Origin of the sequence: Streptomyces sp. NPDC007971 (genome assembly GCF_042958635.1) — a bacterium.
In the GTDB taxonomy this organism is placed as follows: Bacteria; Actinomycetota; Actinomycetes; order Streptomycetales; family Streptomycetaceae; genus Streptomyces.
This window is the reverse complement of record NZ_JBIBJK010000017.1, coordinates 1-57,671: the sequence shown is the minus strand read 5'-3', so window position 1 is coordinate 57,671 and position 57,671 is coordinate 1. Positions and strand designations below refer to the sequence as shown.

46 protein-coding genes (1 of these 46 running past the window's edge) are annotated in these 57,671 nt (G+C 73.0%); 18 read left to right on the top strand and 28 right to left on the bottom strand.

Features of this window, described 5'->3' with window-relative positions:
• Both ACFZCP_RS31460 and ACFZCP_RS31455 read right to left on the bottom strand, forming a co-directional pair.
• On the bottom strand, positions 1-128 hold the 5' end (the start) of the coding sequence (locus ACFZCP_RS31460) for a vitamin K epoxide reductase family protein (protein WP_391433596.1). 469 nt of this gene lie to the left of the window's left edge; 128 of the gene's 597 nt are visible here — the first part of the coding sequence; its start codon is at positions 126-128; the stop codon falls past the left edge of the window.
• 397 nt (positions 129-525) lie between these two features.
• Positions 526-1,152, bottom strand: a complete 627-nt coding sequence (locus tag ACFZCP_RS31455; protein ID WP_391433593.1) for a hypothetical protein — start codon at positions 1,150-1,152, stop codon at positions 526-528.
• Positions 1,153-1,517: 365 nt separating this feature from the next.
• On the opposite strand from ACFZCP_RS31455, the gene ACFZCP_RS31450 reads away from it, so the two are divergent.
• The 3 genes from ACFZCP_RS31450 to ACFZCP_RS31440 all read left to right on the top strand — a co-directional run bounded on the left by ACFZCP_RS31450 (position 1,518) and on the right by ACFZCP_RS31440 (position 5,976).
• Entirely contained in the window at positions 1,518-3,437 is a 1,920-nt protein-coding gene (locus ACFZCP_RS31450; RefSeq protein ID WP_391433589.1) for an AMP-binding protein, read from the top strand.
• A gap of 421 nt (positions 3,438-3,858) precedes the next feature.
• Positions 3,859-4,512 (top strand): hypothetical protein, encoded by a 654-nt coding sequence (locus ACFZCP_RS31445; protein ID WP_391433585.1) that lies wholly within the window; start codon positions 3,859-3,861, stop codon positions 4,510-4,512.
• Positions 4,513-4,683: 171 nt separating this feature from the next.
• Positions 4,684-5,976 carry a glycosyl hydrolase gene (locus ACFZCP_RS31440; RefSeq protein ID WP_391433583.1) on the top strand — a complete coding sequence of 431 codons (1,293 nt, stop codon included), beginning with the start codon at positions 4,684-4,686 and terminating at the stop codon, positions 5,974-5,976.
• A gap of 183 nt (positions 5,977-6,159) precedes the next feature.
• Here the strand turns inward: ACFZCP_RS31440 and ACFZCP_RS31435 are convergent, their stop codons facing one another.
• The 8 genes from ACFZCP_RS31435 to ACFZCP_RS31400 form a co-directional block, all read right to left on the bottom strand.
• Entirely contained in the window at positions 6,160-7,281 is a 1,122-nt protein-coding gene (locus ACFZCP_RS31435) for a GNAT family N-acetyltransferase (protein WP_391433580.1), read from the bottom strand.
• The gene (locus ACFZCP_RS31430) at positions 7,278-7,946 is read right to left on the bottom strand and encodes a lipopolysaccharide biosynthesis protein (protein WP_391433577.1); all 669 of its coding nucleotides are present in this window, start codon (positions 7,944-7,946) and stop codon (positions 7,278-7,280) included. Before ACFZCP_RS31430 ends, ACFZCP_RS31435 begins: the two co-directional genes overlap by 4 nt.
• 7 nt (positions 7,947-7,953) lie before the next feature.
• Positions 7,954-9,084 (bottom strand): glycosyltransferase, encoded by a 1,131-nt coding sequence (locus tag ACFZCP_RS31425; protein ID WP_391433573.1) that lies wholly within the window; start codon positions 9,082-9,084, stop codon positions 7,954-7,956.
• Complete coding sequence (locus ACFZCP_RS31420) at positions 9,081-9,773, bottom strand: polysaccharide deacetylase family protein (protein WP_391433969.1); 693 nt, start codon at positions 9,771-9,773, stop codon at positions 9,081-9,083. The genes ACFZCP_RS31425 and ACFZCP_RS31420 overlap by 4 nt, the downstream gene beginning before the upstream one ends.
• 88 nt (positions 9,774-9,861) lie before the next feature.
• Positions 9,862-11,688, bottom strand: coding sequence for a lipid II flippase MurJ (gene murJ, locus ACFZCP_RS31415; RefSeq protein WP_391433570.1), 1,827 nt, complete (start codon positions 11,686-11,688; stop codon positions 9,862-9,864).
• A complete protein-coding gene (locus ACFZCP_RS31410) occupies positions 11,685-13,058 on the bottom strand; it encodes an O-antigen ligase family protein (RefSeq protein ID WP_391433567.1) in 1,374 nt (457 codons plus the stop codon). Before ACFZCP_RS31410 ends, murJ begins: the two co-directional genes overlap by 4 nt.
• A 6-nt stretch (positions 13,059-13,064) precedes the next feature.
• Complete coding sequence (locus tag ACFZCP_RS31405) at positions 13,065-14,540, bottom strand: exopolysaccharide biosynthesis polyprenyl glycosylphosphotransferase (RefSeq protein ID WP_391433560.1); 1,476 nt, start codon at positions 14,538-14,540, stop codon at positions 13,065-13,067.
• Positions 14,537-15,721 carry a glycosyltransferase gene (locus ACFZCP_RS31400; protein WP_391433555.1) on the bottom strand — a complete coding sequence of 395 codons (1,185 nt, stop codon included), beginning with the start codon at positions 15,719-15,721 and terminating at the stop codon, positions 14,537-14,539. The genes ACFZCP_RS31405 and ACFZCP_RS31400 overlap by 4 nt, the downstream gene beginning before the upstream one ends.
• Before the next feature lie 400 nt (positions 15,722-16,121).
• On the opposite strand from ACFZCP_RS31400, the gene ACFZCP_RS31395 reads away from it, so the two are divergent.
• The gene (locus tag ACFZCP_RS31395) at positions 16,122-16,421 is read left to right on the top strand and encodes a hypothetical protein (protein WP_391433553.1); all 300 of its coding nucleotides are present in this window, start codon (positions 16,122-16,124) and stop codon (positions 16,419-16,421) included.
• A gap of 390 nt (positions 16,422-16,811) precedes the next feature.
• On the opposite strand, the gene ACFZCP_RS31390 is transcribed toward ACFZCP_RS31395, so the two are convergent.
• From ACFZCP_RS31390 to ACFZCP_RS31365, 6 genes are all read right to left on the bottom strand, one after another.
• Complete coding sequence (locus ACFZCP_RS31390; protein WP_391433550.1) at positions 16,812-17,129, bottom strand: hypothetical protein; 318 nt, start codon at positions 17,127-17,129, stop codon at positions 16,812-16,814.
• Positions 17,130-17,212: 83 nt separating this feature from the next.
• A complete protein-coding gene (locus ACFZCP_RS31385) occupies positions 17,213-17,530 on the bottom strand; it encodes a hypothetical protein (protein WP_391433547.1) in 318 nt (105 codons plus the stop codon).
• A 65-nt stretch (positions 17,531-17,595) separates the two neighbouring features.
• Positions 17,596-17,916 (bottom strand): hypothetical protein, encoded by a 321-nt coding sequence (locus tag ACFZCP_RS31380; RefSeq protein WP_362691814.1) that lies wholly within the window; start codon positions 17,914-17,916, stop codon positions 17,596-17,598.
• A gap of 454 nt (positions 17,917-18,370) precedes the next feature.
• Positions 18,371-18,790 (bottom strand): hypothetical protein, encoded by a 420-nt coding sequence (locus ACFZCP_RS31375; RefSeq protein ID WP_362691470.1) that lies wholly within the window; start codon positions 18,788-18,790, stop codon positions 18,371-18,373.
• Positions 18,791-19,036: 246 nt separating this feature from the next.
• Positions 19,037-19,900: an ABC transporter permease gene (locus tag ACFZCP_RS31370; RefSeq protein ID WP_391433543.1), complete on the bottom strand. Its 864-nt coding sequence runs from the start codon at positions 19,898-19,900 to the stop codon at positions 19,037-19,039.
• Positions 19,897-22,578, bottom strand: a complete 2,682-nt coding sequence (locus ACFZCP_RS31365; RefSeq protein ID WP_391433539.1) for a CocE/NonD family hydrolase — start codon at positions 22,576-22,578, stop codon at positions 19,897-19,899. The genes ACFZCP_RS31370 and ACFZCP_RS31365 overlap by 4 nt, the downstream gene beginning before the upstream one ends.
• Before the next feature lie 117 nt (positions 22,579-22,695).
• Between ACFZCP_RS31365 and ACFZCP_RS31360 the strand changes: the two genes are divergently transcribed.
• Complete coding sequence (locus tag ACFZCP_RS31360) at positions 22,696-23,112, top strand: GNAT family N-acetyltransferase (RefSeq protein ID WP_391433536.1); 417 nt, start codon at positions 22,696-22,698, stop codon at positions 23,110-23,112.
• A gap of 3 nt (positions 23,113-23,115) precedes the next feature.
• Here the strand turns inward: ACFZCP_RS31360 and ACFZCP_RS31355 are convergent, their stop codons facing one another.
• From ACFZCP_RS31355 to iolC, 6 genes are all read right to left on the bottom strand, one after another.
• Positions 23,116-24,540 carry an amino acid permease gene (locus tag ACFZCP_RS31355; protein ID WP_391433532.1) on the bottom strand — a complete coding sequence of 475 codons (1,425 nt, stop codon included), beginning with the start codon at positions 24,538-24,540 and terminating at the stop codon, positions 23,116-23,118.
• A 389-nt stretch (positions 24,541-24,929) separates the two neighbouring features.
• Entirely contained in the window at positions 24,930-26,432 is a 1,503-nt protein-coding gene (gene mmsA / locus ACFZCP_RS31350) for a CoA-acylating methylmalonate-semialdehyde dehydrogenase (RefSeq protein ID WP_391433528.1), read from the bottom strand.
• 16 nt (positions 26,433-26,448) lie between these two features.
• Complete coding sequence (gene iolD, locus ACFZCP_RS31345) at positions 26,449-28,335, bottom strand: 3D-(3,5/4)-trihydroxycyclohexane-1,2-dione acylhydrolase (decyclizing) (RefSeq protein ID WP_391433524.1); 1,887 nt, start codon at positions 28,333-28,335, stop codon at positions 26,449-26,451.
• Positions 28,332-29,156: a 5-deoxy-glucuronate isomerase gene (gene iolB, locus ACFZCP_RS31340; protein WP_391433520.1), complete on the bottom strand. Its 825-nt coding sequence runs from the start codon at positions 29,154-29,156 to the stop codon at positions 28,332-28,334. Before iolB ends, iolD begins: the two co-directional genes overlap by 4 nt.
• A 7-nt stretch (positions 29,157-29,163) precedes the next feature.
• On the bottom strand, positions 29,164-30,096 hold the full coding sequence (locus tag ACFZCP_RS31335) for a deoxyribose-phosphate aldolase (protein WP_391433516.1): 933 nt from the start codon (positions 30,094-30,096) through the stop codon (positions 29,164-29,166).
• 11 nt (positions 30,097-30,107) lie between these two features.
• Complete coding sequence (iolC, locus tag ACFZCP_RS31330; RefSeq protein WP_391433513.1) at positions 30,108-31,079, bottom strand: 5-dehydro-2-deoxygluconokinase; 972 nt, start codon at positions 31,077-31,079, stop codon at positions 30,108-30,110.
• A 126-nt stretch (positions 31,080-31,205) separates the two neighbouring features.
• Here iolC and ACFZCP_RS31325 point away from each other — a divergent pair, with 126 nt between their 5' ends.
• Both ACFZCP_RS31325 and ACFZCP_RS31320 read left to right on the top strand, forming a co-directional pair.
• Complete coding sequence (locus tag ACFZCP_RS31325) at positions 31,206-32,183, top strand: TIM barrel protein (protein ID WP_391433510.1); 978 nt, start codon at positions 31,206-31,208, stop codon at positions 32,181-32,183.
• A 451-nt stretch (positions 32,184-32,634) separates the two neighbouring features.
• Positions 32,635-32,835 carry a MerR family transcriptional regulator gene (locus tag ACFZCP_RS31320; RefSeq protein WP_391433507.1) on the top strand — a complete coding sequence of 67 codons (201 nt, stop codon included), beginning with the start codon at positions 32,635-32,637 and terminating at the stop codon, positions 32,833-32,835.
• Positions 32,836-32,991: 156 nt separating this feature from the next.
• Here ACFZCP_RS31320 and ACFZCP_RS31315 read toward each other — a convergent pair whose 3' ends face one another.
• A complete protein-coding gene (locus ACFZCP_RS31315) occupies positions 32,992-33,990 on the bottom strand; it encodes an alcohol dehydrogenase catalytic domain-containing protein (protein WP_391433502.1) in 999 nt (332 codons plus the stop codon).
• A gap of 30 nt (positions 33,991-34,020) precedes the next feature.
• On the bottom strand, positions 34,021-36,237 hold the full coding sequence (locus ACFZCP_RS31310; RefSeq protein WP_391433499.1) for an MMPL family transporter: 2,217 nt from the start codon (positions 36,235-36,237) through the stop codon (positions 34,021-34,023).
• A gap of 160 nt (positions 36,238-36,397) precedes the next feature.
• Here ACFZCP_RS31310 and ACFZCP_RS31305 point away from each other — a divergent pair, with 160 nt between their 5' ends.
• The 4 genes from ACFZCP_RS31305 to ACFZCP_RS31290 all read left to right on the top strand — a co-directional run bounded on the left by ACFZCP_RS31305 (position 36,398) and on the right by ACFZCP_RS31290 (position 41,052).
• Entirely contained in the window at positions 36,398-37,081 is a 684-nt protein-coding gene (locus ACFZCP_RS31305; protein ID WP_391433496.1) for a TetR family transcriptional regulator, read from the top strand.
• Positions 37,082-37,168: 87 nt separating this feature from the next.
• On the top strand, positions 37,169-38,119 hold the full coding sequence (locus ACFZCP_RS31300) for a PrsW family glutamic-type intramembrane protease (protein WP_391433492.1): 951 nt from the start codon (positions 37,169-37,171) through the stop codon (positions 38,117-38,119).
• 73 nt (positions 38,120-38,192) lie between these two features.
• Positions 38,193-38,432 (top strand): heavy-metal-associated domain-containing protein, encoded by a 240-nt coding sequence (locus tag ACFZCP_RS31295; protein WP_362691422.1) that lies wholly within the window; start codon positions 38,193-38,195, stop codon positions 38,430-38,432.
• 364 nt (positions 38,433-38,796) lie between these two features.
• Positions 38,797-41,052, top strand: a complete 2,256-nt coding sequence (locus tag ACFZCP_RS31290) for a heavy metal translocating P-type ATPase (RefSeq protein ID WP_391433487.1) — start codon at positions 38,797-38,799, stop codon at positions 41,050-41,052.
• A 611-nt stretch (positions 41,053-41,663) separates the two neighbouring features.
• On the opposite strand, the gene ACFZCP_RS31285 is transcribed toward ACFZCP_RS31290, so the two are convergent.
• Entirely contained in the window at positions 41,664-42,953 is a 1,290-nt protein-coding gene (locus ACFZCP_RS31285) for a citrate synthase (RefSeq protein WP_391433484.1), read from the bottom strand.
• Positions 42,954-43,193: 240 nt separating this feature from the next.
• Complete coding sequence (locus tag ACFZCP_RS31280) at positions 43,194-45,449, bottom strand: ATP-dependent RecD-like DNA helicase (RefSeq protein WP_391433480.1); 2,256 nt, start codon at positions 45,447-45,449, stop codon at positions 43,194-43,196.
• A 565-nt stretch (positions 45,450-46,014) separates the two neighbouring features.
• Here ACFZCP_RS31280 and ACFZCP_RS31275 point away from each other — a divergent pair.
• From ACFZCP_RS31275 to ACFZCP_RS31245, 7 genes are all read left to right on the top strand, one after another.
• Positions 46,015-46,218, top strand: coding sequence for a thiazolylpeptide-type bacteriocin (locus ACFZCP_RS31275; RefSeq protein ID WP_362691410.1), 204 nt, complete (start codon positions 46,015-46,017; stop codon positions 46,216-46,218).
• A 50-nt stretch (positions 46,219-46,268) separates the two neighbouring features.
• Entirely contained in the window at positions 46,269-46,448 is a 180-nt protein-coding gene (locus tag ACFZCP_RS31270) for a thiazolylpeptide-type bacteriocin (RefSeq protein ID WP_362691407.1), read from the top strand.
• A gap of 290 nt (positions 46,449-46,738) precedes the next feature.
• The gene (locus ACFZCP_RS31265; protein ID WP_391433474.1) at positions 46,739-49,738 is read left to right on the top strand and encodes a lantibiotic dehydratase; all 3,000 of its coding nucleotides are present in this window, start codon (positions 46,739-46,741) and stop codon (positions 49,736-49,738) included.
• A complete protein-coding gene (locus tag ACFZCP_RS31260) occupies positions 49,735-50,916 on the top strand; it encodes a hypothetical protein (RefSeq protein ID WP_391433471.1) in 1,182 nt (393 codons plus the stop codon). The genes ACFZCP_RS31265 and ACFZCP_RS31260 overlap by 4 nt, the downstream gene beginning before the upstream one ends.
• Complete coding sequence (locus ACFZCP_RS31255; protein WP_391433468.1) at positions 50,913-53,108, top strand: hypothetical protein; 2,196 nt, start codon at positions 50,913-50,915, stop codon at positions 53,106-53,108. Before ACFZCP_RS31260 ends, ACFZCP_RS31255 begins: the two co-directional genes overlap by 4 nt.
• Positions 53,105-55,228: a TOMM precursor leader peptide-binding protein gene (locus ACFZCP_RS31250; RefSeq protein ID WP_391433465.1), complete on the top strand. Its 2,124-nt coding sequence runs from the start codon at positions 53,105-53,107 to the stop codon at positions 55,226-55,228. The genes ACFZCP_RS31255 and ACFZCP_RS31250 overlap by 4 nt, the downstream gene beginning before the upstream one ends.
• A gap of 7 nt (positions 55,229-55,235) precedes the next feature.
• Positions 55,236-57,062, top strand: coding sequence for a thiopeptide-type bacteriocin biosynthesis protein (locus ACFZCP_RS31245; protein ID WP_391433462.1), 1,827 nt, complete (start codon positions 55,236-55,238; stop codon positions 57,060-57,062).
• Here ACFZCP_RS31245 and ACFZCP_RS31240 read toward each other — a convergent pair.
• Positions 57,052-57,258 carry a DUF397 domain-containing protein gene (locus ACFZCP_RS31240; RefSeq protein ID WP_391433459.1) on the bottom strand — a complete coding sequence of 69 codons (207 nt, stop codon included), beginning with the start codon at positions 57,256-57,258 and terminating at the stop codon, positions 57,052-57,054. The genes ACFZCP_RS31245 and ACFZCP_RS31240 overlap by 11 nt on opposite strands.
• Before the next feature lie 7 nt (positions 57,259-57,265).
• Positions 57,266-57,671 (bottom strand): Scr1 family TA system antitoxin-like transcriptional regulator (locus tag ACFZCP_RS31235; protein WP_391433456.1); only part of this gene is annotated, 406 nt, incomplete at its 5' end.

Genomic DNA, 57,671 nt, shown 5'->3' with positions numbered 1-57,671 from the left:
TTCTCCAGCAGCTTGAACTTGTCGAGCGTGATGACCCAGGAGGCCAGCAGCCCGGCCGCGCCCGTGACCACCAGGAGCAGCGCGAGGCCGCGTCCCGCGCCCGCCGCCCGGGGTGCCGGCGCCGCCATCAGGCGCCCGGGCCGCGGGCCGGCAGGCCGGGCGCGACGGTGCCGCGGCGGTCACACCCGGCAACGCGCTCGCGGCGCCCTTGAGGCGCCTTCAGGGACTTCACCGTGTTCCTCTCGCCGTTCCGTTCCTTCCGTCGTGCCCTCCGTCGTTCCCTCCGTCGTTTCTCTCGCCGTTCCCTGCGTCGATTCCTTCCTCTGCGGCAGCCGATGCGGCGGGCCGGGCACAACGGCTGTACGCGGGCCGGGCACAACGGCTGGACGCGGCCCGGTCCGGCTCGGCGCCACGCGTCACGGCGCGAGGCGCAAGGGTGGGGTGCATCAGGGCGGGTCCGTGTCGGCGGGATCCGGCTTTGCGGGATCCGGCTCGGCCCGGTCCGCGCCGCCGTGGCCCGGACGGCTAGGACGTCGCGACGGACGACCCGGGCAGCGTCGGCAGGCCCGGCAGCGTCGGGAGGGTCGGGAGTCCGGGCAGGTTGGGGACGGGCAGGCCGCCGGAGAGCAGGAGGGCGGCGAGGTAGTTCACGAGACCCGTCAGCACGCCGGTGACCGCCGGGACGACCTGGGTGGCGTCGCCGGAGGTGATGGCCTTCAGGAGCGTGTCCAGCGCCTTGGTGAGCGCGGCGAGCGCGTCGCTCGCGAGGTCCGCCCGCGCCTTGGCGTCGTCGGCGCCCTTGGCGGAGGTGGACGGCGAGGCCGAGGCCGTCGGCGCCGCCGCGGTCACCTTGGCGATGGCGTCCTTGGCGGCCTGGACGAGCTGGGTGGCCTGGTCGGTGGGGAGCTGGCCGTTGTCGGCCTTGAGCACCGCGTTGAGCAGGTCGGTGACCGGGGTGAGCACGATCCCGAGGTTGGCGAGGACCTTGATCTGCACGAGGAGCGCGTCCGCGCCGGGGACGGGCGCGTGGGACGCCGCACGGACGCGCTCGCGGGCGGAGTCGGCCGCGACGGCGGCCGGGCCGGTGACGCCGGCCAGGAGGCCGGCGCAGAGTGCGGTGGACGCGATGCGCCGGACGGACAGACCACGCATGAGGGTTCCCTTCGATGGTGCGTCGGATCTTGTGCCCACCGTGAAATCACCCACCACCATCTGCAACCGATCACCTGCACCGCGTGCCCGACCGTCCCTCAGGAACGCTGGATCGTCCCTGATCAGACGATGCGTCACGGCCATCCCGGGGACTCGGTGAACGGCCCGCCCATTCGGGGCAACGCAGGTCGCCGCCGCCCCACGCGCCGGTGCCGGACCCATTGACCATTTCCTACGCGTGAGTAGGTTGACTTCGCAGACGTGGGCCGACGAGCCGTTGCCGCGGCGGGCCGCGGGGCATGAGACCGCGGCGGGCCAGGGCACGAGACCGCAGCACGTCGGCCGAGCCGCGACCGGGAGCCGTCATGGGCGTACGCAGGGATCTGAAGCGGGCGCGGCAACGCGGCGATCTGGCGGCGCGGACGCGGGTCGAGCTGATCAGGGACGAGACCGGCACGGTCCGCGAGGTGCGCACCGCTGCTCTGGCGCCCCGCGGCACGGGCGGCGGCACCGCCGACATCCCGTTCACCAACGCCGAGGAGGCGCCCGGCGCCGTGGTCCTGCGCCGCCGGGAGAACGGCGCCTGGCGCCCGGTGACCGCCGCGGTCTTCGCCCGTGAGGTCACCGCCGCCGCCAAGGGGCTGATCGCCGCCGGCCTCGAACCCGGCGGCCGGGTCGCCGTCATGTCCCGCACCCGCTACGAGTGGACGGTGCTGGACTTCGCGATCTGGGCCGCCGGCGGCCAGAGCGTCCCCATATACGCCACCTCCTCCGCCGAGCAGGTGGAGTGGATCGTCCGCGACTCCGGGGCGCGCTTCGTCGTCGCCGAGTCGGCCGGGAACGCCGCGACGGTCACCGCCGGCACGGCCGGCCATCCCGAGCCCCCGCGCGTCTGGCGGCTGGACGACGAGGCGCTGCCCGAACTGACCGCCCTCGGCCGGGACGTGCCCGACGAGGAGGTCACCGAGCGCCGCAGGGCCCTGGCGCCGGAGACGGCGGCCACGATCTGCTACACCTCCGGCACCACCGGACGGCCCAAGGGCTGCGTGCTCACCCACGCGAACCTGTACGCCGAGGCCGCCAACACGGTCGAGCTGCTCCACCCGATCTTCAAGGAGGTCACCGGGCAGGTCGCCTCGACGCTCCTGTTCCTTCCGCTCGCCCACATCCTGGGCCGCACCCTGCAGATCGCCTGTCTGCTGGCCCGGATCGAGCTGGGCCACTGCCCGAGCATCAAACCGGGTGAACTGCGCCCGATGCTCAAGGAGTTCCGGCCCACCTTCCTGGTCGGCGTGCCGTACCTCTTCGAGAAGATCCACGACACCGGGCGGGCCACCGCCGAGAAGATCGGCCGGGGCGCGTCCTTCGACCGCGCGGACCGCATCGGGGTGCGCTTCGGGGAGGCGTACCTGAACAGGTTCCTCGGCACGGGCAAGGGACCCGGGATCGGTCTGTACGCCGCCTGGGCGCTGTACGACCTGCTCGTCTACCGGCGAGTCCGCAGGGAACTCGGCGGCCGGATGCGCTACGCCATCAGCGGCGGCTCCCCGCTGGACCGCAGCCTCAACCTCTTCTTCTGCGCGGCCGGCATCATCGTCTACGAGGGCTACGGCCTGACCGAGACCAGCGCCGCCGCCACCATCGTGCCGCCGCTGAAGCCGCGTCCGGGCACGGTCGGCCTGCCGGTCCCCGGGACCGCGGTGCGCATCGCCGACGACGGGGAGGTCCTCATCGAGGGCGCAGTGGTCTTCGGTGCGTACCGGAACAACCCGGCGGCCACGGACGCGGTGCTCAGCGGGGGCTGGTTCGCCACCGGCGACCTCGGCGCCCTCGACGACGACGGCTACCTCACCATCACCGGCCGCAAGAAGGACATCCTCGTCACCTCCGGCGGCAAGAACGTCTCTCCGGCCGTCCTGGAGGACCGTCTGCGCAGCCGCCCGCCCGTCGGGCAGTGCCTCGTCGTCGGCGACCGGCGCCCCTTCGTCGCCGCGCTCGTCACCCTCGACCCCGAGGCGGTCGCCCACTGGCTGTCGGTCCGCAGGATGCCCCCGGACACACCGATGTCCGAGGTGGTCCGGGACCCGCGGATGCGCGCCGACGTACAGCGGGCCGTGGACTACGCCAACGAGGCCGTCTCCCGTGCCGAGTCGATCCGTGCCTTCGCCCTGGTCGAGGGCGAGTTCAGCGAGGAGAACGGGCTGCTCACCCCGTCCCTGAAGGTCAAGCGGCACGCGGTGACGGCCGCGTACGCGGAGCAGGTCGAGGCGCTGTACGGGGCGTGACCCGGCCGGGCGGGACGCCGCACGGCCCCGTCCCCGTCCCCGTCGGCGAGACGCTGTGCGTGGCATGGCCCCCTCGGCGAGACGCCGCGCGGGGCACGGCCCCTCCGGGCGGGACGCCGCACTGGGCGTGATCAAGTCGGGCCGGGGCGGGCGATCGGGTGAATTATCCGGCATTTCACGCGTCCGGGTTTCTTGGGACGCCCACAAGTCGTTCACAGTCTGCAAGTCGTGGCGCGTGTGAGTGTGCAGCAGCACGGTCCCGGCGACGACCCTGCGCAACACGGTGATCGACAAGATCGCATCGACGAGTGACGACGGAGCGGCACGGACCTGGGGCCTGTACCGCACCGGCTCCGGAGCTGCCCCCTTCATCCGGCTCCGGGACCGGCTTTCCGTTCCCCCTGAGAGAAAGACAACGAGAGTGCGACAGACCCTCAGCAAGGGATTGGTCGTGGCCGCCGCCGCGACAACCGCCCTGTCCCTGTCCGGCACATGGGCGTCCGCGGACTCCGGTTCGCCTGCGGCAGCGGGCGCGCCCGCCCTGATGGCGAGCGACTTGGGTGCGCTGGGCGCCCTGGGCAAGCCGGATGCCCTGGAGCCCACGTTCGGAGACGACTCGTCGGCCCACGGCGTCGCCTCGGCCTCCAGCTCCGCGATCGCGCAGAGCACGGCGACGAAGGGACACCGGGCGGCGCCGACCGCCACGGCCACCCCCACCCCCTCGAAGCCGGCCGACGGGTCCTCCTGCGGGTGCAACGGCGAGAGCCAGCCGCCCAGCTACGGCGAGGACAAGCCCCCGAGCTACGGCGAGGACGAGCCGCCCAGCTACGGCGAGGAGTCGCCCACCCCGCCGCCGACCAAGACGCCGGCTCCGCCGAAGACCACCCCGCCGGCCACCCCGACGCCCGTCGCCCCGTCGACACCGCCCGCGGCGCCGACCCCTGTGGTGTCCACGCCTCCGCAGATGGCCTCGACCGGTGCAGGGGACGTGCTCGGCGGCGTGGCCGCCAGCGCGGCGCTGCTGGCCGCCGGAACCGTCCTGTTCCGGCGCGGCCGGGCCGGATCCCACCGGTAGGACACAGAACCGGACCGCAGGGTGCGGGACGCCTCGCGTCCCGCACCCTGCGGCTCTTTTCCGATCATCCGTGCGGGCGATCGGCGTCGAGCCGTCCGACTCATTTGGTGCAATGAGCGTATATATGGCTGTGCCTCAGCCCTGAGGCGCGGTCGCACCGAAGGAGTGGGAATGACGTCCGAGCGTCGCCGGTCCACCCTCAGACGACTGGCGTTCATCACCGCCGGGGTACTGGCATCGGCGGCTCTCGTACCGGGCCCGGACATCGAGGCGGACGCGACAGCGAACCCGGGCGCGCCGCGCTGCGTGCCCGCGGCACGGTCCGCGACGCCCGGCGCCCCGGCCACGCCGCGGCCGGCGGGCCCCACCCCCTCGGCCTGCCCTGCGGGCGGGGCGCCCGCCTCCTCGAAAGAGGCGACGCGGGTGCCCGCGTTCGGCGCGTTTCTGCACTACGGGCCCCTCGGGGTGGCACGCATGCAGGGGCTCAGCGACTGGCTGGACGGCTCCGAGGTGCGCGTGGGGCGCACGTATCTGCCGGGCGACCGGTGGAGCAACATCGAGGGTGCGCCGGGCTTCCTGGACAGCTGGGCCGAGTGGCGGCGGGCCAAGGACGACCGGCTCCTGGTGCTCAACGTCCCGATGATGGAGCGCAACGAGGCGCACCTGTCCGACCCGGAGGTCCGGGGGCTGCTGCGGCGCGCGGCGGCCGGAGAGTTCGACCAGCACTTCCGGGCCCTGGCCCAGCACCTGGTCGATCTGGGGGCGACGGACACGATCCTCGTGCTGGGCTGGGAGATGAACGGCATCACGTACTCCCACCGGTGCGGCCCCGAGCCCGAGGACTGGAAGAGGTACTGGCGGCGCATCGTCACCGTCATGCGCTCGGTGCCCGGACAGCAGTTCAGGTTAGACTTCGCCCCGAACCGGGGGGCGGACGCGGTTCCGTGGCCGCTGTGCTACCCGGGTGACGACGTCGTCGACATCATCGGCATGGACTCCTACGACCAACCGCAGGGAATCACCTTCGACAGGCAGGTGTCCGAGCGCTACGGCCTGCAGTTCCACGTCGACTTCGCGAAGGCCCACGGCAAGCCGACCTCGTATCCCGAATGGGGCCTGTACCGCAACGGCGACAACGTGGGTTACATGCTGCGCATGCTCGCGTGGATGGACGAACACCCGCCGCTGTACAACTCGATCACCGACTACTGCCCGCACGGTGTGTGGCTGTGCACGGCCAATCCCCGGGCGTCCGCCCTCTACCGCGCGGCGCTGGCCGGCCGGCGGGCGCCGGACACGGACCCGGCGCAGGTCCCCGCCTCGCCCGTACCCACGTCTCCCCCGGCGCCGCAGCCGACGCCGAATCCGACGCCGACGCCGAATCCGACTGCGAATCCGACGCCGCCGGCCACGCCCGCCCAGTCGCCCCACTGCCCGTGCACGCCGAGCGGACTCCCGCGCTAGGCCGACCACATGACCGACGGCAGACGCGCGCCCTCGGCCCGGATGACGCCGACGCCACGAGGACGCGGCGACGCCGGGCGCTACGAGGCGCCGCGGGCCCGGGCGTTGCGAGGTCGCCGCGGGCCCGGGCGTTGCGAGGTCGCCGCAGGCCCGGGCGGGACGAGATCTCCGCGACGCCGGGCGCTACGAGATCTCCGCGGGCCCGGCGGTGGTGCCCCGGCGCAGGACCTTCTTGCCCCAGCCCCGCGCGGCGGCCTCGCCGACGGCGGCAGCGAGCAGCGGCGCGGTGCGGCGCCGGGCCAGCAGGAGGCGCTGGTTGACGACGCTGTGCGGGCCCCAGCGGTACTTGTACGGCTCGGTGCCGCGCAGCAGGCTCAGGGTCCGGCTTCCGCCCTCGGCCACGAGATGCTCGGTGGAGGCGCGCAGCAGCATCGACGCCATGTCGGCCTTGCGCTCCCGCAGCCGCGGGTCGACACCGTACAGATACAGGCCCGCCATGCTCTCCGACAGCAGTGTCAGATCGACCCCGACCACCGCGCCGTCGAGCACGAACTCGCGCACCACGGCCTCACCGGTACGGACCATCGGGACCGCCGAGCGGACCAGGTGTTCCAGGAACCGCGGCCGCAGATGCTCCGGCGTCACCTTCCGGCCCTGCCACTGCAACCGGTGCAGTTCGATCAGACGGCGTAGCGCACCGTCCGTCTCGTCGTGGCCCACCAGGCGCCACTCGACGCCGAGCCGGTCGAGTTTGTTCATCTTGTTGCGGATCCGCTGGGCGCGCTGCGACGGCAGCCGCCCGAGGAGCTGGCCCATGGGGAGGGCGGGCAGCTCCAGGCACTCGGAGTCGGGCACCCGCCGGCGCGGGCCGCGCCAGCTGCGGTAGATCCGCTCGACCGCGCCGCCCGGCCGCACCTCGCGGAAGTCGACCAGGGCGGTGCAGGCCAGGTCGCCCAGGGCGTCGGCCAGTGCCTCGGCACCGCGGGCCTCGGCCGTCCCGTCGAGGAGCACGTCGCAGAAGTCGGAGATGGCACCGCCGATCGGCACCAGTGCCGGCAGCGGGTGGTGCACCCGCATCAGCGGTGCGGCGGCCACCAGTTCACCGTGGTCCCGTACCAGGACCAGCCGGAGACCGCCGCGCGTCCCGTACGACAGCCACCACGAGTGCAGCCAGGCGTGGCTCTGGAAGGGCGTCGCCGACCGGCAGGCCCGGTGCAGTCGCCTCCACTCCCCCGCCAGTTGCGCGAAGGCGTGTTCGTCGGTGCAGACCTCGACCGACGGCGCACGGCAGATCGCGGTCGTCACCGCACCCCCTGGGCCTCTGCGGCGGGGGCCGGGCCGGGCAGTTGCGCCCGGCCCATGTCGCCGTCCGCCGCCGCGCGCCGGGGCCGGGCCAGCACCGCGAGGCCGCCCAGCAGGCCTCCGGCGCTCGCGCCGACGAGCGTGGTCAGCGCCGGGGACGCGGACGACGGCTCGGTGGGGGTGAGGGCCGCGGACAGGCGCACCAGCTCGATGCCGGTGGCCTTCTTGGACTGCTTGGCCTGCTGGGTCACCGCGCCGGACACGGCGTTGGCGATGGCGGCGGCCTGGCGGGGCCGTCCGGAGGTCGCCGTGATCGCGATCATCGGTGCGTCGGGGGAGGTGGCGGCCTGCACGCTCCTGCGCAGCTTCGCCACCGGCACGCCCGCGCGCTCCTGTGCCTGCCCCAGCACGGCGAGCTGCGTCACGACCCGGCCGTAGGCCTGCGCGAACCCGACTGCGGTCGCGTGGTCGGCCGCCGACTTCTCGGCCGGTACGGCAAGGACGTAGCCGGTCGCCGAGTACTGCGGTGGTCTCATCACTCCGTACGCGCCTCCGGCCGCGGCGCCGAGCAGTGCGCCGGCCGGGATCAGCCACAGCGTGGACAGCCGCGCGGCGCGCGCGAGCATGCGGCGGTGCAGGCGCACGCGCGGTGTGGGGGTGTCGGTCATCGGGGACTCACTTCCAGGTGGTTCCGGACAGGGCGGCCGTGTACACGTCCATCAGCTGCCGGGCGGTGCGGTCGATGTCGTAGTGCCGCACGGCGTCCGGGACGGTGCGTTCGCCGGGGCCTGCCGCGCGCAGCCGCAGCAGTTCCCGCGCGTAGGCCTCGGCGCCGCCCGTCAGGCGCAGGGCGCCCGGAGCCGCGTGCGGCGGCAGATCGGCGAGGGCGGGCGCGGTCGTGTACAGCACGGGGAGGCCGGCCGCGAGCGCCTCCAGCACGGCCAGTCCGAACGTCTCGTCCGTGCCGGGCGCGACGAGCACGTCCATCGCGGACAGCAGCGCCGGGAGGTCGGGCGTGTCCCTGCCCGGATCCGGCAGGTAGGGCAGCTCCCCGGCGAGGACGACCCGGTCGGCGACGCCCAGCTCGCGCGCGGTGCGCCGCAGCGCCTCCTCCTCGGGCCCGGCGCCGGCCACCAGCAGCCGTACGTCGCCGGGCAGCCGGGCCACCGCGCGTACGGCCACGTCGAAGCGCTTGGCCGTGACGAGGCGGCCGACGCCGCCCACCACGTAGGCGTCCTCGGGCAGTCCGTAGAACGCGCGGGCCTCCTTGCGGCGCACCTCGTCGAACCGGAAGCGGTGGGCGTCGATGCCGTTCGGGACGATGTGGATGCGCTCGTCGGGCACGCCCCAGCGGCCGAGCAGTGCGGCGACCGTCGGGGAGACGGCCACCGTGGCACGGCCGAGGCGCTCGGTGGCCAGGTACAGGGCCCGGATGCCCGCGTTCAGGGCCCTGCCCTCCAGCCGCGTCCCGCACAGCGAGTGTTCGGTGGCCACGACGGTCCGGACCCCGGCGAGGCGCGCGGCGATCCGGCCGTACACGCAGGCCCGGTACAGATGCGTGTGCACCACGTCGTAGCGGCCGGCGCGGATGTGCCGGGCCAGACGGAAGAGGGCGCCGAGGTCGCGGTTGCCGCCCATGCCGAGGTCGGTGACGCGGACGCCGTCGGCTGCCAGCCCGTCGGCGACCGGGCCGGCGTTGGTCAGGGTGATCACGTCGCACTCCGCGGGCAGGTGACGCAGCAGCAGGCGCAGTTGCTGCTCGGCTCCCCCCACTCCGAGTCCGGTGATGATGTGCAGCACTCTCATGAGGTCTCCAGGGCTCGTCCCCAGGCACGGGCCAGCCGGCGCTTCGTCTCCAGCCGGACGGCGGTGTCGGCCTGGCCGATGTGGATGCGGGGCAGCGCCAGGTCGCCGGCGTTCCCGGGGCCGGGGGCGATGGCGCAGGCGTAGCGGTAGCCGGCGCTGTGCACGGCGGCCGAGACGCGGGCGTCGAACATGCCGTACGGGTAGCAGAATCCCTCGATCTCGCATCCGGTGATCCGGGCGAGTAACGCGCGGCTGTCACGGACCTCGGCGTGCAGGACGTCGTCCGGGGCCCGGGTGAGGTCGATGTGCGTGAGGCCGTGCGAGGCGATCTCGACGCCCTCGGCCACCAGATGACGGATGTCGTCCGCGTCCAGCAGCCGCTTGCGCGGGCCGGACTCCTCCCAGTCGTTCTCCGCGCCGAGCCGCCCGACCACCGGGAACACGGTGGCTCCGCTGTGCCAGCGGCGCAGCACGGGCAGCGCGACGGTGCGGAAGTCGGCGTACCCGTCGTCGAAGGTGAGCCCTACCAGCCCGCGCTCCTCTCCCCGGGCCCGGGCGGCGAGCAGCTCGCGCATGCTCACACCGCGCAGGCCCCGGCCTGTGAGCCAGGCGAGCTGGCGGTCGAGACGGGCCGGGGAAACCGTGACGTTGAACGGGTCCTCGGGACAGTCCGAGACGGAGTGGTACATCGCCACCCAGGCGGCGGGGCTCCTTCGCAGCCGTTCCCGTACGACCGGTGCTCTGTCGTGTACGGCCGCAGAAGGATGTTCGGAGGCATCAACGACCATGAGAGTCCAATCGTGTGAGGGAGCGTCGGAGGGAGAGAAGGACGAAGGAGGCCGTCGAGCGGGCACCTGCCACGTCGAGGACCCAGGCCAGCAGCAGATAGACGGCGGTGACGACCAGGCAGGCCGCGCCGACGGCGGCCGGGGGCGAGGCGAGGCGCCCCGCGCAGACGAAGCCGGCTCCGGCGGCGCCCACGGCCGCGGCCACCGGCTTGGCCAGTTCGGCGACGGTGCGGCGGACCCGGACGGCGACGCTGTGCCTGCCCAGCCCGCGCAGCAGGAGCAGTGCGGTGAGGGTGATGCCGACCGAGTTGGCCGCGGCGATGCCGCACGCGCCCCAGGGCCCCACGGCCCAGGCGCCGACGACGGCGTTGGTGACCATGCCCACGGCCATCACGCCCGTGGGGTACCAGGTGGTGCGGCCCGCCGAGAAGTACGACCGCACCAGCGCGCCCACGAGGGTGTGGCCGAGCAGCCCCAGCGTGTACACGCGCAGCACGGCGGCGGTCGCGGCGGTGTCCCCGGCCGTGAAGGCGCCGCGCTGGAAGAGGAGCTGGACGATCTGCGGGGCGCATGCGGTGATCACCGCGGCGCCGAGCAGCGCGATGCAGGTCACCGTCACCAGATCCCGTTCGATGCGCTCCCGGGCCCGCCGGGTGTCGCCCCGGGCGAGGGCCTGCGCCAGCACGGGGAAGGTGACGACGCACAGCATCAGCGCCAGGGACATGGGCAGCTGCCCGATCTTCTGCGCGTAGTTGAGGTGCGAGATGGCGCCGACGGGCAGCCCGGAGGCGAAGTAGCGCTCGATGAGCACCTGCGACTGGCGGCACAGGGCGAAGAGCAGGACCGCGGAGACGAGGGCGAGCGTCAGCGGCCGTTCGCCGTCCTGGCCGCGCGCGGCGGCGGGCCGCTCGGGCCGTTCGGCGAGCCGGCGCCACAGGGACGGAGCCTGCACGGCGGCCATCAGGAACCCGCCGACGGCGACACCGAGGGCCGCCGACCGCACGCCCCAGCGGTCGCCGAGAACGACCATCGTGGCGATGATCGCGATGTTGTAGGCGACGTAGATCGCCCCCGGGGCGAGAAACGTGCGGTGGGCGCGCAGCGCGGCACTGCAGTACCCGGCCAGCCCGAAGCTGAACACACAGGTCGCGGTCAGCCGGGTACAGGCCACGGCGAGGGACGGGTCGGGCAGTCCGGGCGCGAGGACGCCGACCAGGGCGGGTGCCCCGGCCGCGAGCAGGACGGCCATGGCGGCGAAGGCGAGGCACAGCCGCGGCAGCGAGGCGGCGACCAGCGCGCGCACCGGGTCGCGGGCGACGCTCCCGGCCGCCCGCCGCGCCAGAGCGACGCTGAACGCGGGTACGAGCACGAACGCCATCCCGTCCTCGATCAGCAGCGTCGACGCCATCTCCGGCACGGTCCAGGCCACGAGGAACGCGTCGGTGCCCGCACCGGCACCGAAGAGATGCGCGAGCGCCTGGTCCCGCCCGAGCCCGAGCAGCGATCCGGCCACGGACAGCAGGGCGGACAGCAGGGTCGCCCGCGCGAGGAATCGGCCCGAGGAAGCGCCCGTCCGGTCGGCGCCGGTCCGGTCGGCCACCGTCCGGTCGGCGGCGGCCGGATCCAGGTGCCCGTCGGCAGCAGGAGCACCGTCGGGCGCAGAAGCACCCTCGGCAGCAGGAACACCGCCAGCCGCAGAAGCACCCTCGGCAGCAGGAGCACTGTCAGCCGCAGAAGCGCTCTTGGCAGCACAAGCCCCGTCGGCAGCGGTCGCCGGACCGGACGCGGCTCCGGTCGCCGCGGACGCGGGCCTCATCGCGCACCCGCTTGCACGGTCGCCCGCGCGCCCGTCGGCGTACCCGCAGGCGCGCCCGTCGGCGTGGGCGCCGGCGCCGCGTCACGGGCCAGCGCCCACCAGGCGCACACGCCGAAGACCACCGCCGTCAGGATGGTGGAGGGTCCCCCGATGTCGGCATAGAGGAAGTCCACGAGCTGCCACAGCAGCAGCCCACAGGCCGCGATGGCACAGTCCCGGGCACGCCCGGCCCGGCGCAGCCGCCGCAGCGCGCAGACCAGCAGCGCGAGCCAGCTGCCCACCGTCGTGAGCACGCCCAGCAGCCCCTGTTCGCTGAGGACCAGCAGGTACATGTTGTGCGGGGACAGCAGCGGCTGCCGCCGGTAGACCCAGCCCACCCCCTCGATGTCGCTGCCCGACGACAGCGCGAGCGAGGCGTGCCCGTCCCGGTACTGGGGGAAGGCCTTCAGCCCGACGCCCGCCACCGGGTGCCCGCGCCACATGTCGACGGCCGCCGCCCACAGGCTGTAGCGGTCGACGACCGACTGGTCCGGTGCCGCGGCGACCTGGGTGATGCTCGTCAGCCGCTCCTGCAGCACCGCGCTGCCGACGCCGAACCCGCCCACCAGCAGCAGCGCTGCGGCGGCCGCCGCCGCGCACACCGTCACCGCCCGACGCACCCCGGCGAGCAGCAGCTGCGCCCCGCATCCGGCGGCCGTGGCGATCCAGGCACCCCGGCTGAAGGACAGCGCGAGCGGCACGAGCAGCGCCAGCGCGCACCCGGTCGCCAGGACCTGCTGCCGGCGCCTTTTCGTTCCGAGGGCCAGGCCGGTCGCCACCACCACTCCGAACGCGACGACCGTCGCCATCCCCATCACGTCGGCCGGCCCGAAGGTGCCCACCGCCCGGATGTAGGTGCCCTGGTACGAGGCACCGGTGCCGGTGAGGTACTGGTGCACCCCGACCGTGCCCTGCCACAGCGCGAGGCCGACCAGGGACCACAGCAGCAGCCGGGCGTCGCGCCGGTCCCGCACCAGCAGCACCACCGCGATCGGGACGAGCACGAACACCTGCAGATGGCGGGCCAGTCCGGTCAGGGCGTCGCCGGGCGTCGCGGCCCCGCTCGCGGCGACCGCGAGGCCCACCACGGGCAGCCCGAGGACGACCGCGGCGGTCCGCGTCAGCGGGCGCCGCGCCTGCCGAACGGTGTGGACGAGGGCCCACAGCACGAGCAGGCCCGAGGCCGCGTCGGCGGGTGTGACCCTGCTGTCCGGCGCGACCGGCAGCCCCAGCAGGGCGACGACCGCCACCACGGGCAGGACGGAGCCGGCCCGGCGCAGCACCGGCAGCGGCAGCGGCCGCGGGGGCGAGGCTGCCGTGGGAGTGGTCACCGGCGCTCAGCTCCCCGTGGGCCGCAGGAAGAGGGCTGCCGTACGCACCAGAATGCAGACGTCCTGCCACAGCGACCAGTTGTCGATGTAGGCGTTGTCGAAGCGGCACCGGTCCTCGATCGAGGTGTCGCCGCGCAGCCCGTGGATCTGGGCCAGGCCGGTGATGCCGGTCCGCATCCGGTGGCGTGCCGGGTAGCCGGGATGGGCCTGGCTGAACTTGGCGACGAAGTACGGCCGTTCGGGCCGCGGTCCGACCAGGCTCATGTCGCCGCGGAAGACGTTCCACAGCTGGAGCAGCTCGTCCAGCGAGGTGCGGCGCAGAAAATGGCAGAACCGGCTCATGTGCTGCTCGTCCGCCACGCTCCAGCGGGTCGCGGACTCGTGCGCGCTGGCGGGCCGGTGGGTGCGGAACTTCAGCATCGTGAACGGCCGTCCGTCCTTGCCGATGCGCTCCTGCCGGAACACCACGCCCGGCCCCTCCACGGCTCTCAGCACGAGGGCGCACATCAGCAGCACCGGGCCGGCGAGCAGCAGGAGCGTGCCGGAGAGCACCACGTCGAGCATCCGCTTGCCCACGCTGTCGCGCCGCCGTCCGGCGCCCTCGCACAGCAGCCTGGAGGAGAAACCCGCGAGATGCCCCGCCCGTGCCCGCACAGCGGGGACGTCGAACGACGGTGCGTCGGCATCGAGCTCCCACAGCGCACATCCGGCCCCGGCGAGGTCCCGGAGCAGGGAGGCCTTCTGCACGCGGGTGGCGGGCCCGACGACGAGCACCGTCTCCACGCTGTTCTGGATGAGCGCGCGATGCGCCTCCTCGCCCGTGGTGAGAACCGGCAGCACGGGCCCTTCGCCGGTGTCGAGGGCGGTCTCCGGGGCGTCGCCGACGATGCCCACCGGCCGCACTCCGCAGTCGGGGCAGCGCTGCAGCGCGGTCGCGACCCGCATGGCCACCGGGACCGGACCGACCACCAGAGCGGGACGGGGCCGGTGCTGCAGCACCCTGCGACGGTGTCCGTGCACCGCCCCGCGGCCCACGCAGGCCACCAGGCAGTGCACCGCGCACGCGGTGACGAGCACCGTCATCGGCAGCGGCCGCAGCGGGGAGACCGCCGCGATCACCGCCCAGCCGACGACGACCCGCCCGCAGACGGCGGGCAGTTCGTCGAGGACACCGCGGACGGCGGAGGTGTCGTAGAGCGAGGCCTGCCGGTTCAGGCCGATCACGCACAGGGCCAGGAAGGCGATGAGCAGCGGGTAGCGGGGAGCCCCGGGCACGACCAGCGCGCCCAGCAGGGTGCCGCTGGAGTCGACGAGCAGCAGGGGGGTCCAGGAGCTAAGCCGCGGACGACCGGAGCCCCGTCCGAAGGACGGCGCCCGCCCGGCGACGGGGCCGGGCAGGTCGAGGACGGAGACGGCGTGCCCCGGTACCCGGGGCTGCCCGGCAGGAGGAGGAACGGCTCTTTCCGCTCTTTCCGCGCTCATGTGGTGATGGACTCCCTGCTCTGGTTGGGGACGGCCAACGGCCTGGGGACAACGCCGAGCAGTTCGCGGTACACACCGATCACCGAATCCGCGGCATGGCGCACGTCATGGGCGGCGAGCACATGGGCACGGCCCTGTGCGCCCAGCGCCGCGCGCAGGGGTGCGCGGCGCAGCAGCGCCGTCAGCGCCCGCGCCAGCGCGTCGGGGTCCTCAGGCGGCACCAGGCAGTTGGGCAGGTGGCCGGGCGGCAGGCTCTCGCGCGCTCCGTCCACGTCCGTGACCAGGACCGGCCGGGCGCAGGCCATGGCCTCCAGCGGGACGAGCGCCATGCCCTCCCAGCGCGAGGGGAGCACCACGACGTCGGCGGCCCGGTACCAGGGGGCGGCATCCGCCGCCGGACCGGCGAACTCCACCGACGCGGGCGCGCCGGAGTACAGCCGGCCCGCGTCCGGACCGTCGCCGACCAGCACCAGCCGGGCCGCGGGCATCTGCCGTACGACGTCGGTCCAGGCCCTCAGGAGCACGTCCTGGCCCTTCTGACGGCACAGCCGTCCCACGCACACGACGAGCGGCCCCGGTCCGGACCGGGCGCTGGGGCCCTCGGGCCGGAACCTGCAGGTGTCGACGCCGTTGGGCACCACATGGCACGGGGCGACGATGCCGTGCTGCTCACCGGTACGCCGTTCCGCCTCGCTCACGCACAGGACACGCGCCGTCCAGCGCGCCCCGAACCGCTCCCAGCGCACGGCCGCCCGGGCCATGGCCCCGTCCACGGCCTCGAACGACCACGCGTGCGGCTGGAAGACGGTCGGGATCCGACCGCGCACGGCGAGGCGCCCCGCGAGCCCCGCCTTCGCACTGTGCGCGTGCACCACGTCGGGACGCAGGTCGTGCACGAGCCGCATCAGCCGCCGTACCTCGCCCGGCAGCCAGGGCCCCGGTGCGCGGGACGCCTGCCAGGGGAGCACGGTGCAGCCCACCGCGCGCAGGGCGTCCGCGAGCGTGCCGCCTTGCGGGCAGGCCACGGTGACGCGCAGCCCCGCGTCGAGCTGTGCCGCCGCCAGGTCCGTCACGTACCGGGCGACACCGCCCTCGACCGGCTGGGTGATGTGAAGGACGTGCGGCTCTCGCGCACGGAACGGAGTCGCATGGTGCTGGACGGGACCAAAGGGGACGCGCATGACCGAGGCTTCCCTTCCGAAGAAAAATTCCGAACCCAGCACAGGGCGTGCGGTCGTAGGTTCGATAAGAAATGCGTCGGATTCAGGAGACAACACTAGCCGCTTATCCGTATGTATCCGCGGAGCCGTCAACTGTGTCGGAATGACGCCTGTACAGCGCGGCCATTCCTCGCAGGAGATCACCCACTTGGAGGTGCACCACACCAATGGAGGAGAAAAGGGAAGATAATCCGATGAAAGTTCCTGCGCCGCCATTCCCGATAAGTGGCCCGCCCGGCCACCTCCCTGGTCAACAGGTCTTTTCGTATGAGTTCCGGGAACTTGCCTTCACCGGAGTTTCCCGTGGTGTCCCTGCCTCGTTAGCCCGGAAGAACCGAGGTCCCACGCTGAAAGGAACACGATGAAGAAGCTGAAGGCCGCCGCCGTCCTTGTCGGTACTCTGGCCATCGCGAGCACGGCGGCGCCCGCCCTTGCATCGGACATGCCGGCGCAGGGCATCCTGGAGGACGGGAAGACGATCGCCCACACCCTCCCCAGTGCAACGTCGCTGCCGGCGGGCGCCCTGGCCGGGGACGTCAGGACCACGGCGGAGGGCGTGAAGCGATCGGGCGTCGTGAAAACCCCCGTCTTCGGCGGCACCCTGCCGAATCCCCTCAACGGCAGGCCCGCCGCCGCACTTCCGATCGGCAAGAAGAAGTAGCAGTCGCATTACCGGCAGGGCGATTCGGGTCGGCTCCGCGCAGTTCTCGGAGCCGACCTTTGGCGTATTGAGGGCCCGCTGCGGAGCACACGGACTGTTCGGGACCGGCCGACAAGCACCCGGATTGTTCGGGACCGGTCGAGAAGCGCACGGATTGTTCCGGGCTCGCCCCGCCGTGGAGTTCCGGGCCCGCCCCTCCGTGGAGCGCACGGATTGTTCCGGGCCCGCCCTGTGGCACACGGATTGTTCAGGGCTTTCCCCGGAGCGCACCCAGTGGCGTGCGGAGCGCAGAGAATGTGGTGATGTACCGCGAGGCAGAAATGTTTCGCCACACAGAAACGCCGATGGCGGCCCGCCGAAACTCGACGGGCCGCCCGGCTGGGGAACTGCTCAGAACAGCAGACCACCCGCGTACGGGGCGAGCTGCGACTGGTCGACGGTGCCCGTGTTGCAGGCGGCGTAGTGCGAGTTCGGGGCGACGACGCCACCGAGGACGGCACCGTTCGACCACGGCGCGATGCAACGGCCATCGACCAGCGCACCGTTGACGACGGCGATCCCCTGCTGGGGCGCGTTCACGACGACCGGGGACTCCGAGAAGCCGTTGCCACCGGTGACGGTGGTGTTGTTGTCGGCCGCAGCGGTGCCGGCGGCCGCGAGGACGATGCCCGCAGCCAGGGCAGAGAGAGCCGTAACCTTGTTACGCATGATGCGCCTTTCGGATGGAGGGCGGGTTGCGAGCGGACGTCTGCGACGTCCGCTCTACTCCGAACGGATCGGAGGGCGTGGGGTCAGAAGAGCAGGCCGCCCACGTACGCGGCCTTCTGCGACTGGTCGACAGCGGCCGTGTTGCAGGCGGCGTAGTGCGAGTTCGGGGCGGCGACGCCACCGAGGACGGCACCGTTGGACCACGGCGCGACGCAGCGGAGGTCGACGGCGTCGCCGTTTGCGACGAGAACGCCCTGCTGAGGAGCGTTCACCACGACCGGGGACGACGAAAAGCCGTCGCCGCCCTTGACGGTCGTGCAGTTGTCGGCTGCGGCGGTGCCACTGGCCGCCAGGACGATGCCTGCGGCGAGGGCGGAGAGGGCCGTAACCTTGTTACGCATGAGATGGCCTTTCCGGGGCTGCGTTTAGGGGGGTTCACCTGCTCGGAACTACTCGGAGCAGGGGGTCAGAAGAGGAGGCCGCCCGCGTATGCGGCCTTCTGCGACTGGTCGACGGCGGCCGTGTTGCAGGCGGCGTAGTGCGAGTTCGGCGGAACGACGCCGCCGAGGACGGCACCGTTGGACCACGGCGCGATGCAGCGGCCATCGACGAGCGTGCCGTTGACGACGACGACACCCTGCTGGGGCGCGTTCACGACGACCGGGGACTCCGAAAAGCCGCCACCGCCGGTGACGTTGGTCGTGTTCGAGTGGGCTGAGGCAACGCCAGCGCTGCCGCAGACAGCGCCAAGGGCGAGTGCAGTGATGACCGCGAGCTTCCTGGGCAACTCGGTTCCTTCCTGAAATTCACGGTAGGCCACGCTTACATAGCAAGAAACCGAAATATGCGGTGAAAAGTCACGCGGACACCGCCCATACGGGATGGATTCCACCGGATGGCGGAATGGCCCCGTACATACGGGGAACCCCAATCAATGCGGCGCGTTTCACCCCGTCACAAAGGATCGAAGAGGTGGATGCGGACATGCGTCCGGCCCACTGGCAAGGAGGGGGCCAGTGGGCCGGACAGGCTTGAAGGCGGGTTCCCGGCACGGCATCGGGCGCCGAGTGGGTGCGAAGCTTTTCGGTCCGGATCCAGCTTCTGGCGGATGTGCCGCCGAGGGCGCCGGACGGGGGGTCGAACCAGGGCCGCCACCGGGGGGGACCGTCCCGCGGCACCGCGCAGTCGGTCACCGGCTGACGAGAACCGGATCAGAGTTCAGAATTCCAGGGGATTACGCGTCACGCCTGGTTGAGCAGGCTGCCGAGCCCGGCACTGGTCGGCCCATTCAGCGGGTGGACCTGAACGGCACCGGTTCCGACGGGGTTCTTCACCGGAATTGCAGGCTTCTTGCCACTGTTGCGGCCCATACCGTCCAGGTAAACGCCGGAAATCTTCGCGGCCTTGTTCGTGCCGGTGACCGTCGACGACTGGTTCTGGTCGAACGCACTGCCCTTGGTGACGTTGCCGTTGCGGGCCACGCGCATCACGGTGTCGGCCGCGGGCACGAGCGCCGGGGTCACCTCGGTCTGGGACATGAGGCCGAGCGGACCGGTCTCATGGGCAGGTGCCTGGGCGGCGGCCGAAGCGGTCACAGCGGAACCACCCACAAGCCCCGCACCGATGGCCAAAGCCGCAGTTGTGAAAACTGCCTTCTTCATGATTCACCTCACTTGAAAGTTACCTCTGATCCGACAGATGGAGAACATAGCAGTCCGCAGACGGCAGAAAGCGGCGCACTACTCCATACGCATGAATGCCACAGGAGTGAAACAGGGCATTACCAGGGTTATTCCAGAGGTATTCACATCTGGTCGGCGAATCAATTCATCGTATCGTGCGTCAAGCACGGGACGGCAATATTCTCAAATGAAAGAGAAATTGCCGCCCGCACGTGCGCGGGGCATCTACGACACCACGTCCTTGCGGGCGAACCCGCGGAAGGCCAGGGCGATCAGCACGAGTGCATAGGTGAGGGAGATCGCCGTGCCCTGGATCATGCCGGACCATTCGGGGTGCGGCTGGACCGCGTCGGCCCAGGCGAACTGCCAGTGCGCGGGCAGGAAGTCGCGCCAGTGACCGAGTGCCGTGACGGCGTCCAGGACATTGCCGACGATGGTCAGGCCGACGGCGCCGCCGACCGCGCCCAGCGGCGCGTCGGTCCTGGTCGACAGCCAGAAAGCCAGCCCTGCGGTGACCAGTTGGGACACGAAGACGTAGGCCACGACCACCACGAGCCGCTGTGCCGCCGTTCCCGGGTCCAGGGCGCCGCCGGTGGGGATCTGCAGCGGGCCCCAGCCGTAGGCGGCCGTACCGGCCGCGAGGGCCACCACGGGCAGCAGCACCATGGCGGCGAGACTGAGCCCGAGCGCCACGACGAGCTTGGACCACAGCAGGCGGGCCCGGGGCACGGGCGCGGCGAGCAGATACCGCAGGGAGGACCAGCTCGCCTCGGAGGCGACCGTGTCCCCGCAGAACAGGGCGACCGGGATCACCAGGAGGAAGCCCGCCGAGACGAACAGGTTCACCGCGGCGAAGTTGGCGCCGGACGCGGTGGCCGTGTCCATCAGCGTGACCTGGCCGTTGCGGCCCGCCGGGTCACCGCCGATCGCGAAGGCGATCAGCAGGACGAACGGCAGGGCGGCCAGGATGCCGCCCATGATCAGCGTGCGCCTGCGCCTGAGCTGGCGGGCCAGCTCGACCCGCAGGGGCAGGGTCCGGCCCGCGCGGTAGCCGAAGGCGACCTCGACGGGCTCGGTGAGCGCGCTCATGCGGAACCTCCGATCAGGGTGAGGAAGGCGTCTTCCAGGCGCCGGTGGGGGCCGACCGAGGCGACCGGCACCTCCAGGCGCACCAGCTCCACGACCAGGTGCTCGGCCGTGCCGCCCGGTTCGAGGCGGACCAGCAGCCCGTCCTCGGTGCGTACCGCCGAGGCGATGCCGGGCAGCGCGGCGACCTTCTCCACGACCGGCTCCTCCACCGACGTGCCGGTGCCGACGAGCAGCGTGTCGCCGGAGCCCACGATCTCCTGCACCGGTCCGGCCTGCACGAGCCGCCCGCGGTCCATGACCACCAGGTGGGTGCAGGACTGCTCGACCTCGGCGAGCAGATGGCTGGAGACGATCACGGTGCGGCCGCCGGCCGCGTAGCGGATCATCACCTCGCGCATCTCGCGGATCTGCGGCGGGTCGAGGCCGTTGGTGGGCTCGTCCAGGATGAGCAGGTCGGGCAGGCCGAGCATGGCCTGGGCGATGGCCAGGCGCTGGCGCATGCCCTGGGAGTAGGTGCGCACCGCGCGGGCCAGGGCGTCGCCGAGGCCGGCGATCTCCAGGGCCTCGTCCAGGTGGGCGTCCTCGGGCGGGCGGCCGGTGGCCCGCCAGTACAGCTCCAGGTTCTCCCGGCCGGACAGGTGCGGCAGGAAGCCCGCGCCCTCCACGAAGGCGCCGACCCTCGACAGCACGGGCGCGCCGGGCCGGATGGCATGGCCGAAGACGCGGATCTCGCCGCCGTCCGGCTTGATCAGGCCCATCAGCATGCGCAGGGTGGTGGTCTTGCCCGCGCCGTTGGGCCCGAGCAGGCCGAGGACCTGGCCCTTCTCCACGCGGAAGGACAGCTCGCGCACCGCGTACCGGTCGGTGGACCCGGCGTAGCGCTTGCTCAGGTCCGTTATCTGCAGCGGGACTTCGGCCAGCTCCGCATCCGGCGCGGGGGCGGTCGTGCGGCGGCGGGCGGTCAGCAGCAGGGCGAGCGCGAGGGCGGCACCGGCCGCGGGCAGCCACCACACCCAGGCGGGCAGGGGTGCGGCCGCAGTGGTGACGGCGGGGGCGGTGGGCACGCTCAGGGCTCCCCGGAGGGAGACGGTGTAGGTCGCCGGGGCGGCCGGTGAGGCGTAGCCGAGGTCGGTGGAGGCGAGGACCAGGCGGAGCCGGTGTCCCTTCTGGACCTCGTGGTCGATCGCCGGGAGGGTGATCGTGACGTCCTTGCCGGCCCTGGCGCCGGTCACCCGCAGGGGTGCGACCAGCTGGGAGGGCAGCACCTGCTGCCTGCCGCCGGGGCCGACGTCGTAGACCTTGCCGAAGAGGACGGCGTCGTCGCCGGTGGAGGTGACACGGACGGTGACGGTCGGCGAGCCGGTGACCGTGAGGCCGGTGGCGAGCGGGGCCGAGTCGAACTTCGCGTACTGGCCGGGGAAGTCGAGGGAGACGCCGACGCCGAGCGCGGACAGCTGGGCGAGACTGCCGGAGCCGCCGAGGCCGGGCAGGGCGGAGAGGGCGGGCGGGCTGGCGCCGGCCGGGTTGGCGAAGTGCTGTTCACGGCCGGTCAGGGCGATGGTCCGGCGGTGGCCGTGCAGGCCGGGATAGCCGGTGGCGCTCGCGCCGCGCAGCTGGGCGGCGCCGGTGGTGGAGTTGACGCCTCCGGTGCGGGTGATCCGGAAGGCCGGCCCGGTGTCCGCGGATCTGTCGCCCTTGAGGTAGCGGTCGAACCAGGCCGTCACCCGGCCCTCCACCCGGGCGCTCTCCAGGTCCCCGCCGTCGTGCCCGCCGGCGATCCAGTCGACGTCCACCGGGGCGCCGCCCGCGCGGACGGCCTTCTGGGCCGCGTCGGCCTGGGCGAGGGTGAACAGGGAGTCGGTCTGGCCCTGCACCAGCAGCGTGGGCACCTTGATGCGGTCCGCGACCGCGGACGGGGAGCGCTCCTGCAGAAGCCTTCGCGCGGCGGCGTCCGGCGTGCCCGACTCGGCGACGCGGTCGTACATCCGGCACAGGTCCGCCTCGAACCTGGCGCAGCCGCCCCCGGTGTTGAAGAAGATGCCGGCCCACAGCTTCTTGAACACGCCGTTCGGGAACAGCGCGTCGGCCAGGTTCCAGTAGGTGATGGCCGGGGCGATGGCGTCGACCCGGTGGTCGTATCCGGCGGCGAGCAGGGAGATCGCGCCGCCGTAGGAGCCGCCGGCCATGCCCACGCGCGGGTCGCCCGGCTTGTCGAGGCGAACCTGGGGCTGCTTCGCCAGCCAGTCGATGAGCCGGGAGACGTCGGCGACCTCGTGCCGCGGGTCGTTCAGCCCGATCTTTCCGGTGGAGTGCCCGAAGCCGCGCGCCGACCAGGTCAGCACCGCGTACCCGGCGCGGGCGAGGTCCTCGGCCTCGTCGCGCACGTCGTCCTTGGTGCCGCCGAAGCCGTGCCCCAGCAGCACGGCGGGGCGGCGGCCCGAGGCGGCGCCGGTGAAGTAGGAGGTGTCGATGCGCGTCCCGTCGGCCATGGTCATGACCCGGTCGCTGCGGTGCACCGGCGGCGTGCCGTCGGAGGCGACGGCCGTCCAGGTGCCGGCGCCGGCGAGCACCACGACGGCGGCCGCGGCGGCCAGCAGCCGGCGCGGCCCCTTCAGCACCCCTCGCAGCGCGGGCGCGCCCTGCCCCTGTCGCCCCCGCAAGGGCGCGCGAAGATCCATGCCCCAACGGTACGGGCCGCCGCCGACAACGGATGCGGCCGCCGGGCTGAACCCCGGCCCCTCCTTGGGGAGTACGAGGCTGTCGCCGCGTACTTCGGGCGTGGTACGAGAAGCCGTATGGAGATTCGCCGCGCCACCGCCGTCACCGAGGTCGCCGCCGCCGGCCATCTCTTCGACCGCCCCATGCGCACCGAGTGGGCCGAGCGGTTCCTCACCACCGCCGGGCACCATCTGTTCCTGGCGTACGAGGACGGCGGCAGCACCCCGGTGGGCTTCGTCAGCGGGGTCGAGACCGTCCACCCCGACAAGGGCACCGAGATGTTCCTGTACGAGCTGGCGGTCGCGGAGTCCTGCCGGCGCCGTGGCATCGGGCGGGCGCTGGTGCTGCGCCTCGCCGCCCTGGCCCGGGAGCGGGGCTGTTACGGCATGTGGGTCGGGGTCGACGCCGGGAACGACGTCCCCCTTGCCGCGTATCGCAGTGCGGGCGGCAAGGACGACGGGACGTGCACGGTGATGGTGTGGGACTTCGGCTGACCCTCAGGCCTGCGCGTCCTGCGCGTCCTGCGCGTCCTCCGGGATGGACACCAGCCAGCGGGTGTCGCGGCGCGGGCGGAGGTAGAAGACCCAGTAGAGGGTGGCGACGGCGGTGATGCCGCCGGTCCACAGCAGGTAGCTCGCCTCCTGCTGGGTGAGGATGTAGGCGAGGACCGCGACCAGCAGGAGCGGCATCGCGGGCCACAGCGGCATCCGCCAGGCCTGCGTGTGCTTGTGGGAGCCGCGGCGGGCCAGCAGGGCGGCGACCGCGACCAGCAGGTACATCCCGGTCACCGAGACGCCCGTGACGCCGTACAGGGTGTCGAGGTTGACGAAGCAGAGCAGCGCGCCGGGGACGCCGACCGCGAGCGTGGCGACCCACGGGGAGCCGAAGCGGCCGAGCTTGGAGAAGACGGTGTTGACCGGGCCGGGCCAGGCCTTGTCCCGGGCGGAGGCGAACAGGACGCGGGAGTTCTGGATGACCATGACGATGCCCGCGTTGATGATCGCGAGGGCGACGCACAGGCTCACGAAGGTGCCGACCGCGGAGTTGGACCAGGCGGTGACCATGGAGCTGATGTCGCCGCCGGTCAGCTCCTTGAGGTCGCCGGCGCCCATGGTGATGGCGGCGACCGGGACCAGGATGATCACGGTGGAGATGGCGAGGGTGGCCAGCACCGTGCGGGCGACGTTGCGGCGCGGGTGCTCCAGCTCCTCGGAGAGGTAGACGGCGGTCGAGAAGCCCTGGGTGACGAAGAGGGCGATGGCGAGCCCGGAGACGACCAGCATTCCCGTCACGGTGTCGGTGTGGCCGCCGGTGCCTGCCACCTGCATGGAGACCAGGCTGCCGACGCCGCGGTGGCTGTGCGTGAAGCCCAGCATCGCGACGACGCCGGCGGCGATGACCTCCAGGACCAGGAAGATGCCGGTGATCCAGGCGTTGGCGCGCAGGTCGAGCAGGCCTGCGAGGGTGGCGAGCAGCATCACGCCGGCGCCGGTCATCGCCGGGTCGAGGTGGACGATGGGCGCCAGATAGTCGGCCGTGCCCATCGCGATCACCGGTGGCACGATCATGACCACCAGCAGGGACAGTACGAAGACGAGCCAGCCCGCGAGCCGTCCGGCCATCGTCGACACCATGGCGTACTCGCCGCCCGCGCTGGGGATGAGGGTGCCCAGCTCGGAGTAGCAGAAGGCCACGGCGATACAGAGGAGGGAGCCGATGGCGATCGTCAGGGCGGTGGCGGTGCCGAGGGAGCCGAAGAGGTCGGGGACGACCACGAAGAGCGTGGAGGCGGGCGTGACGCACGAGAGCGTCAGCAGGGTGCCGCCGACGACGCCGATGGAACGCTTGAGCTTCTGAGGGCTGTCGGCGGCCGCAGGAGCTTCTGCGACGGCCGTCTCGACAGGGCGGAGCGTGTCGGTCATGCGGCGGGTTCCGATCGACTCGTGCGATGAGGGTTGGGGGGTCGGGAGCGCTATCGCCTCCGGCGGCTCGTCGTACGTTCGTTTCGTCCGCTCCCGGCGCTGCATAGAACCCCGACGAAAACCGCCGCGTCAATGGCTGTTTACCTTCGGAATCCGCACTTCGGGGCGGAGTTGCGTGACATCACTTTCACAGGCAGCAAGGCCCTGTTGGTGCATCCATCAAGCTCTGGCCGACTGTGACCTTGCTTTTGAAGGTCATTTACCCCTAAACCCTTTGCCACCCGTTTCATCCCACCTGAACGGGAATCGCAGCGGAGGCGTCAAAAAAATGTCAGGCCGTCCGGAATCCGGACGGCCTGACGGGGGCCTGGACGGCCCTGGGGTCACCCTCAGTGGTTGCGCGGGAAGCCCAGGTCCACGCCCGCGGGGGCATCGGCCGGGTCGGGCCAGCGCGTGGTGACGACCTTGCCGCGGGTGTAGAAGTGCGTGCCGTCGTTGCCGTAGATGTGGTGGTCGCCGAAGAGCGAGTCCTTCCAGCCACCGAAGGAGTGGTAGCCGACCGGGACCGGGATCGGGACGTTCACGCCGACCATGCCGGCCTCGACCTCCAGCTGGAAGCGGCGGGCCGCGCCGCCGTCCCGGGTGAAGATCGCGGTGCCGTTGCCGAACGGCGAGGCGTTGATGAGCGCCAGGCCCTCCTCGTAGGTGTCGACGCGCAGCACGCACAGCACCGGGCCGAAGATCTCGTCCTGGTAGGCCTTGGCGGACGTGGGCACCTTGTCGAGCAGCGAGATGCCGATCCAGTGGCCGTCCTCGTAGCCCTCGACCGTGTAGCCGGTGCCGTCGAGCACGACCTCGGAGCCCTCGGCCGCCGCACCCTCGACGTAGGAGGCCACCTTGTCGCGGTGGACCTTCGTGATGAGCGGGCCCATCTCGGAGGCCGGGTCGTTGCCGGGGCCGATCTTGATCTTCTCGGCGCGCTCGCGGATCTTCTCGACCAGCTCGTCGCCGATGGAGCCGACCGCGACGACGGCGGAGATGGCCATGCAGCGCTCGCCCGCGGAGCCGTAGGCGGCGCTCACGGCCGCGTCCGCCGCCGCGTCCAGGTCGGCGTCCGGCAGGACCAGCATGTGGTTCTTGGCACCGCCCAGAGCCTGGACGCGCTTGCCGTTCGCGGAGGCCGTGGTGTGGATGTAGCGGGCGATCGGGGTCGAGCCGACGAAGGAGACGGCCTTGACGTCCGGGTGCTCCAGGAGGCGGTCGACGGCCACCTTGTCGCCGTGCACGACGTTGAAGACGCCGTCGGGCAGACCGGCCTCGGACAGCAGCTCGGCGATCTTGACGGCGGCCGACGGGTCCTTCTCGCTCGGCTTGAGCACGAAGGTGTTGCCGGTCGCGATGGCGATCGGGAACATCCACATCGGGACCATCGCCGGGAAGTTGAACGGCGTGATGCCCGCGACGACACCGAGCGGCTGGCGGATCGCGGCCACGTCGACGCTGCTGGCGACCTGCGTGGACAGCTCGCCCTTGAGCTGGACGTTGATGCCGCAGGCCAGGTCGACGATCTCCAGGCCGCGCGCGACCTCGCCGAGGGCGTCGGAGTGCACCTTGCCGTGCTCGGCGGTGATCAGCTCCGCGATGGCGTCCCGGTTGGCGTCCAGCAGCGCCCGGAACCTGAAGAGGACGGACGTGCGCTGGGCCAGCGAGGACCGGCCCCAGGTCGCGAAGGCGTCCTTGGCCGCCGCGACCGCCGCGTCGACCTCGTCGACCGACGCGAACGCGACGTTGGTGGTGACCGCGCCGGTCGCCGGGTCCGTGACCGGCCCGTACGTACCCGACGCGCCTTCGACGGTCTTGCCGCCGATCCAGTGGTTGACGATCTTCGTCATGCCCAGAGACTCCTTATTACAGATGGCGGCGTCGGGTCGAGACGTGCCGTTCGTACAGCTCACGTGCCTTGACCGCGGACGATCGGGTCGCGGTCTCGGCCACAGGAACATCCCACCAGGCCTGCGCCGGAGGCGCGCCCGACACAGTGTCGGACGTTTCGGTCTCCACGTAGACACATGTGGGAGTGTCGGCGGCCCGCGCCTCGGCGAGCGCCGTGCGCAGGTCACCCACGGTCTTCGCGCGCAGCACGCGCATGCCGAGACTGGCCGCGTTGGCGGCGAGGTCGACGGGCAGCGGGGCACCGCTGAAGGTGCCGTCGTCCGAGGTGAAGCGGTAGGCGGTGCCGAAACGCTCGCCGCCCACCGACTCCGACAGGCCGCCGATCGAGGCGTACCCGTGGTTCTGCACGAGCAGCATCTTGATCGCGACGCCCTCCTGGACGGCGGTCACGATCTCCGTCGGCATCATCAGGTACGTGCCGTCACCGACCAGCGCCCACACGTTCCGCTCGGGCGCGGCGAGCTTGACGCCGATGGCGGCCGGGATCTCGTAGCCCATGCAGGAGTAGCCGTACTCCAGGTGGTACTGGTCCCGGGACCGGGTGCGCCACAGCTTGTGCAGGTCGCCGGGGAGCGAGCCGGCCGCGTTGATGATGATGTCGGACTCGTCCACCAGGGCGTCGAGGGCGCCGAGCACCTGGGGCTGGGTCGGCCTGGTGTCCGGTTCGTCCGCCTCGAAGCAGGCGTCGACGCGCTGCTCCCAGCGCTCCTTGTCCTCGGTGTACTCGGCGACGTAGGGGGCGGCGGCCCGGTGCCCGTGCATCGCCAGCGCCTCGGTCAGCTCGCCCAGGCCGCTGCGGGCGTCCGCGATCAGCGGCAGCCCGGCCAGCTTGTGGCCGTCGAAGGGGGCGATGTTGAGGTTGAGGAAACGGACGTCGGGGTTCGCGAAGAGGGTGCCGGAGGCCGTGGTGAAGTCGGTGTAGCGGGTGCCCACGCCGATCACCAGGTCCGCGGTGCGGGCCAGTTCGTTCGCGGTCGCGGTGCCGGTGTGGCCGACGCCGCCGACGTCCTGCGGGTGGTCGTGGCGCAGCGATCCCTTGCCGGCCTGGGTGGAGGCGACCGGTATCCCGGTGGCCCCGGCGAACTCGGCCAGGCTCTCCTCGGCGCGGCTGTGGTGGACTCCGCCGCCCGCGACGACCAGCGGACGCTTCGCCGCCCGGACCGCCCGGACGGCCTCGGCCAGCTCGCCGGGGTCCGCGCCCGGGCGCCGTACGGTCCACACCCGCTCGGCGAAGAACTCCTCGGGCCAGTCGTACGCCTCGGCCTGCACGTCCTGCGGCAGGGCGAGGGTGACCGCGCCGGTCTCCACGGGGTCGGTGAGGACCCGCACGGCCTGCAGCGCGCTCGCGATCAGGGCCTCCGGCCGGGTGATCCGGTCGAAGTACCGCGACACCGGGCGCAGGGTGTCGTTGACCGACACGTCGCCCGCGTACGGCAGCTCCAGCTGCTGGAGCACCGGGTCGGCCGGGCGGGTGGCGAAGACGTCACCGGGCAGCAGGAGGACCGGCAGGTGGTTGATGGTGGCGAGGGCGGCGCCGGTGACCAGGTTGGTCGCGCCCGGGCCGATGGAGGTCGTCACCGCGTGCGTGGACAGACGGTTCGACTGGCGGGCGTAGCCGACCGCCGCGTGCACCATGGACTGCTCGTTGCGGCCCTGGTGGTACGGCATCACGTCGGCGTACTCGATCAGTGCCTGGCCGAGGCCGGCCACATTGCCGTGGCCGAAGATCCCCCAGGTGGCGCCGATCAGCCGCCGCCGCTGCCCGTCGCGCTCGGTGTACTGGGCCGCGAGGAAGCGTACGAGTGCCTGTGCGACCGTGAGCCTCGTCGTCGAGGTCGTCATCGGTACCCCCCAGTGCTTTCTGTGTGGGCCGGGTGGAAGCAGATCCGCCACTCCCGGACGGCGCCGGGTCCGGCCATGACGTTCAGGTAGTACATGTCGTGCCCGGGCTGGGCGACGGACGGGCCGTGCCAGCCGTCGGGAACGAGGACGGTGTCGCCGGAGCGGACCTCGGCGAGGACGTCCGATCCGCCCTCGCGCGAGGGGGACACGCGCTGATAGCCGAAGCCGTTCGGCCCGTCGATCTCGAAGTAGTAGATCTCCTCCAGCTCGGACTCCTCGCCCGGCCGGTGCTCGTCGTGCTTGTGCGGCGGGTACGACGACCAGTTGCCGCCAGGGGTGATCACCTCTACGGCGATCAGCTTGTCGCAGTCGAAGGAGTCCGCGGAGGCGAAGTTGCGCACCCTGCGGGCGCAGGTGCCGCTGCCGCGTTCTTCGACGGGTACCTCCGGCGCGGGGCCGTAGCGGGCGGGGAGTTGTCGCTCGCACTTCGCTCCTGCCAGGGCGAAGCGGCCTCCCGCGCCGGAGGCGATCTGGACCCGGGCGTCCCGGGGTGCGTACGCGAAGTCGGAAGCCGACGCGAACACGCTTTCCCGGCCCAGGAGTTGAAACTCGTTTTCCGCAATTTTTACGGTACATCCGCCTTCCAGCGGAAGCACGATCCATTCACTGTCCCCGGTGGTGAACGTATGCGTACCGCCCGGTGACAACTCCACGATGCGCAGGCTGCTGTGGTCCCAGCCGGCCCGCTCGGGGTCGATGTCGACGGCGTACTGGGCGTTCGCGGTGACGCCCCGGGGCAGATGCAGGTCGGTGGTGGTCATGCGGCCCTCACAGCAGTCCTACGGCGGTGTCCACGGCGGCGGCCACGTCGCCGTCCGCCGGGTACAGCAGCGAGCGGCCGACCACCAGGCCGCGCACGGTGGGCAGTTGGAGCGCGCCGCGCCACTTCTCGTAGGCGGCGACCTGCTCCTCGGGGGAGTCACCGATGTCACCGCCGAGCAGCACGGCCGGCAGGGTCGAGGTCTCCATGACCCGGGCCATGTCGTCGGGGTTCTCGGTGACCGGCACCTTCAGCCAGGTGTAGGCCGAGGAGCCGCCGAGGCCCGAGGCGATGGCGATGGACCTGGTGACCGCCTCCGCGCTCAGGTCGTTGCGCAGCCGGCCGTCGGGGCCGCGCCGGCTGATGAACGGCTCCACGAAGACCGGCAGCCGGTGTGCGGCCATCGCGTCGATGGCGCGCGCGGTGGACTCCAGCGTGGTCAGGGAGCCCGGGTCGTCGTAGTCGATGCGCAGCAGCAGTTTGGCGGCGTCGAAGCCGAGCCGCTGGATGTCCTCGGGGCGGTGGCCGGTGAAACGGTCGTCCAGCTCGAAGGTGGCGCCCTGCAGGCCGCCGCGGTTCATCGAGCCCATGACCACCTTGTGGTCGAGGGCGCCGAGCAGGAGCAGGTCGTCCAGGATGTCGGCGGTGGCGAGGACACCGTCGACGCCGGGCCTCGACAGTGCGAGGCACAGCCGTTCCAGCAGGTCGGCCCGGTTGGCCATGGCGAGCTTGCGGTCGCCGACACCGAGCGCGCCGCGGGCCGGGTGGTCGGCGGCGACGATCATCAGCCGGCCGTTCTCGTTGAGCAGCGGGCGGCGGGCCCGGCGGAGCGCGGCCTCGGCGATCGCCTCGGGGTGGTGGGTGCGGGTGTGGACCAGCTCGGCGACGTCGACGCGCGCCCGCCGGGTGCCGTCCCCGCCCTCGCGGTGGGTGCCTGTCACCCTTCCCGCCCTCACAGGACCGCTCCGGCCTCGAGCGCGGCGGCCACCTCGGCGGGGGTGGGCATCGCGGAGGAGCACTCCAGGCGGGAGGCGACGATCGCGCCGGCCGCGTTGGCGTGCCGCATGATCGTCTCCAGGTCCCAGCCCTCCAGCAGGCCGTGGCACAGGGAGCCGCCGAAGGCGTCCCCGGCGCCGAGTCCGTTGAGGACGGTGACCGGCAGCGGCGGGACCTCGGCCGACTCGCCCTTGCTGTTCACGGCGAGGACGCCCTTGGGTCCCTGCTTGACCACGGCGATCTCGACGCCCGCGTCCAGCAGGGCGCGGGCCGCCGCATGGGGTTCGCGCACGCCCGTGGCGACCTCCACCTCGTCCAGGTTGCCGACGGCGACCGTGGCGTGGCGCAGGGCCTCGGCGTAGAAGGGGCGGGCGGCGGCCGGCCCGGGTGGCCCACTGCCGTCACTGCCCCAGAACATCGGGCGCCAGTCGAGGTCGAAGACCGTCGTGCCGGACTTCGCGCGGTGGGCGAGGGCCGCGAGGGTGGCCGTACGGCTGGGCTCCTCGCTCAGGCCGGTGCCGGTCATCCAGAAGATGCCTGCCTCGCGGACGGCGTCCAGGTCCAGCTCGTGGGTGTCGATCTCCAGGTCGGGCGCCTTGGGCCGGCGGTAGAAGTAGAGCGGGAAGTCGTCCGGGGGGAAGACCTCGCAGAAGGTGACCGGCGTGGACAGCCCGGACACCGGGGTGACCCAGCGGTCGTCGACACCGAAGCCGCGCAGGGCCTCGTGCAGATAGGCACCGAACGGGTCGTCGCCGGTGCGGGTGATCACGGCGGTCCGCCGGCCGAGCCGGGCCGCGGCGACCGCCACGTTCGTCGCCGACCCGCCGAGGAACTTGCCGAAGGATGACACCTGGGCGAGGGGGACACCGGTTTGCAACGGATAGAGGTCCACTCCGATCCGCCCCATGGTGATCAGGTCGTACGCCATCGGCTTCCCTTCGTCACGGCTCTTCCCCGGCTTTCTAGTCCTCTCCGCCGCGCCCTGTCAATGTTTTGTCCAGACATTCGGACTAGAGCTTGACACCGCTTTCCGCGGCCCCGCACGCTGACGGCCATGACGTCCTCGCCGTCCACCTCGCCTTTCTCGCTTTCCTCTCCTTCCTCGTCTTCCTCACCTTCCTCACCTTCGTCGTCTTCCTCACTTTCCCGGATCCGGATCGGATCGGCGCCCGACTCCTGGGGCGTGTGGTTCCCGGACGACCCGCAGCAGGTCCCCTGGCAGCGCTTCCTCGACGAGGTCGCCGGCTCGGGCTACGAGTGGATCGAGCTGGGCCCCTACGGCTATCTGCCCGCCGATCCGGCGGTGCTCGCCGAGGAGACGGGCCGGCGCGGGCTGAAGGTGTCGGCCGGCACGGTCTTCACCGGCCTGCACCACGGCCCGGCCGTCTGGGACAAGACCTGGGCGCATGTCAGTGACATCGCCGCCCTGACTCAGGCGATGGGCGCCCGCCACCTGGTCGTCATCCCGTCCTTCTGGCGCGACGACAAGACCGGCAAGGTACTGGAGCCGTCCGGGCTGACGCCGGAGCAGTGGCGGAACCTCACCTCACTGACCGAGCGGCTCGGGCACGAGGTGCGGGAGCGGTACGGCCTGACGATCGTCGTCCACCCGCACGCGGACACCCACATCGACAGCGAGGAGAACGTCACCCGCTTCCTCGACGCCACCGACTCCTCGCTGGTGTCGCTGTGCCTGGACACCGGGCACTACGCCTACTGCGGCGGAGACAGCGTCAAACTGATCGAGACCTACGGCGAGCGGATCGGGTATCTGCATCTCAAGCAGGTGGACCCGGAGATCCTGGCCGACGTGCGCGCCAAGGGCACACCGTTCGGCCCGGCGGTCGCCCAGGGCGTGATGTGCGAGCCGCCCGCCGGGGTGCCCGCGCTGGGGCCGGTCCTGGAGGCGGCGCAGAAGCTGGACGTGGATCTGTTCGCGATCGTCGAGCAGGACATGTATCCGTGCGAGCCGGATGCGCCGTTGCCGATCGCCGAGCGCACCCGGGCGTTCCTGCGGTCGTGCGGGGTGTAGGAGCGCCGACGCGTCTTGCGCAGGAGCGCCGACGCGTGTTCCGGGTGCCGTGGCAATGCGCGTGCGGGTTGTTCGTGGCTTGTCGCGCAGTTCCCCGCGGCCCTGGGGGAGTTGGCCCGGTCGTTCGTCGCACGGGTGCGGGCGGGAGGGGCACGGTCGGTGGTGGTGTGCGTGCGGGTTGTTCGTGGCTTGTCGCGCAGTTCCCCGCGCCCCCCAGGGAGCTGGTGGTGGCGTGCGGGTACTTTTGCTGCGGGGGCGTCACAAACGCCCTCTTCCTGTTACGGATGTAGCACCTACGTGGCTTCTCGGTCACACCAGGTCAACAGGGCCTTTCCCATGCTCACTCTGTGTCGTTGACCGGGCACAGGCTTGGTAATCGCCAGCGCAGCGCCCGGCTCCCCCGACGGCCGCCCACGGCCGCCGCCGCGGCGCGCGCAGGGAGGTGCACCTCATGACCGACCGAAGGCTCTGGTCCTACAGGGAGATCGCCGCGCACATCCGGGTGCAGCCCGACACCGTACGGTCCTACCGCAAGCACGGTCTGCTGCCGCCGCCCGACCATGTGGAGGGCGGCAAACCGTACTGGTACGCGGACACCGTCCGCGCCTGGGTCGCCTCCCGCCCCGGCAACCGCGCCCGTAGAGAGGACTGACCCGGTCCGGCCTGCCGGAGCGGCCGCTGTGCCCCGCCTTCCTCCCGGGGCACGCTCACCCGGCGAGCCGGCCCGCGGTCTCCCTCGGGGGGACCCTCCCGGTCCTGGTCCCGGTCCTGGCCCTGGTCCTGGTTCGGGGCCGGGGCCGGGGCGCCCTCAGCGCCACGGCTCGACGACCGTCACTCCCGCACCCGGCGCCGTGCCCATCGCCGCCAGGGCCTGCGGGGCCGCGTCGAGCGGGATCGTGCGCGTGACGAGACGGTCCGGGCGCAGCACGCCCGAGGCGACCAGCTCCAGCATCCCGGGGTAAGCGTGCGCGGCCATGCCGTGGCTGCCCAGGAGTTCGAGTTCCAAAGCCGTGGCGCGGGCCAGCGGGACGGGGGTGGTGCCGTCCGGCGAGGGCAGCAGGCCCACCTGGACGTGCCGGCCGCGACGGCGCAGACAGCCGACGGAGGCCGCGCAGGTGGCGGGCGAGCCGAGCGCGTCGAGGGAGAGGTGGGCGCCGCCGCCGGTCAGCTCGCGGAGCGCTTGCGCCGTGTCCGGCGTGCGCGACGCGTCCAGGCACTGTGCCGCCCCGAACTCCCGTGCCAGCTCAAGGGCCTGGGGCTCAACGTCGACGGCGACCACGCGCGCCCCCGAGGCCGCCGCGACCCACTCCCCCGCCGCCACCCGGCCCTGCTGCACCACCGCGCGGAAGGCGGTGGCGAAGCGGCAGCCCAGGGCGGCGGCCGTGGCGTACGTCATCCCGTCCGGGATCGCGACCAGGTTCACGTCGGCATGGTCGAGCGCCACGTACTGGGCGAAGGAGCCCCAGTGGTGGAAGCCGGGCTGGGTCTGGCGCTCGCACACCTGCTGGTCGCCGGCCGCGCAGGACGGGCAGCTGCCGCAGGCGCACACGAACGGCACGGTGACCCGGTCACCGGGCCGCCAACCGGTCACCCGGGCGCCCACCGCCTCGACGACACCGGCGAGTTCGTGCCCCGGCACGTGCGGCAGTGTGATGTCCGGGTCGTGGCCCATCCAGCCGTGCCAGTCACTGCGGCACAGCCCGGTCGCCTCGACCCGGACCACCACCCCATGCCCGGCGGGCTCCGGGTCCGGCACCTCCCGCACCGCGGCCGGCTCCCCGAACTGCTCGAACACCACGGCTCTCATGGGCTCACCCTGCCATGGCGGCCGGTGGCCTCACACCCCCGCCGTCTCCTTCACCTCCGCGGGCGCGGCCGGCTCGCCCTCGCTCAGGCCGAAGCGCTGGTGGAAGCGGCGCAGCGGGGCCGGGGCCCACCAGGTGGCACGGCCCGTGAGCCGCATGATCGCCGGAACCAGGAGGCTGCGCACGACCATCGCGTCCATCAGCACCGCGAGGGCGATACCGAGGCCCAGCATCTTGGTGTTGGTCACCCGCGAGGTACCGATGGCGACCATCACCACCGCGAGGATCACCGCGGCCGCGGTGATCAGCCCGCCGGTGCGCTGCAGGCCGTGGCGGACCGCCTCGTTGTGGTCGCCGGTGCGGTCGTACTCCTCCTTGATGCGGGAGAGCAGGAACACGCCGTAGTCCATGGAGAGGCCGAAGGCCACGCAGAACATCAGTACGGGCAGCGTGGTCTCGATCGAGCCGGGGCTGGTGAAGCCGAGCGCGCCCGAGAGGTGGCCGTCCTGGAAGACCCAGACCACGGCGCCGAACATCGCCGTCAGGCTGAGCGCGTTGAGCACCACGGCCTGCAGGGGTATCAGCACGCTGCCGGTGAGCAGGAAGACCAGCAGCAGGGTGACGATCACGATGAACGCCCCCGCCCAGGGCAGGCGTTCGCCGATCGCGTGCTTGGAGTCGACCAGGACGGCGGCCGTGCCGGTCACCTTGGTGGCGAAGGGGGCCTTCAGGGAGCGCAGGTCACCGACCAGGCTCTGGGCGGCGGTGTCCACGGACTCGCCCTTCGGCTGCACGGTGAAGTACGCCGAGTCCCCCTTGACCAGCGGACCGTCCACCCGGTCCACCTCGGACAGGGCGGCCACCCGCTGCTTGTAGGCGGCGTACTGGGCGTCGGTGGCCCTGCCCTCGGCGAGGATCTCCAGGCCGCCGCCGGGGCTGCCCGGGAAGCCGTCGCGCAGGTGCTGCTGCACCACGTGCGACTCGGCGCCCGAGGGCAGCTGACGGTCGTCGGCGGTGCCGAACTTCACGCCCAGGAAGGGAAGTCCGAGGAGCACCAGCAGGGCGGTGGTGCCCAGCGCGAAGAGCGGGGCGCGCCGCATCACCAGCGAGGCGGTGCGCGCCCATGCCGTGCCCTCGGCGCCGTCGGCCTTCGGGGCGCGGCGCACGAGGCGGCGCAGGTCGAGGGAGTTGACCCGGTGGCCCAGGAGGATCAGGGCGGCCGGGAGCAGGATCAGGGCGGCCGCCGCGGCGAGCAGGACCACGGCGATGCCGGCGTAGGCGAAGGACCGCAGGAAGTACTGCGGGAAGACCATCATGGCGGCCAGGGAGACCGCGACGGTGAGGGCGGAGAACAGGACGGTGCGGCCGGCCGTGCGCAGCGTCGTGGCGACGGCGGTCAGCGGGTCGGCTCCGGCGGACAGTTCCTCGCGGTAGCGGCGCACGATGAACAGGGCGTAGTCGATGGCGAGGCCGAGACCGAGGGCCGTGGTGAGGTTCAGCGCGAAGACCGAGACGTCGGTGAAGGACGTCAGGCCGCGCAGCACGGCGTTGGTGCCCAGGATGGCGACGATGCCGATGCCCAGCGGCAGCAGGGCCGCGACCGCGCTGCCGAAGACCATCACCAGCAGCACCAGCGTGATCGGCAGGGCGATCATCTCGGCGCGGGTCAGATCCTCCTTGATGATCGTCTGCATCTCGTGCCGCACCGCGACGATGCCACCGATCCTGACCTGGACCGGGCCGTGCGTGCCCCGGTAGCGGGGGGCTATGCGGTCCAGGGTCCTGCCCATCGCGTTCTCGTCGCCGGTGATGCGGGCGGCGATGAGTGCTTCGTGACCGTCCTTGGCGCGCAGGGCGGGCGCCGCCGAGGGTGCGGTCTGCCAGTAGGAGCCGACACCGGTCACCCCCTGCTCCGCGGCCAGCTGCCGGGTCAGCTCGCGGGCCCGGGCGGCGACCGCCGGGGTGTCGACCGAGGCGCGGCCGGAGTCCACCAGGAGCAGCAGATTGGGCTGGGAGTCGGGGAACTGCCGCTCCAGCGCCTTGGTCGCGTACGTCGACTCGGCGGCCGGGTCCTCCCAGCCGCCGCTGCCCAGACGGTCCGCGACCCCGCTGCCGGCCACCACGGCGAGCGCGGTGAGCACCAGGGCCACCAGCAGCGACAGGCGCGGGCGGGCGGTGACGAATCGCGTCCAGCCGCCGGGCCGGGGCGGTCCGTCCCCCGGGTGCGGCGCCTTGTTGACTTGGGTCATCGTGGGGTGTCCCCTTCACCTTGACCCATGTCCGGTCGGCCAGGCAGCACGGGTCGGTCATTGCCATAAACTGGCAAACACGAGAGATCGCTCGCGTTTCTCTAGAATGCGAGCGACCGCTCGCGTTTGTCAATCGCCTTCGGAGAGCTGGGGATAACGCATGTCCGACACCTCGGAGAAGGGGCGACCAGCGAAGGACCGGCCCGCGAAGGACCGGCCTCAGAAGGAGCAGCCGCGCCGCCGCCAGGCGCGCGGCGAACGCCGCATCGCGCAGCTCCTCGCGGCCGCCGCCCAGGTCTTCTGCACCACCGGCTACACCGCCGCCAGCACCAACGCCATCGCCCGCGAGGCGGGCGTCTCGCCGGGCACCCTCTACCAGTTCTTCCCGAACAAGGAAGCGATCGCGATCGAGCTGGGCGACCGGCTCGTGCACGAGATGCGGGACACCTACGGCGAGGCACTCGCCCCCGTCGCCCCGGACACCCCGCTGGAGGAGGCGGTCGGCGCGGCCGTCGACCGGTTCATGGCCTTCAACACCGAGCACCCGGTGTTCTTCGCCCTGATGCACGGCCCCGACATGCCCGGCGGCATCACCGAGGCGCACGACCAGCTGCACGCCACCCTGACCGGCCGCGTCGAGGACCTGCTCGCCTCCCTGATGCCCGACGTCTCCCCGGCCGACGTCACCCGCACGGCCCATGTCAGCCTCGGCATCTACAAGGCCGGCCTGGAACTGGTCCTCGCCCACGAGGGCGCCGAGCGCGCGGCCTACATCCAGGAGATCAAGAACGTACTGATCCGCTACCTCGAACCCATGGTGGGCGGCCGACTCAGCCCCGCGTGACCCCACGGAGCCCCCCGGACTGCGGCACGGTGCGCATCTGCCTACAGTGCGGATAGATCGCCCAGCTGGAGCCCGAGGGGACCCGCCGTGACCCACTCTCCGCCGCCCGGCATGCCCCGGGCCCGCATTCCCGGCCCGCAGCAGCCTCCCCCTCCGTACCCGCGCATCGGCGCGGGCCTGTGGAAGCGCTGCCTGGGCGGCGGACTCGCCGTGTGGGCGCTGGCCGCCCTGGCGACGTACACGACGCGACACACCACACTGCTGCCCACGCTCATCCTGCTGGGCGGCTTCCTGGTCCCCGTCGCCTTCGTGCTGTGGGCCTACGAGCGGCACGGCCGCGACCTGGGCGTCAGCGCGGTCCTCGGCTGCTTCCTGACCGGCGGCGCGCTCGGCGTGGTCGGCGCCGCGCTGGCGGACCCCTCCCTGCTGCGCCCCTCCTTCGCAACGTCCACGGCCGTCGGCCTGATCGAGGAGGCGGCCAAGCTGGGCGGGCTCGTGTTCGCGCTGCGCCGGCAGCCGGCCATCCGCGGCACCCGGGCCGGGCTGGTGCTCGGCGCGGCCGTCGGCTTCGGCTTCGCGGCCCTGGAGAGCTGCGGGCGCGCCTTCCACGCGGTCGCCTCGGACGGCGGCACCGGCCTGCGGACACTCCTGGAGACGGAGTTGCTGCACGAGCCGCTCACCTCCTTCGGGCACGGCCTGTGGACGGCGATCGCGGGTGGCGTGCTGCTCGCCCGGCGCCGTCCGAACGGGCACTTCCGTCTCGCCACGCCGGTCGTCGCCGCCTGCCTCGGCGTCTGTCTGCTGCACGCTCTGTGGGACGCCACGCACGGCATCGCCATCTGGCTGGCGGCCCGTCTGTCCGGCGCCGGCCTGGGCCGGGAGCTGTTCGCGCAGGGGTACCCCCCGCCGTCCGGCGCCGCTCAGGAGCATCTGTTCACGCTGTTCTCGGTGGGCGGCCTGGCACTCGTGGCCCTGCTCGGCCTCGCCTGGATGCGGTCGCTGGCACACCGGGGCTCCTCTTGGAGAAATACCCCCTAGGGGTATAGTGTGGAGAACATGGGGCCGATCGTGGGCCCCATCGGCCCCGCACGCCACGACGAGGAGCAAGGACATGACCGCTCAGATCGACACTTCGGACTCCGTCACCACCGTGTACAAGGTGACCGGCATGAGCTGTGGCCACTGCGAGGGGTCCGTCTCCGGCGAGATCTCCCAGATCCCCGGCGTCGGCTCGGTCCAGGCCGTCGCGTCGACCGGCGAGGTGACCGTCGTCTCCGCGGCGCCGCTCGACGAGGAAGCCGTGCGCGCCGCCGTGGACGAGGCCGGCTTCGAGCTCGCCGGCCGGGCCTGACGAGCATCCCGCCGGCCCTAAGAACACCCCGCCGGGAACAGACGCCCGAGCAGACGCCCGAGCGGCAGGCCCGAGCGGACCGGTCCGAAAGCACAGGGCCGAGCAAGGACGGTCCGAACGCAGCGGCTCGGGCCCACCGACCCGAACGCAGCGGCCCGCACACACAGCCCTGCATGCTGAGGCCTGTATACGGAGGCCTGAATGCGGCGGCCTGAGGACCATGGTCCGAGAAGCAGGCCGGGAGCAGGACCCGAGTGACCGGACCCGCCCCTGCGCGCGGGCCCCGAAACCTTTCCCCGACCGGGCCGTGCCGACCAGCTGATACTGGATCCGTGCGGCCCGGTCCGATGTCTGGAGTCCGGACATGACCAGCACCACCGCAGAGACCGCGACAGCGAGCGCGATAGGCAGCACGCCGGAGGTCGAGCTGCTCATCGGCGGCATGACCTGCGCCTCCTGCGCCGCGCGGGTGGAGAAGAAGCTCAACCGCATGGACGGGGTGAGCGCCACCGTGAACTTCGCGACGCAGAAGGCGAAGGTCAGCTACGCGGAGAGCGTCCAGGTCGCGGATCTGATCGCGACCGTGGTGAAGACCGGGTACACCGCCGAGGAGCCCCCGCCGCCCGAGCCCGAACCGGACATCGCGGCCGGGGAGAGCCCCGAGCAGGACCCCGAGCTCGCCGCCCTCCGGCACCGTCTGCTCGTCTCCGCGCTGCTCGCCGTCCCGGTCGTGCTGCTCGCCATGGTGCCCGCGGCGCAGTTCGACAACTGGCAGTGGCTCTCGCTCACCCTGGCCGCGCCCGTCGTCGCCTGGGGCGGATGGCCGTTCCACCGGGCCGCCTGGACCAACGCCCGGCACGGCGCGGCGACCATGGACACCCTGGTCTCGGTCGGCACGCTGGCCGCGTTCGGCTGGTCGCTGTGGGCGCTGTTCTTCGGTGACGCGGGCATGCCCGGCATGCACGACGAGTTCCGGTTCACCGTCTCGCGGATGGACGGCGCCTCGGTGATCTACCTGGAGGTGGCCGCCGGAGTCGTCGCCCTGATCCTGCTGGGCCGCTATCTGGAGGCCCGCTCCAAGCGGCGCGCGGGTGCGGCCCTGAGGGCGCTGATGGAGCTGGGCGCCAAGGACGTCGCCGTGCTGCGCGCCGGGCGCGAGGAGCGGGTGCCGGTGTCCGCCCTTGCCGTGGGCGACCGGTTCGTCGTACGGCCCGGCGAGAAGATCGCCACCGACGGCACCGTCGTCGAGGGCGTCTCCGCGGTGGACGCGTCCATGCTGACCGGCGAGTCGGTGCCGGTGGACGTCGGCCCCGGCGACCGGGTCACCGGTGCCACGGTCAACGCGGGCGGCCGGCTGGTGGTGGAGGCGAGCCGGATCGGCGCCGACACGCAGCTGGCCCGGATGGCGAAGCTGGTCGAGGACGCGCAGAACGGAAAGGCCGAGGTGCAGCGCCTCGCGGACCGGATCTCCGCCGTCTTCGTCCCCGTGGTCATCCTCGTCGCCGTCGCCACCTTCGGCGCCTGGCTGGCCCTCACCGGGGACACCGCCGCCGCGTTCACGGCCGCCGTCGCCGTCCTGATCATCGCCTGCCCGTGCGCGCTGGGCCTGGCCACGCCGACCGCGCTGATGGTCGGCACCGGCCGGGGCGCCCAGCTCGGCATCCTGATCAAGGGCCCCGAGGTGCTGGAGTCCACGCGGCGGGTCGACACCGTCGTACTCGACAAGACCGGCACGGTCACCAGCGGCCGGATGACCCTCCAGGAGGTGTACGCCGCCGACGGCGAGGACGAGCAGGAGGTGCTGCGGCTCGCGGGCGCCCTGGAGCACGCCTCCGAGCACCCCGTCGCCCGGGCGATCGCCGCGGGCGCCGAGAAGCGCATCGGGGACCTGCCGGGGGCCGAGCACTTCGAGAACGTCCCCGGGCGGGGCGTGCGCGGGCGCGTGAACGGCCGCGAGGTGGCCGTGGGGCGGTTGTTCGACACGCTGCCGGAGGAGTTGGCCCGGGCCCGGCGCCAGGCCGAGCAGGAGGGCCGTACGGCCGTCACGGTCGGCTGGGACGGGCGGCCCCGCGGGGTCCTCGCCGTCGCCGACGCGGTCAAGGAGACCAGCGCCGAGGCGGTGCGCGAGCTGCGCGCCCTCGGGCTCACCCCGGTGCTGCTCACCGGGGACAACCGGACCGTCGCCGAGGCGGTCGCGCGGGCCGTCGGCATCGACGAGGTGATCGCCGAGGTGCTGCCCGAGGACAAGGTGGACGTCGTACGGCGGCTGCAGGGCGAGGGGCGGACCGTGGCCATGGTCGGCGACGGCGTCAACGACGCGGCCGCGCTGGCCACCGCCGATCTGGGGCTCGCCATGGGGACCGGTACGGACGCGGCGATCCAGGCCGGCGATCTGACCCTGGTGCGCGGCGACCTCAGGGTGGCCGCGGACGCCATCCGGCTCTCCCGGCGCACCCTCGCCACCATCAAGGGCAACCTGGTGTGGGCCTTCGGCTACAACGTGGCCGCGCTGCCGCTGGCCGCCGCGGGTCTGCTGAACCCGATGATCGCGGGCGCCGCCATGGCGTTTTCCTCGGTGTTCGTGGTGACCAACAGCCTGCGGCTGCGCAGCTTCCGCTGAAGTCCCCCGGAGTTACCGGGGGTCAACCGCAGCCGAAGTAAGAGTCCCTCTAGAGTCGGACGCGAGCCTCACATAAGCTCTTCACAAGGCTCGCGCATCATCCTTACGCTTGGGCCTCGATCGCGGGATCGGGGCTCTTGCGTACCTAAAGGACATATGCAAGAGACGCAGATCACAGTGATGCGAACGTAACCATCGAAGGGGTTCGAAGGTCTAAGTTGGCGATGTCGGGCCAGCGTCTTGGGGGGCGCTGTCCGGCATCTGGGGATGTCTTGGGGGACTTCCTCAGAGATGCGTTGCCGGGACACGTACACCGGGGAGCTTTGAGCGGCCCTCCCAGCGTGCTTGTCCCGGCAGATCGCACCGCATCACTGGAGCGCGACGGGTTTTGCTCGTTGTGCTCAGACAGCGGTTTCAGGCGCTGTCCTCTCCAAGCGCCCGGCCGGATCCCGTGGGGGGAATCCGTACCGGGACATGGGAAGGCGCCCTGGTCGTCGGCCCGTGGGGGGACCGGCGCTCCAGGGCGCCTTCTGCTTTGCCTTCTCGCCGCGGGCCGGCTCTCACCGACGGTCGGCGGGGCGCCGGGGATCGGCGCCCCTCACCGGCAGGTGTCAGCGCTCCTCGACCGGCACGAAGTCGCGCTCGACCACACCGGTGTAGATCTGGCGCGGGCGGCCGATACGGGAACCCGGCTCCTTGATCATCTCGGTCCACTGGGCGATCCAGCCCGGCAGCCGGCCGAGGGCGAACAGGACCGTGAACATCTCGGTCGGGAAGCCCATGGCGCGGTAGATCAGGCCGGTGTAGAAGTCCACGTTCGGGTAGAGCTTGCGCTCGACGAAGTAGTCGTCGGAGAGCGCGTGCTCCTCCAGCTTCAGGGCGATGTCGAGGAGCTCGTCGTCCTTGCCCAGCGCGGAGAGCACGTCGTGCGCGGCGGCCTTGATGATCTTGGCGCGCGGGTCGAAGTTCTTGTAGACCCGGTGGCCGAAGCCCATCAGGCGGACGCCGTCCTCCTTGTTCTTCACCTTGCGGATGAAGGTGTCGACGTCGGAGCCGGAGTCGCGGATACCCTCCAGCATCTCCAGCACGGACTGGTTGGCGCCACCGTGCAGCGGGCCCCACAGTGCGCTGATGCCGGCCGAGATCGACGCGAACATGTTGGCCTGCGAGGAGCCGACCAGGCGCACCGTGGAGGTCGAGCAGTTCTGCTCGTGGTCGGCGTGCAGGATCAGCAGCTTGTCGAGCGCGGACACCACGACCGGGTCCAGCTCGTACTCGTCCGCCGGGACCGAGAAGGTCATGCGCAGGAAGTTCTCGACGTAGCCGAGGTCGTTGCGCGGGTAGACGAACGGGTGGCCGATCGACTTCTTGTACGCGTACGCCGCGATCGTCGGAAGCTTGGCGAGCAGGCGGATGGTGGAGAGGTTGCGCTGCTTCTCGTCGAACGGGTTGTGGCTGTCCTGGTAGAAGGTGGACAGCGCCGAGACGACCGAGGACAGCATGGCCATCGGGTGAGCGTCGCGCGGGAAGCCCTTGTAGAAGTTCTTGACGTCCTCGTGCAGCAGGGTGTGCCGCGTGATGTCGTTCTTGAACGTGCTCAGCTCGTCGACGGTCGGGAGCTCACCGTTGATGAGCAGGTAGGCCACCTCGAGGAAGGTGGAGCGCTCGGCGAGCTGCTCGATCGGGTAGCCGCGGTAGCGAAGGATGCCGCCCTCGCCGTCCAGGTAGGTGACAGCGGATTTATAGGCGGCGGTGTTGCCGTAACCGCTGTCCAGAGTCACCAGACCGGTCTGGGCGCGGAGCTTCCCGATGTCGAAGCCCTTGTCGCCGACGGTGCTGTCGACCACCGGGTAGGTGTACTCACCGTCGCCGAACCGCAGTACTACAGAGTTGTCGCTCACGTCTTCCCTCACCGACGTAGTGCCTCATCTTCGAGGTGCCCTGACTGTCTCTACCATCCCCCATTTGGCTCAGGAGAGTGCACTCGGGGTCGGCCATTGGGCCTAGTGGCGGCACTCAGTGCCGCCAACCTGCTCATCCTGCCCCCTTTGACCGGCATCTGGAAGTGCTCTGTGACCTTCACGACTCATTTGATCGATCATTTTTTGTGATGCAGATCGCTGCCTCCGCCCAGCGGCAGGTCAGGAGCCGTGCAGCCGGAAGTCCAGTGCTGTGCAACGCCGTCCGGCGGACACCGTGCGCACCGCCTGTCCGATCGCCTTGCGTGAACCGACGAGTACGACCAGCCGCTTGGCCCGTGTCACCGCCGTGTACAGCAGGTTCCGCTGGAGCATCATCCATGCTCCGGTGGTGACGGGGATCACCACCGCGGGATATTCACTTCCCTGCGAACGGTGGATGGTGACCGCGTACGCGTGTGCCAGTTCGTCCAGTTCGTCGAATTCATACGGGACCTCCTCGTCCTCGTCCGTCAGCACCGTCAGACGCTGGTCGACCGGATCGAGCGAGGTGACGACGCCCACGGTGCCGTTGAAGACACCGTTCTCCCCCTTCTCGTAATTGTTGCGGATCTGGGTGACCTTGTCGCCGACACGGAAGACGCGGCCGCCGAACCTCTTCTCGGCGAGGTCGGGCCGGCCGGGCGTGATGGCCTGCTGGAGCAGGCCGTTGAGCGCGCCGGCGCCGGCCGGACCGCGGTGCATGGGCGCGAGCACCTGCACGTCCCGGCGCGGGTCCAGGCCGAACTTCGCCGGGATGCGCCGGGCGGCCACGTCCACGGTGAGCCGGCCGGCCTCCTCGGTGTCGTCCTCGACGAAGAGGAAGAAGTCCTTCATGCCGTCGGTGAGCGGATGCTGTCCCGCGTTGATCCGGTGCGCGTTGGTCACCACACCGGACTGCTGGGCCTGCCGGAAGACCCGGGTCAGCCGCACCGCAGGGATCGGTCCGCCGTCGGCCAGCAGGTCGCGCAGCACCTCCCCCGCACCGACGCTGGGCAGCTGGTCCACGTCGCCCACGAAGAGCAGATGGGCGCCCGGCGGCACCGCCTTGACCAGCTTGTTGGCGAGCAGCAGGTCCAGCATGGACGCCTCGTCCACGACCACCAGGTCGGCATCCAGCGGGCGGTCCCGGTCGTAGGCCGCGTCCCCGCCGGGCTTCAGCTCCAGCAGCCGGTGGACCGTGGAGGCCTCGGCGCCGGTCAGCTCGGCGAGCCGCTTGGCGGCGCGGCCGGTGGGAGCGGCGAGCAGCACCTTGGCGCGTCTGGCGCGGGCCAGTTCCACGATCGAGCGGACCGTGAAGGACTTGCCGCAGCCGGGGCCGCCGGTGAGCACGGCGACCTTCTCGGTCAGGGCGAGCTTCACGGCGGCCTCCTGCTCGGGGGCGAGGTCGGCGCCGGTCCGGGACTTCAGCCAGCCGAGGGCCTTGTCCCAGGGCACGTCCCGGAAGGCGGGCATCCGGTCCTCGTCCGTGCGCAGCAGGCGCAACAGCTGGGCGGACAGGGACAGTTCGGCCCGGTGGAAGGGCACCAGATAGACCGCGGTCACGGGCTCCGCGTCGCCGTCGGGTCCGGGCACCTTCTCCCGTACGACCCCCGGGTCGTCACCGTCCTCGGCCGGCCCGGCCAGCTCGGCGAGGCACTCGATGACCAGACCGGTGTCGACCTGGAGCAGTTTGACGGCGTCGGCGATCAGCCGCTCTTCGGGCAGGAAGCAGTGCCCCTGGTCGGCGGACTGGGACAGCGCGTACTGCAGGCCCGCCTTCACGCGCTCGGGGCTGTCGTGCGGAATGCCGACGGACTGGGCGATCCGGTCGGCGGTCAGGAAGCCGATGCCCCAGACGTCGGCGGCCAGCCGGTACGGCCGCTCCTTGACGACGGAGATGGACTCGTCGCCGTACTTCTTGTAGATCCGCACCGCGATGGACGTCGACACCTCGACGGTCTGGAGGAAGAGCATGACCTCCTTGATCGCCTTCTGCTCCTCCCAGGCGTCGGCGATCTTCCTGGTGCGCTTGGGGCCGAGGCCCGGCACCTCGATGAGCCGCTTGGGCTCCTCCTCGATGACCGTCAGGGTGTCCACGCCGAAGTGCTGGGTGATGCGGTCGGCGAAGACCGGGCCGATGCCCTTGACCAGCCCGGAGCCGAGGTAACGGCGGATGCCCTGGACGGTGGCCGGCAGGACGGTCGTGTAGTTCTCCACGTGGAACTGCTTGCCGTACTGCGGGTGGGAACCCCACCGGCCCTCCATCCGCAGCGACTCCCCCACCTGGGCGCCGAGCAGCGCGCCGACCACCGTGAGGAGGTCGCCCGCTCCTCTCCCGGTGTCGACGCGCGCGACCGTGTAGCCGTTGTCCTCGTTCGCGTACGTGATTCTCTCCAGCACGCCCTCAAGGACGGCCAGCCGCCGCTCGCCCGTGGAGTTCCCCGCCTCATTGGCCATGATCCGACGGTACCGGTGGGGTCCGACAGCGGCGCCGCGTTCCGGCTCCGAGGGACCGCGGCGACCGCGCCGCCGCACCGGACTCCTCCGGCCCACGGGGCGGAAGTTGACCGATTGTGCACCCCTCGCGGACGCGACGCACGTCACCTCCGCGCGCCGGGCCGGCACGAGGGCGCCCGGAGGCCTGACACCCGGCTGACGGAGGCATGACGTCCCCCTGTCAGGGCGCTGACCCGAGTCGTGGACAACCCGGGAAGGTTCCCCTCACAAGGGACACACACCCCCACACCGTCTTCACCGTGCACCAGTCCAAACGCGTCCGGGCCGCCTCGACGCGACCTCCCAAGACGCATCGAACCGGGATGAACACAACAGGCCAATGTCTGGATTGGCCTTGCTGCCGGCCTCCCCGGGTCCCAGACTCGCTGCTGTACGACGAATGACCGTTCGGGCTCTTTCTCCCGCTTCGAACGGAATCTCCTCACATGCCCTTCTTCCGGCATGTCCCGCGCCGCCGTCCCAGCGGCGCGTTCCGCTCTCCACCTTCCTCCGAAGGGAGTTCGTCATGTCCCGTACCCCGAACCAGCAGGTCGCCCCGGAGCTCCAGGTCCTCGCCCTGGACGCGGACCTGGACCTCACGGACCTGACCGTGACCTCGCTGCGCGACACCGCCGCGCTGCCCGAGAACGGCGCCTCGTGGGGCTCCTGCTCGTGCCAGGGCTCGTCCTCGTGCGCACAGCCGCAGGTGGACACGCCCGTGGTCCTGTGACCCCGCGCCGTCCCGGACACCGTCCTTCACATCCGAGAGGCAGGCTCCCCATGCCCGACCACCGCGAGGACCTCCTCGCCCTTGAGGACCTCGACCTCGGCGAACTGACCGTCACCGCCCTGCGGGACACCGTCGCACTGCCCGAGACGGGCGCCTCCGGCGGAGCGAGCTCGTGCTCGTGCGGCTCCTCCTCGTGCGCCCAGCCCGGACTGCCCCACCTGCCCTACTAGTGCGTCCTCGGCCTCGTGTACGTCGAGGCCGGTGGGCCGCGGCTCCCGTGCGGCCGGCCGGTTCGTCCGGTCCTGTCCGGCCGGCCGGCCGCACGACCCCGCGCCCACCCCTCCGGTCCCGCGCGTTCCGCCGGTTTCCACCCGGTCCGCCGAAGCGGCCCAGCGGCCCGCACCTTCCCGCCCGCTCCGCCGGTCCACCCGCTCCACCGGTCCCGCCCGTTCCGCCGGTCTCTCCCTCACCCCGTTCCGCCGATCCCGCCCCCTCCGAGCCGTACGCCGGGAGCCTCGTCATGCCGTACTCCGCCCCGCCGGCAGCCCCGGTGCCCGCGCCGCCGCCCGACCAGGCCTGCCAGGCCGACCCGGCAGGCCCCTGCGACCCGGCGGACCCGTACGGCCGGACCGCGCCGTACGCCCTCGTCCGTACGACCGTGCTCCCGTACCCCGCCGAGACCGCCCCCGCCGCCGCAGTACGGGCCCTGCTCGCCCGGCTCACCGCCCTGGCCGCACAGGACGCCGCCCTGCGGGCCGCCCTGCCCGACGACCTCTTCGCCGCGCGCGCCGGCCACGACGAGGAGTTCCACCGCCAGGTGGTCCTCCCGCTCCGGCGCGCCCTGTACAACGGCCGCGAGCCACGCCCCGCCCTTCTCGGCCGGCTCGGCGCCCTTCCCGACCGGGTGCCGCGGCTCGCCGACTGGCTCGCCCTGCGCGAGCTGCGCGCCCGGCTGCTCGACGAGCTCGGCGACGCCCTCCCACCCGCCCTGACCGCCGAGCGCGCCGCGCTCGCGGGCCTGTGCCGCTCCCCCGCCTTCGCCCGGGCCATCGCCCTGACCAGCGACGATCTGCTGCGGGCGGTCGGCAGGGCCGGCCGGGGCGAGACCGGGCGGCGGGCGCGCAAGGAGGAGGCCTCGGTCCTGCGGCACGCCCTGCGGGCCAGCACGAAGACCAGTCCGCTGTCGTGGTTCACCGCCGTCGGGTGGGCGGCCGGGCCGGACGCCGGCACGGCTGCCACGGAAACCTCCGCGCCGCGGCCCGAGCCCGCATCCGCCGCCCCACTGGCCTCCGTCAGCGGATCCACCACCCCTCTCACCTCCGTCAGCCGGTCCACCACCCCTCTCACCTCCGTCAGCCGGTCCACCACCCCTCTCACCTCCGTCAGCGGGCCCACCACCCCACTCGCCCTCGTCGGCGGGTCCACCGCCCCACTGGCCTCTGTCGTCAAGGAGAACCGCACTCTCGTCGCCGCGCTCACCGCGGCCCTGCTCGACGAGCCGCGCCGCCGCCGTGCCCTCCCCCACCGCATGACGAGCACCGCGCGGGTGGCCGACGGGCGGGCCCGTTTCGCCCGCGCGCAGGCGCTGTTCGCGGGCGGCCGGTACCTGGTGACCCACGAGGACGAGGTCGAGGTGGCCGCCCGCCCGGCACTGGACACACTGGCCGCCGCCCTCGACGGCGGCCCGCTCGCCCTCGGCACGCTGACCCCCCGGCTCGCCGCCGCCCTGGACCGCACGCCGGACGACCCCGCCGTCGCGGGCTTCGTGGAACAGCTCGCCGACTCCGGGCTGCTCGTGCCCGCGGAGCCCGTCGACCCGCAGCATCCCGCCCCGCTCCTCGCGCTCGCCGACTGGCTGCGCCAGTGGCCCGCGGACGCCGCCTTGGCGGACCGGATCACCCGGCTCGCCCACGACACACGGCGGTTCGCGGACACGCCCGCCGCCGAACGCCCCGCCCTGCTCGCCGCCCTGGCCGGCCGCTGGCACGAACTGCTCGCCGGCACCGGCCGGGCCGTCCCGCCGGACGCGGCCCCGCTGACGGTCCTCACCGAGGACGTCGTCGCCCCCGTTCCCCTGCCCCCGCGCCGCCCGCCGGCCCCACGGGGCACGGACGGGCGTACCACGGGAGCGCCGTACGGGGACCGGCCCGCCGGGTACGACCCGTGCACCCCCGCAGACCGCACAGCGCTCACCGAACTCACCTCCCTGGCCGAGCTGTTCGACCTCGGACACGTGATGAGCCGGGTCGCCCGGGACCGCTTCGTGGCCCGCTACGGGGAGGGCGGCACCTGTCGCGAGCCCTGGGACTTCGGCGCCGACACCGCCGCTGCCTGGGAGGAGTCCGGCCGTCTCGTGGGCCTGCCGTCCGACGACCCCGGACTGCCGGCCGATCTGGCCGGACTCGCCCTGCTGCGCGAGGAGTTCGCCGCACTGGCACGGCAGGCGGCAGGACCGGCCGGGGACACGGCTCCCGAGATCGTCCTGCCGGCCGGCCCCGTCCGCGCCCTCGCCGGCCGACTGCCCGACTGGACGGCCGCCCGGCCGCTCGGCTACTCCCACTTCGTCCAACGCGCCCACGACGCCGACCTGTTGTGCGTCAACCATGTCTACGGTGGCTGGGGCCGGTTCACCAGCCGCTTCCTGGACTCCCTGCCGGCGAGCGCCCGGGCCGCGGTCGTCGAGCACGTCCGGCGCGGCCTCGGTGCGGGCGCGCGGGCGGCCCAGGTCCGGCCGGTCGGCGGGTTCAACGCCAACCTCCACCCGCTGCTGCTCGCCGAGGAGATCGGGCCCGACCGCGGCCGGACCGCCCTCGCCGAGTCCGACCTCGATCTCGTCCACGACCCGGCCACCGACCGGCTGCGGCTGCGCGTACGGGCGACTGGTGACCCTCTGGACGTGCTCTACCTGGGCTTCCTCGCCCCCATCATGCTTCCGGGGCGGCTCGGGCCGTTCCTCTCCGACCATCCCGAGGGGGTCGTGGACTTCCGCCCGCTGCTGCCCCGGGACGCCGTGGCGGCGCCGGGCGGTCAGGTGGTCCGCACACCGCGGCTGCGCCACCGCCACCTGGTGCTGGCCCGGCGCCGCTGGCACCTCGGCCCGGGCGCGCTCGACGCGCTGCGCGCCGGCCTCGCCGCAGAGGAGCGGGAGGTGCCGGCCGCCGCGGTGGCCCGCTGGCGGGCCCTGCTCGACCTGCCGGAGCAGCTCTTCCTGCACCCGGCTGCGCGGCCCCCGGCCGGGCGCGCGGTCGACGACTTCGTCGCGCGGCTGCAGGCGCCCAAGCCGCAGGCGCTCGACCTGGGCAACGCGCTGCACCTGCGCTGCCTGACCAGTTGGCTGGCGCGCCATCCCCAGGGCGTCGTCCTGGAGGAGGCCCTGCCCGCCTTCGGCGGCCGGGACCGGCCCGTCCACGCCGTCGAGTCCGTCGTCGAGACCTACCGCCCTGCGCGCCGCCACGCACCCGAACGGGCCGCGCCCCGGCCCTCCGTCCCGCCCGTACCCCGCCGAGGAGGCACCCGATGAACGCCCCGGCCGGCCCCGCCCCCGCCCCGCCGGACCCGACCGCGCCCGGTTCCGCCGCCGCCCTCGACGTCGTCCTGTACGACTACCGCGAGGACAAGGCCGCGCTGCTGCGCGAGGCGGTACTGCCGCTGGCCCGCCGGGCCGCGGCCGAGGGCCTGACCGCGCACGTCGAGCGCCACTGGCTGTACGGCCCGCACGTACGGCTCCGGCTGCGCGGCGCGCCCCACCGGGCGGCCACGGCGGCCGAGCGCTCCGCGGCCGAGCTGCGGACCTGGGCCGCCGGTCACCCCCCGGCCGCCCGCGTCACCGAGGAGGAACTCCTCGCCCGGGCCGCGGTGGCCGGCCGCGCCGAGCTGATCGCCCCGCCGTACGGCCCGCTCGTACCGGACGGCACGGTCCGCGTCGAGCCGGTGGACCAGTCGTCCCTGCACGCCCTGATCGGACCCGACGGGGTCCGGCTCCGCGACGACCTGCTGGCGCTGGGCCTGCCGGCGCTCGACGCCGGGTGCGCGTTCCTGGGCGGGCACGGCGACGCGGCCGCCGCCCGCGTGCAGCTCGTGGTCGCGGCGCTGGCCGCGCACGCCGCGGCGCATCCGGAGGGGCTGATCGGCGGCCACTACTCGTTCGTCTCGCACCTGGAGGACTTCCTGGTCTACGAGGATCCGGACGGGCGGCTGCGGGCGGCCTTCGAGCGCCGGTGGGAGGCCACCGGGCCGGCTGTCACCGCCCTGGTCGGGCGGATCACGGGCGGCGGGGCGGCCGGCTGGGAACGCGCCTGGGCCGACTGGTCCGCCGAGGCGTGGCGCACGACCGCGCAGCGGTTCGCGGCGGGCGCGGACTTCACGGGCGACCCCCTCCAGTACCGGGACCGGGCGGCGGTGCTCGGCGACCCGACGGTGGCCGACCGCTGGAACCAGGACGTACGCACCCGCTACAGCGAGTTCCACCGCCGGCTGCGCCGCTCGGACCCGCAGGGGACGATGTGGAGCCGGCCGGACTACCTGATCTACCGGGCGTGTACGAACGCGCTCTACCGGCTGTTCGCGATCTGCGACGTACGGCCGGTGGAGCGGTACCTCGCCGCGCACCTGGTCGTGCGCACGGTGCCGGAACTCACCGGGCACACCTGGCAGGGCCGCATCGACGAGGTGATCGCAGCGGTGGAGGGCTCGTCATGAACACCGCCCCCGCCGCCGCGGCGGGCCCGGCCCCGGAGCCGACCCCCGCTCAGGGCGGAGAGCCGACCCCGCCGACGCGCAGAGCCATCCTTGCGCGGACGCCCGAAGCCCCTGCCGCGCCGACGCCCGGAGCCTCCGGTTCACCGACGCCCGGAGCCCCCGACGCGCCGGCGCCCGAGGCCGCCGCTTCGACCGCGCCACGGCCGGAGGTGCGGCCGCGGCTCCGGCTGCGGCCCGGCGTGGCCGTCACCCCGTTGCTCACGGGTCTGCACCTGCGTGGCCGCGGCACCGTCGTCACGCTGGAGGGCAGCCGCGCGCTGCCGGCCCTGTGGCAGCTGCTCTCGGACCGGCTCGCTCCGGACCCCGCGGTGCGGGGCGACGGCGGTACGGAGACCGGCACAGGGGCACAGGCGGTCGGCGACGCGGAGGCCAGTGCCGGGGCTCGGGCGGACGGCGACACGGAAGCCGGTACCGAGGCACAGACCGACGGCGATACCCAGGCCGGTAACGGCGCCTGGGCGGACGCCGGTGCCCGGGCCGGCGCCCTGGTTCAGGCCGGCGCCCGGGCAGACGCCGCCGCGAGCGATCGGGCCGGCCCTCGGGTGGAAGCCGCGCTCGCCACGCTCAAGGCCCGGCTGCGCGAGCACGACCTGCTGGTCGAGCACCCGGACGGCGCCGAACTCGCGCCCTGGCCGGGATCGTCGGCCGCCCACCCGGCCGAGGCGGTCGAAGCGATCCACACCGCGCGACCGGTGGTCGCCGCACCGGATCCCGAGGGCCCTCTCGCCGTGAGCCTCGTAGGGGCGCTGTGCCGCGCGGGGGCGAGCCCGCGGGTCACCGCCGACGGCCGGCTGCCCGCCGGCCGGGCCGTGGTCACGGCCTACGCGCCGTCCGGGGCCGTGGCGCTGGCCGTGTCCTGCGAAGCCGACGGCGGCTTCGTCACCGAGCCCGGGCCCCCGCACCGCGCCCGCTCCGACGCCGCTTCCCTCGCCACCCGCCTCGGCACCGGCACCGGCACATCGCTGTGGGCACCGCCGCCGGCATCGGTGTCGGCACCCGGCGGTCCCGACACGCCGTCCCGTGCGCATGTCGCGCTGCTCGCCGGTGCCGCGGCCGGGCGGCTGCTCTCAGCCGTCGCCGGACTGCCCGACCCCGCCGCGCACGAGGACGCCTCCGGCACGGCCACGGCCGGACACCCGGCCGTGCTGATCGCCCGGGCCGAGCCGCCGGAGGCGACGTACCACCCTTGGGCGGCAGCCCCTCGGGCCGCCCGCCGCGAGCCGGAGGCCCCGCCCGCGCCGGACCTCGCCGAGGCCCTGCGCCGGATCACCGCCCTGGGCGACCCGCGTCTCGGCGTGCTCGACGCACCGCTGCCCGGGGACCTGCCGCAGCTCCCCGCGTCGCTCGCATCCTGCCGGACTCCAGCGGGCCTGCTGGTCGCCGGCGCGGTACGGGCGGACCTGGCCCGGCTGGAAGCGGCCTGCCGGGCCGCCGAACTCGCCCTCGCCGACGGCCCGTCGGCCCCGGTCGTCGGAACCAGCCCCGGCCACGCCCACGGCCGGGCACTGCGCCGCGCCGTCCTCGACCGCATCGGGCCGCAAGCCGCCTCCGCCGAGCCGACGGCGGAGCCGGTCGCCGCCGGCGCCCGCGCCGACGGCACCGGGGCCGACGTCCGGCGCACGCACCCTCAGGCCCGCCACTGGTGGACCGTGCTGACCGAACGCATGGGCCGGTCCGCCGATCTGTCGGTCCGGCAGCTCTGCTCCGGGCAGGCCCATACGGCCGTCATCCGGGTCCGACCGGCCTCGACCGGTACCGCAGCCGCCCCCGGCACGGTGAGCCGCGCCGTCGAGGCCACCGCGGCCGACGCCGTGGCCCTCGCCGCCCTCGACGCGGTCACGCGCGCCATGGCGGCGCAGCACGCACCGGGCCTGGCGCGGCACACCGCGCTCAGCGGCGCCGCGGCTCCGCTCGCCGTGGCCGGCGCCGAGCCGGCCGACTGGGCGGACGAGGGCTGGACCGACGTCTGGCTGGCCGGGATCGCCGCCCGGGAACCGGCCCTGCGCGCCGCCCTGCACCGCCTGACCGGCCTGCGCCCCACACCCTGGCGGGGCACCGGCCACCACCCCCTCGCCGATGCCCTGAGCGCATCCGGATTCACGGTCCTGACCGGGCCGGGAGGCCCCCGATGAACACCGCCGCCCAGAACGCCGTGCCCCTCTCCGTCCCCGAGCCCCTCCGCCTCCCCGCCCCGGAGCCCCTCCCCGTCCCCGCCCCGGAGCCCCTCCCCGTCCCCGCCCCAGAGCCCCTCCCCGTCCCCGTCCTCGATCCGGTGGCGGCGCTCGCGACCGTCGAGGGCACCGCCGTCGTGCGGCTGACCAGCTGGGATCTCGCACTGGCCGAGCGGCTCAGCCGGCACGCCCTGACCCATCCGGTGCGGTTCGTGCCGGTGCGCGAGGACGGGGCGCTGACCGTGATCGGGCCGGTACTCCACCCCGGGGCGCGGGCCTGCGTCGGCTGCACGGAGTACCAGCGGCTGGCCACCGCGGGCGGCCGGGTGCCGTGGCAGAGCCCGCGGCTGGCGCTCGGCGGCACCGGGACCCCGCCGCTGGCCGAGGCGGCACTCCGGCTCGCGGCAGACCTGCTGACGACCACCCGGCGCGCAACCGACCCTCGTGCAGTCGCCCCGCACGCCACCAGCCCCGATGCCACCGGCCTCGCCGGACCCGACACCCCCAACGCCCCCAACGCCCCTGCCGCTCCCGGCCCGGACGCGGTCGGCGAGCGGGCCGTCGTCCACATCCTCCAGGGCGACCGGTACACCTGGTCCACCCACCGCGTCCGGCCGGTCGGCGGCTGCCCGGTCTGCCGGCCGCTGCCGGACGACTCGCCCGCCGGCGCCCGGTTGCCGGCCGGGCCCCGGCCGGTGCCGGACCCGTCGGTGCTGCGCGGCCCCAACGCCCGTACCACGCCCGCCGGTCTGCGGGCCGAGCTGCACGACGAGCGGTTCGGGCCGGTGCACCGGCTCTTCAGGACCGAGGACTCCGCGTTCGCGCTGACCACCGCCTGGGTGACGGACGGCCGCTCTCTCGACGACGGCGGCTACGGCCGGTCGGGCGACTTCCGCTCCAGCGAACGCGTCGCCCTCTTCGAGAGCGTGGAGCGGCTCGCCGGGATGCGGCCCACCGGCCGCCGCACCGTGCTCCGCGCCTCGTACGCCGACCTCGTCGCCGCAGGTGAACACGCCGTGCTCGACCCCGTCCGGCTCGGTCTGCCGGATCCCGAGTTCGACGGCCACCCCGCCCGCCGGACCGTCCCGTACTCCCCGGACCTCGCGCTCGACTGGGTGTACGGCTGGTCGCTCACCGGGCGCCGCGCGGTGGCGGTACCCGAGCACGTGGCGTACTGGGACGTACCGGGGCCGGACCGGCCGCGGGTGGTGTACGAGTCCTCCAACGGCTGCGGACTGGGCAACAGCCCCCAGGAGGCCGCGCTGTACGGGCTGTTCGAGGTCGCCGAGCGCGACGCCTTCCTGATGGCCTGGTACGCGCGCACCCCGCTGCCCCGGGTCGCCGCCCCCGTCGACGACCCGGAGGTCACCGCCCTGGCCGACCGCGCCGCGCTGCTGCGTTACCGCCTGACCCTGCTGGACGCCACCAACGACCTGGGCGTCCCGGCGGTGATCTCGCTCTGCCGCTACGAGGGCGCGCATCCCGGCGCGCCCCGCGCGTTCCTGGCCGCCGGTGCCCATCACGACCCCCGGGTGGCGATCCGCTCGGCGGTGGCCGAGGTGGTCACCAACGTCCAGGAGGCCGCCCGCCGTTCGGCCCCGGGCGGTCCCCGGGACCCGGAGCGGCTGCGCCCGATGCTGGACCGCCCCGAGCTGGTGCTGGACCTCGACGACCACGTCGGCGTCAACACCCTGCCCCAGGCGCAGCCCCGGCTGGACTTCCTGTTCGCCGACACCGCCGACGCCGCCGACACCGCCGAGGCGCCGTGGTACGAGCGGTGGCCGGGGGTGCCCGAGCCGGTGGCCGACCTGACGCTGCTGCTGGAGCGGACCGTGGAGCGGCTGGCCGCCGAGGGCCTGGAGGTCGTCGTGGTCACGCAGGACGAGCCGGGCGTACGGGAGCGGCTGGGGCTGCACTGCGCCAAGGTGATCGTCCCCGGCACGCTTCCGATGACCTTCGGGCACGTCAACCGCCGCACCGCGGGACTGGACCGGCTGCTGGAGGTGCCCCACCGGCTGGGCCGTACCGCCCGGCCGCCGCGCCGCGACGAACTGCCCCTCGACCCCCACCCCTTCCCGTGAGGACGCGATGACGACCGCCCGCCCCCGCCCCTGCCCGACCGCCCCCGGGACCGCGCCCGGGCAGCCCGGACACCCCTGGAACGGCCCGTCCGAGGAACCCGGACGCCCCTCGAACAGCATGTCCGAGGGCCCCGGGCACCCCTGGCACAGCGCGTCCGAGGAACCCGGGCACCCCTGGCACAGCCTGCACCTCGCCCTGCACACCGGTGGTGCGCAGACGGACGCGTTCGTCACCGACGGCCTCGCCCCGCTGATGGACGATCTGACCGCCGACCCGCGCGCCGACTGGTTCTTCATCCGCTACGGCGAGGGCGGCCCCCACCTGCGGATCCGCTTCCGGGGCCCGCTGCGCGCCGGTGCGGCGGAGCGTTTTCCCGCCGCCCTCGCGGAGCTGGCGGCCGCCCGGCCCGCGGAGTTCACCGGCCCCTGGCCGTCCCGGCACGGCGAGGTGCGCGAGGTGCCGTACGTGCCCGAGACCGAGCGGTACGGCGGCCCCGCCGCGCTGCCCCTCGCCGAGGAGGTGTTCGTCCACTCCACCCGAGCGGCCGTCGCCGCCCTGCGCGCGACCCCGGACCGCGCCGCCCGGCTCCCGCTCGCCCTCGACCTCGCCCACGCCACCGCCCACGCGCTCGGCCTCGACGAACTCCAGGCCGCGGGCTGGCTGCGCCGGCACGCCGCCTCCTGGCGCTGGATCACCGAGGTGGAGCCGTTGCCGGGGGCCGCCGTCCACTCCCGTGTGAACTCGGTGTTCGCCCTCCAGCGGCCGGGCCTGGTCCGGCGCGCCCGGGCCCTGCGCACCGCCCTCGACACGGGCACCGCCGCGCCCTGGCTGGCCCGGTGGGCGTGCCGGGTCGGCGCCGCGGACGCCCGGTTGCGCGACGCCGTGCCCGCGGAGCAGGCCGCCCGCCGCGTGCCCTGGGTGTGGGCCTCTCAGCTGCACATGCTGTTCAACCGGCTCGGTGTGACCCCCGACGAGGAGCGGGCCGTGTGCCGCCTCGCGGCCCGCACGCTGCTGGAGGCCGAGGACGATCCGGGGTTCTTCCCCGCCGGGCACCGCGCGGCCGACTACCAGTACCTGGAGCGCAGCAAGTTCCGGATCGGGCGGCCCGAGGACACCGCGCTGCGCGACCTGCCTCCGCAGCCGGCCGCTTCGGCGGCCCAGCGGGCGGCCGAACTCCCTTTGCCCGCCGCTCCCTTGCCGGACCTGTCCCTCGCCGAAGCCCTGCGCCGGCGCAGCTCCGTGCGCGGGCCGCTGCACGGGCCACTGGACGCGGGGACCCTGGGCGGGCTGCTGTGGTCCGCGTACGCCGAGAGCCACGCGACGCAGCAGCCGCTCGCCGACGGCACCGTACGCACCTTCCGGCACCGCCCGTATCCGAGCGCCGGGGCCCTCTACAGCGTGCGCGTGCGCCTGGTGGCACTGGACGTCGCGGGGCTGGCCGCGGGCACGTACCACTGCGTCCAGGAGCGCCGCGCCCTGCTCCCGATCGGCCCCGCACCGGCCGTCACCGAACTCAAGGCGCTCTCCTCGTACCTCTCCCGGCCGGCGGACGACCCGGACGCGGTGGGCATCGACGAGGCCCCGGCGGTGCTCGCGGTCCACCTCGACCTCGGCCTGCTGCGCCGCCGCTACGGCCTGCGGGCGCTCAGGCTGGGCCTGCTGGAGGCCGGCCACCTCGCGCAGACGCTACTGCTCACCTCGGCGGCGTTCGGCCTGGCCACCCTCCCGCTCGGCGGCCTCCACGACGACCTGGCCCACGAACTCCTCGGCCTCGACGACCTCGACGAGCCGATCCAGTACCTCCTGCCCCTGGGCCGCACCGTCACGGTCTAGGGGCGGGACCCGGGTCCGGCTTCAGAGCTTCGAGGAAGGTGGCGAAAGCGGGGGCGGGGAAGGTGAGGGTGGCCCGGGCGGGGGCCTTGGAGTCGCGGACGGCGATGCGGGTGGGGGTGGTGGCTATCTCCACGCAGTTGTTGCCGTCGTCCGGGCCTGAGTAGGACGACTTCCGCCAGTTGTCGGGCGTGTCCATGGATGCCTCACAGCTCTTGCGCCAACTTGTGGATGAAGTCGCGCGACCGTCCGGGATCGAGCGACACGTCCTCCACCTTACGGAAGCGCGTTCGAAAGGCGCTGAGCTGTGCTTCGGAGTCGATGAATGCCGAGCCATGAGGTACGTCACGCACCACCGTGTCCAGCTTGGGAACGGGTCCGCCCACATACGACATGGTGCCAGCGGCTCTGGCAAAGCCGTCCAGGTCGAAGGGGATGACGCGCACGGTGATGTTGTCCGATTCGGAGCGCTCCAGCAGCTTGCCGAGTTGGGCTCGGGAGGCGGCGCGGTCGCTGACCCTGATACGCAGAGCTGCCTCATGGATCACCAGCTCGTACGAGATGGCCAACTGCTGGCGCCTCACGCGGTGCCGGACACGCAGCTCAAGCTCC

Bases quoted from the DNA above. Each gene is read 5' to 3' on its own strand.
- ACFZCP_RS31290 (WP_391433487.1), top strand. From the start codon at position 38,797: ATGACCAGCACCACCGCAGAGACCGCGACAGCGAGCGCGATAGGCAGC.
- ACFZCP_RS31305 (WP_391433496.1), top strand. From the start codon at position 36,398: ATGTCCGACACCTCGGAGAAGGGGCGACCAGCGAAGGACCGGCCCGCG.
- ACFZCP_RS31240 (WP_391433459.1), bottom strand. From the start codon at position 57,258: ATGGACACGCCCGACAACTGGCGGAAGTCGTCCTACTCAGGCCCGGAC.
- ACFZCP_RS31425 (WP_391433573.1), bottom strand. From the start codon at position 9,084: ATGAGAGTGCTGCACATCATCACCGGACTCGGAGTGGGGGGAGCCGAG.
- ACFZCP_RS31395 (WP_391433553.1), top strand. From the start codon at position 16,122: ATGAAGAAGCTGAAGGCCGCCGCCGTCCTTGTCGGTACTCTGGCCATC.
- ACFZCP_RS31310 (WP_391433499.1), bottom strand. From the start codon at position 36,237: ATGACCCAAGTCAACAAGGCGCCGCACCCGGGGGACGGACCGCCCCGG.
- ACFZCP_RS31255 (WP_391433468.1), top strand. From the start codon at position 50,913: ATGAACACCGCCCCCGCCGCCGCGGCGGGCCCGGCCCCGGAGCCGACC.
- ACFZCP_RS31375 (WP_362691470.1), bottom strand. From the start codon at position 18,790: ATGAAGAAGGCAGTTTTCACAACTGCGGCTTTGGCCATCGGTGCGGGG.
- ACFZCP_RS31320 (WP_391433507.1), top strand. From the start codon at position 32,635: ATGACCGACCGAAGGCTCTGGTCCTACAGGGAGATCGCCGCGCACATC.
- ACFZCP_RS31405 (WP_391433560.1), bottom strand. From the start codon at position 14,540: ATGAGCGCGGAAAGAGCGGAAAGAGCCGTTCCTCCTCCTGCCGGGCAG.
- ACFZCP_RS31455 (WP_391433593.1), bottom strand. From the start codon at position 1,152: ATGCGTGGTCTGTCCGTCCGGCGCATCGCGTCCACCGCACTCTGCGCC.
- ACFZCP_RS31265 (WP_391433474.1), top strand. From the start codon at position 46,739: ATGCCGTACTCCGCCCCGCCGGCAGCCCCGGTGCCCGCGCCGCCGCCC.
- ACFZCP_RS31280 (WP_391433480.1), bottom strand. From the start codon at position 45,449: ATGGCCAATGAGGCGGGGAACTCCACGGGCGAGCGGCGGCTGGCCGTC.
- ACFZCP_RS31275 (WP_362691410.1), top strand. From the start codon at position 46,015: ATGTCCCGTACCCCGAACCAGCAGGTCGCCCCGGAGCTCCAGGTCCTC.
- ACFZCP_RS31400 (WP_391433555.1), bottom strand. From the start codon at position 15,721: ATGCGCGTCCCCTTTGGTCCCGTCCAGCACCATGCGACTCCGTTCCGT.
- ACFZCP_RS31430 (WP_391433577.1), bottom strand. From the start codon at position 7,946: ATGACCGACACCCCCACACCGCGCGTGCGCCTGCACCGCCGCATGCTC.
- ACFZCP_RS31365 (WP_391433539.1), bottom strand. From the start codon at position 22,578: ATGGATCTTCGCGCGCCCTTGCGGGGGCGACAGGGGCAGGGCGCGCCC.
- ACFZCP_RS31440 (WP_391433583.1), top strand. From the start codon at position 4,684: ATGACGTCCGAGCGTCGCCGGTCCACCCTCAGACGACTGGCGTTCATC.
- ACFZCP_RS31420 (WP_391433969.1), bottom strand. From the start codon at position 9,773: ATGTACCACTCCGTCTCGGACTGTCCCGAGGACCCGTTCAACGTCACG.
- ACFZCP_RS31315 (WP_391433502.1), bottom strand. From the start codon at position 33,990: ATGAGAGCCGTGGTGTTCGAGCAGTTCGGGGAGCCGGCCGCGGTGCGG.
- ACFZCP_RS31360 (WP_391433536.1), top strand. From the start codon at position 22,696: ATGGAGATTCGCCGCGCCACCGCCGTCACCGAGGTCGCCGCCGCCGGC.
- iolB (WP_391433520.1), bottom strand. From the start codon at position 29,156: ATGACCACCACCGACCTGCATCTGCCCCGGGGCGTCACCGCGAACGCC.
- ACFZCP_RS31325 (WP_391433510.1), top strand. From the start codon at position 31,206: ATGACGTCCTCGCCGTCCACCTCGCCTTTCTCGCTTTCCTCTCCTTCC.
- ACFZCP_RS31390 (WP_391433550.1), bottom strand. From the start codon at position 17,129: ATGCGTAACAAGGTTACGGCTCTCTCTGCCCTGGCTGCGGGCATCGTC.
- ACFZCP_RS31355 (WP_391433532.1), bottom strand. From the start codon at position 24,540: ATGACCGACACGCTCCGCCCTGTCGAGACGGCCGTCGCAGAAGCTCCT.
- mmsA (WP_391433528.1), bottom strand. From the start codon at position 26,432: ATGACGAAGATCGTCAACCACTGGATCGGCGGCAAGACCGTCGAAGGC.
- ACFZCP_RS31385 (WP_391433547.1), bottom strand. From the start codon at position 17,530: ATGCGTAACAAGGTTACGGCCCTCTCCGCCCTCGCCGCAGGCATCGTC.
- ACFZCP_RS31260 (WP_391433471.1), top strand. From the start codon at position 49,735: ATGAACGCCCCGGCCGGCCCCGCCCCCGCCCCGCCGGACCCGACCGCG.
- murJ (WP_391433570.1), bottom strand. From the start codon at position 11,688: ATGAGGCCCGCGTCCGCGGCGACCGGAGCCGCGTCCGGTCCGGCGACC.
- ACFZCP_RS31270 (WP_362691407.1), top strand. From the start codon at position 46,269: ATGCCCGACCACCGCGAGGACCTCCTCGCCCTTGAGGACCTCGACCTC.
- iolC (WP_391433513.1), bottom strand. From the start codon at position 31,079: ATGGCGTACGACCTGATCACCATGGGGCGGATCGGAGTGGACCTCTAT.
- ACFZCP_RS31450 (WP_391433589.1), top strand. From the start codon at position 1,518: ATGGGCGTACGCAGGGATCTGAAGCGGGCGCGGCAACGCGGCGATCTG.
- ACFZCP_RS31245 (WP_391433462.1), top strand. From the start codon at position 55,236: ATGACGACCGCCCGCCCCCGCCCCTGCCCGACCGCCCCCGGGACCGCG.
- ACFZCP_RS31295 (WP_362691422.1), top strand. From the start codon at position 38,193: ATGACCGCTCAGATCGACACTTCGGACTCCGTCACCACCGTGTACAAG.
- ACFZCP_RS31250 (WP_391433465.1), top strand. From the start codon at position 53,105: ATGAACACCGCCGCCCAGAACGCCGTGCCCCTCTCCGTCCCCGAGCCC.
- ACFZCP_RS31370 (WP_391433543.1), bottom strand. From the start codon at position 19,900: ATGAGCGCGCTCACCGAGCCCGTCGAGGTCGCCTTCGGCTACCGCGCG.
- iolD (WP_391433524.1), bottom strand. From the start codon at position 28,335: ATGACGACCTCGACGACGAGGCTCACGGTCGCACAGGCACTCGTACGC.